Consider the following 57,671-nt stretch of genomic DNA (forward strand, 5'->3'; position numbering starts at 1 on the left):
GATGTACTGATCCCGGACTCCGCCAACCAGCCGTACGACATGCGAAAAGTCATCGAACAGATCGTCGATGACGCCCACTTCCTTGAGATGCAGTCCCTGTACGCACCGAACGTGATCATCGGCTATGGCCGCGTCGAGGGCCATACCGTAGGCATCGTGGCCAACCAGCCCATGCAGTTTGCGGGCACCCTGGACATTTCGGCCTCCGAAAAGGCGGCACGCTTCGTACGCCACTGCGATGCCTTCAACATTCCCATCATCACCCTGGTGGACGTCCCGGGCTTCCTGCCGGGCAAGGACCAGGAGTTCCAGGGCATCATCCGCCGCGGGGCCAAACTCCTGTACGCCTACGCGGAGGCCACGGTGCCGAAGCTGACAGTCATTACCCGGAAGGCCTACGGCGGGGCTTACATCGTCATGGGTTCCAAGAAGCTCGGCGCTGACCTCAACCTGGCCTGGCCAACGGCGCAGATCGGCGTCATGGGCGCGCAGGGCGCCGTCAACATCCTCTACCGGCGCGACCTCGCTGCCGTCGCCGAAGCGGGCGGTGACGTCGAGGCCAAGCGCTCCGATGTCATCCGCCAGTACGAGGAGGAGCTGCTCAACCCGTACCAGGCCGCTGAACTTGGCTACGTTGACGCGGTCATCGCACCCTCGGACACGCGGATCCAGATCATCAAGGGGCTCCGGGCGCTCCGCGACAAGCGCGCCAGCCTTCCCACCAAGAAGCACGGAAACATCCCGCTGTGAACGCGAAAAAGCCGCAGGTTGAGCGCCGCGAAACTCCTGAGCGCGCTGAAACCGTTGAGCCGGCCGAAACCGTTCGGCCGGCCGAAGCGCCGCTCTTCTCCGTCCTCAAAGGGAATCCCACGCCGGAAGAGCTGGCGGCGCTGACCGCCGTCGTGCTTTCCCTCGGGCCGGGAGAAACGGCCGAGGCCGGCAAGCCCAGCGTGCGCCACTGGGTGCGGCGGCAGCAGCTGCGGCTGGCACCCACGCCCGGTCCGGGCGCATGGAAGCGAAGCCGCGGCTAGCGGAGGCCGGCGCCTAACGAAGCCTCGCCAACAAAATTCAGTAAGTCTTTCGTAACTGGATCTGCGCCGTTAGTCTCGTGGGGTGACTAGTGAAACCTCAGCGCCAGCGCGCCCCCGGACCGCCATTGATGCCGTCGCCGACGCCTACACGGACACCCTGGTCCGGCTTAACCCCAGCTTCGCCACCATCCTTGGCGTGCCCGGGCACGACACGGAGTTCCAGGACTTTTCGCCTGCCGGCATCGAAGACTTCGCAGCCGCCGCACGGGAAACCCTGGCTGCCCTCGACGGGCTTGATCCGGTGGACGAGGTCGACGCCGTCACTCTTGACGCAATGCGTGAGCGTCTTGGCCTGCAGTTGGAGTTCCACGAATCAGGGTGGGACAAGGCCGAGCTCAACAACATCGAGTCCCCCGCCCAGAACATCCGGTCCATCTTCGACCTCATGCCCTCGGACACGGAGGAGCACTGGGAGAACATCGCCGGCCGCGCCGCCAATGTTCCCGGTGCCGTCCGCGGCTACATTGAATCGCTGCGTGCAGCCAAGGAGGCGGGGCGTGTTTCTGCTGCCCGCCAGGTTGCCATCGTCATAGAGCAGACCACCAAGTACGCCGCTGAAGACGGCTTTTTCGCAAAGCTCGCCGCCAGCGCACAGACCGCGGACGGGCCGCTGCCTGCCGCGCTCCGGGAAAAGCTCGACGCCGGTGCTGCCGCCGCCCGGAACGCTTACGCAGAGCTCGCTGCGTTCCTCAAGGAGGAACTGCTGCCCGTGGCGCCGGCAAAGGACGCCGTGGGACGGGAGCGGTACGCACTCGCGTCCCGCGGCTTCCTCGGCGCCGCTGTGGACCTCGAGGAAACCTACGCGTGGGGCATCGGAGAACTGGAGCGGATTATCGCCGCGCAGGAGGCCGTAGCCAATGAAATCCGGCCGGGCGCCTCGGTTGCGGAAGCCAAGCAGATCCTGAACAGCGACCCCGCGCGCCAGCTCAAGGGGAAGGAAGCCCTGCAGGCGTGGATGCAGGAGCTTTCGGACCGGGCGATCACCGAGCTCTCCGGTGTCCACTTCGACATCCCCGACGCCATGAAAACGCTCGAATGCCTCATCGCCCCGACCGACGAGGGCGGCATCTACTACACCGGCCCGTCCGACGACTTCAGCCGGCCCGGGCGCATGTGGTGGTCAGTGCCTGCGGGCGAGGACACCTTCACCACCTGGGCTGAAACCACCACCGTGTTCCACGAGGGCGTTCCGGGACACCACCTGCAGGTGGCCACTGCCGTCTACCGGCGCGAACTCCTGAACAGCTGGCGCCGGAACGTCTGCTGGACCTCCGGCCACGGCGAGGGGTGGGCGCTATACGCCGAAAAGCTGATGGAGGAGCTTGGCTACCTCAAGGATCCGGGCGACCACATGGGAATGCTGGACATGCAGCGGATGCGGGCCGCGCGGGTGGTCTTCGACATCGGCGTGCACCTGGAACTGGACATGCCGGCGCGGTGGGGCTCCGGGCCGTGGACGCCGGAGAAGGGCTTCGAATTTCTCAGGGCGAACCTCGACATCAGCGAGGGCAACCTGCAGTTCGAATTCGCGCGCTACCTCGGCTGGCCGGGGCAGGCGCCCTCCTACAAGGTGGGCCAGCGGCTGTGGGAGCAGATCCGCGCCGAACTCGAATCCCGCCCCGGCTTCGACCTCAAGGCGTTCCACACGAAGGCACTGAACATCGGCTCCGTAGGACTCGACACCCTCAGGCGCGCCATGCTCGGCTAACTGCAGCCCCGCTACTGCGGCGAGATGTTTGCCACACTGGCTGAGGGAATAACTTCATAAAACGTTGCTCCTGCGCCGATATTCCGGGCATTTCGACTGCAAGGAGCGACTACTGCTGCGTAATATTTCTCAATGAGGAGTGGAAGCTGTATTTTGCGCACCCTAGCTTGATGGGGTGAGCACTCAAACCAGCACCCCTCCTTCGTCCGGATCATCCGGATTCCAGCTGCCCCGGTGGGCAGGCTCCTTCGCCTTCCAGATCATCGCTGCCCTGATCGTGGGACTCGGTCTTGGCCTGCTGGCCAAGTACACCGGCAGCACCAAAGCCAGCCCCAACGCTCTGGGCGCGACGCTGCAGACCATCGGCTCGAGCTATGTCTCGCTGCTGCAGACCGCCGTCGTGCCCCTGATCTTCACCGCGGTGGTGAGCTCCATTTCCAACCTCCGCGAAGTTTCCAATGCTGCACGGCTGGCCTGGAACACCCTGCTGTGGTTTGCCATCACATCCCTGGTCGCCGTGCTGATCGGCATCGGCCTCGGCGTGCTGCTGCAGCCTGGCGCGAACACCGGTATTTCCGGTGAACCCGAGGAGTACTCCGGCAAGTCGGGTGACTGGTGGGCGTTCCTGACCGGCCTGTTCCCCAAGAACTTCCTCGGCCTTGGTGCAAGCTCCACCGTGGCCGAATCCGGCGCAGTAGTAACCACGGCCGTCAGCTTCAACGTGCTGCAGATCCTCGTGATCGCGATCGCCGTCGGCATTGCGGCCCTCAAGGTCGGTAAGCAGGCCGAGCCCTTCCTGGCCCTCAACGCCTCGGCGCTGGCAGTGATCCAGAAGGTCCTGTGGTGGATCATCCGGATTGCGCCGCTGGGCACCGTCGGCCTGATCGGCAACGCCGTGGCCGTCTACGGCTGGGACACCATCGGTTCGCTGGGCAAGTTCACGGCCGCCGTCTACATCGGCCTGGCCCTCGTCATCTTCGGCGTCTACCCCGTGCTGGTCCGGTCCCACGGGCTGTCCGTCAAGCAGTACTTTTCCGGCGTCTGGCCGGCCGTGCAGCTTGCCTTCGTCTCCCGGTCATCCATCGGTACCCTTCCGCTGACCCAGCGCGTGACCGAGCGGAACCTCGGCGTTCCCCGGGGTTATGCCTCCTTCGCCGTCCCGCTGGGCGCGACCACCAAGATGGACGGCTGCGCCGCCATCTACCCCGCGATTGCAGCCATTTTCGTGGCGCAGTTCTTCGGCATCGAGCTGGACTTCAGCCAGTACCTGCTGATCGCGCTGGTGTCCGTGCTCGGCTCAGCGGCAACTGCCGGCACAACCGGCGCCGTGGTCATGCTCACGCTGACCCTGTCCACGCTGGGACTGCCGCTGGCCGGCGTCGGCCTCCTGCTCGCCGTCGACCCCATCCTGGACATGGGCCGCACCGCGGTCAACGTCGCCGGGCAGGCTCTTGTCCCCACACTCGTGGCCAAGCGCCAGGGCATCCTGGACGAGGGGCTGTACAACGCCCCCCGCGCCGGCGACCCCTTCCAGGACGACGCACCTGCAGCAGGCGCAGCACCGGCTGCAGACAAAGCGCCGGAACTGGCGGACGCGAAGCGCTGACAGCCCTTTACAGCGGCCCAATTCGCTGAGCCGCGGACCGCGCAGCTGGTAAGAAACGCCTGTGACCCGGGACTTCCCGGGGCACAGGCGTTTTTTCACTGCCTGCCGGACCGGGGCAGCGTGGGTCCCGTCTCCCTGCCTCGTGGTTGGATGGAACACAGTTCCCGCGGCCTAAGGCCTGCGAGCACGCAGTGGCACTGCTACCAGGGGCGCGGTAGGGTACCCGGCATGGACGTCATTCTGGTTCCCGGGTTCTGGCTCGATGCATCCTCGTGGTCCGAGGTTACTCCCCCGCTCACTGATGCCGGGCACACAGTCCATCCGCTGACGCTGCCCGGGCTGGAGGCTCCTGATGCGGAGCGAAGCGGCATCGGGCTGAGCGACCATATCAGGGCCGTCGTGGAAACAGTTGACGGCGTTGACGGCCATGTGATCCTCGTAGGCCATTCCGGCGGTGGTGCGATCATTCACGGCGTGGTGGACGCCCGGCCCGACCGCGTGGCGCGCGCCATTTATGTGGACAGCGGGCCTCTCGGTGAGGGCGGCGTCATCAACGATGAACTGCCGGCCGAAGGTGACGAGATACCGCTGCCGCCGTGGGACGGCTTCGAGGAGGAAGACCTCGTGGACCTGAATGATGATCTTCGTGCCATGTTCCGGGCGCGTGCCATCCCCCAGCCCAAGGGCGTGGCGTACGACCGGCAGCACCTTCATGATCAGCGCCGCTACGACGTGCCTGCCACCGTCATTGCCTGTGAGTTTCCCAGCAGCCTGCTCAAGGAGTGGATGGATGCGGGCCACCCGTACGTAGAGGAACTCGCCCGCATCCGTGACGTCGATCTGATGGACCTGCCCACAGGGCACTGGCCGCAGTTCACCAAGCCGGCAGAACTCGGCAAGGCAATCCTGGCCGCGGTGGACCGTTCGGCCTAGGGGTATCCCGTCAGTGACGTCCGCCGATCACCCCCTGTTCCACTGCCTTCAAAACGGCATCCGCCTCCGCCCGGGTAAGCGTGCCGTCCGCAACAGCCTGGTCCAGCCGCGGCTTCAGGTCCCCAGCCCGGCTCTTGCGGGCCTCGGCCCGGAGTTCCTCCAGGGCGGCCTTCACTTTGGCCTCATCGATCCCCAGTGACTTCGCCAAGGATGCGGCCAGCGCCGCGTCCTTCGCTGCCCGGTCCGGCTTCTGCGCGCCTGCCCGGGGACCGGCAGACCGATTCTCCTGCCGGAATGTCCTTAGAGCGCCTGCCACCTTGGCTTCGTCCACTCCCAGCTTGGCCGCCAGCGCCGAGGCTTGCGCTCCGCGCAGCCCCTGGCCGTGGCCCCGGCCGTGACCTAGGCCGTGGCCTTTCCCCAGGCCTTTGTCCTGCCTACTGCCTGGCGTCTGGCCGTCAGGGGCCGCGTTCGCGGAGGGGCTGCTGGAGTTGGGGGCCGGTGGGGCTGTTGTCGCGGAGGCCATTCCTGTGGCGCCCAGTCCGGCGCCGAGCGCCACTGCCGCAGCGCCGAGGCTGAGTGCGACTTTCTTCGTACGGTTCATGATCTTCTCCTCGATCTGCAGGACGCTGGCGGCCCCGTCGCCGCCGGCCGTTACGGCCATGGCAACAGGATGCACCTTCGACGTTGCTCTTTTCCTATGGCTCAGCTGTGAAGTGGATGTGAATTCGGGGCTGGAACCGGCTCTTGCTGTTTCGTCTCCAGCTCCAAGGCTCACCGGAATAAACTTGCACAAAGTGCAAACATGCACGTAGTGTAATTGAGTGTCCACTTCCAGTTCCTCCAACCGGCAATCCGCAACCCCCGCTGCGGCCGGTACTGCCCCGTCCGGCACTGCCCCCTCCCGGCGGGAGCTGAACAAGGCAGCCACCCGTCAGGCGATTTCCACCTCCACACTCGAGCTGCTCCGCCGTAAGGGACCGGGCAACTTCACCGTCGAGGACATCGCAGACGCCGCCGGAGTGTCCCGCCGCACGTTCTTCAATTACTTCAACAGCACCGAGGCAGCCATCGCGTCAGTGACGCACGGCTTCCTCGACACCGTGCTTGAGCAGTTCCGCCTGCGGCCGGCGGACGAGCCGATCCTTGAGTCAGCCCGGGCAGCCCTCGTGGAGCTTGCGGACCCCATGACGATCGCCCCGATGGCCGAGCTCTTCAGCCTGACGCAGGCCAGCCCGGTGCTGGCACGCTCAGAACTCGAGGCCTGGGACCACTGCACCGAGCAGATCATCGCCGCCGCCCGCGAGCGGGCGGTCCACCATCCGGCTAACCAGATGGACGAGCTGTATCTCCGGGCTCTTGCCGGTTCCGTCATCTCCTGCGGCAAGGCCGCCATGGAAATCTGGTTCGACCGCTGCGGAACTGACCTTTCAGCCGAATCTTTGGCCATTCTCCGGCAGTTGCTGATCGACTCCATGGTCCTGCTCGGTTCCGGCTTTACAGCGCCCGTACAAAAACACCCGCCTGCACACCACAACAACCCTTCCGCCCCGCACTCCCCAGAACGGTCCTGACATGGCACTTCTCCTGTATCGGCTCGGCAAATTCTCCTACCGGCACCGCTGGCTCGTTATTTCGCTGTGGCTGGCCGTCCTGGTGGCCGTGGGAGGGGCTGCCGCCGCTTTCCACGGCACAATGTCCAACAACTTCCAGATCCCTGGCACTGAGACCCAGCAGATGGCAGACAAGCTCAAGAAGGAGCTGCCCGCTGCTTCCGGCGGTGCCGCCGGGATCGTCTTCGAGGCCGGGGATACCGGCTTCACGCAGGCCGGCCGGGAGGCGGTTGCCGCCGCGCTGGCCAAGCTTGAAACCCTCCCCGACGTGCAGGGAACGGTCGACCCGTTCGCCGCTCAGGCACAACTCGACCAGGCCACGGGAGACACTGCAGCCGGTGAGAAACAGGCCGCGGCGGGCAGGGTCCGGCTGGACGAGGCTGCCGCTGAGCTCGCCGCGGGCAAGGAGCAGCTTGCCGCTGCTGAAGCCCAGATGAGTGCGGCAGGGTTTCCTGCCGCAGCCATCGAGGCGCAGCTCGGCCAGCAGAAGGCTGCCCTGGCCGCCGGCCAGGACAAGCTCGACGCCGGCACCACGGAACTGGAGGCCGGGAACGTGAAGCTGGCCCTCGCCAAGCGCCAGCTGGAATCCTCCGAAGGCATGCGGTTTGTTTCCGAAGACGGCAAGGCTGCGATCGCGCAGGTCCAGTTCAAAACCTCCATCAACGGACTGGACCCAGAGGTGCGCCAGCAGGTACAGGACATCGCCAACGAAGTCACCTCTGCCGGGGTTACCGCACTTGCCAGCAAGGAAATCACCGAGGACGTCTCCGAAGTGTTCGGCGTGGCGGAGATCATTGGGGTGGCTGTCGCCGCCCTCGTCCTGATCATCGTGCTCGGGACCCTGATCGCCGCCGGGCTGCCCCTGCTGATGGCACTGGTGGGAGTGGCTGCAGGTGTCGGCGGCACCTTCGCCCTGAGCAGCGTTGTGGACATGAGCTCCATTTCCCCGATGCTCGCGCTGATGCTGGGGCTGGCCGTCGGCATCGACTACTCCCTGTTTATCGTCAACCGGCACCGGAACCAGGTGCTGGCCGGCATGGACGAGGAAGAGTCGGTGGCGCTCGCAACGGGCACGTCCGGCAACGCTGTCCTGTTCGCCGGCCTGACCGTCATCATCGCCCTTGCCGCCCTTGTGGTCCCGGGACTCCCGTTCCTCGGCGTCATGGGTCTGTCAGCCGCCGCAACGGTGGGAGTCGCCGTCGTGGTTGCCCTGACCCTCACGCCGGCGATCCTTTCCCTCATCGGCCGGAAGCTGATTTCCAAACGGGCATGGGCCAAGGCCGCAAGCCACAACGCGGATCCGAACCACGAGGCCGACGATCTCCTGAAGGAGGAGCACCGCAGCAGCCGCGGCTGGGGCGGCCTCGCCACCAGGCACCCGGTCATGGCCGTACTGGCCGGCGTCCTGCTGCTCGGACTCATGGCCCTGCCGGCCAGCCAGCTGAGGCTCGCGCTGCCCGACGGCGGGTCTGAACCGGCCGACTCGCAGGCCTTCAAGGCCTATGACGTCACCAGCCGCAGCTTCGGCGAGGGCATGACGGGACCGATCGTCGTCGTCGGCGATTTCCCGGCAGGCCTCAGCGAAGCGGAGGCGCAGGCCAAGCAGCTTGACGTCGCGGACATCCTCCGCGGCACAGAAAACGTCACGGCCGCCGTCCCCGTCGCCCTGAGTGATGACCGCCGCACCGCCGTCTTCCAGGTCATTCCGCGCGAGGGGCCGGCCAGCGCCAGCACCGTTGACGTGGTCTCCGAACTGCGTGCCGAGAAAGCCGCCATCAATGAGGCCACCGGCGTCAGCATTGGTCTGACGGGCCAGACCGCGGGCAACATCGACGTTTCAACCAAGCTTGGTGACGCCCTGCCGCCCTACCTGGCCATTGTGGTGGGACTCTCGCTGCTCCTCCTGCTGCTGGTGTTCCGTTCAGTCGTGGTCCCACTGCTGGCTACAGGCGGGTTCCTGCTGTCGCTGGCGGCTGCCTTCGGCGCGGTTGTTGCTGTCTACCAGTGGGGCTGGCTGGGGACGGTCTTCGGCGTGGACAACCCGGGCGCGGTGCTGAGCTTCCTGCCCATCATCCTGATCGGCGTGCTGTTCGGCCTCGCCATGGATTACCAGGTGTTCATCGCCTCCGGCATGCGCGAGTCCTACATGCACGGGGAAACCGCGAAACACGCCGTCCGCTCCGGATTCAGCCATGCCGCCGCGGTGGTTACGGCTGCAGCGATCATCATGGTCAGCGTGTTCTCCGGCTTCATCTTCTCGCACCTGAACATGGTCCGCCCGCTCGGCTTCGCGATGGCGGTCGGCGTCCTCATTGACGCGTTCGTGGTGCGCATGACCATCGTCCCGGCCGTGATGTACTTGCTCGGCAACAAGGCCTGGTGGTTGCCGCGCTGGCTTGACCGGATACTGCCCGACGTGGACGTGGAAGGCGCAAAGCTCCGCAAGCCCGGCCCGGCGCCGGCTGATGCTCCCGCAGCCGAACCCGCCGACGTGGCCGCACGCTGACGTCCCCGTTCCTGGAGCCGCCCGCTGATCATCTTGATTGGCGGGCGGCTCTCTTCGTGGGAGGGGTGGTTTCAACGTGCGACATTATTAGCCTGTTGGGTTGCGGGCCCCGGACGGTTTCAGCCCCGCTGCAACTAGGCTGGTGCAGTGACCCGCCTCATTCTCGCTTCCCAGTCCCCCGCCCGCACCAAGCTGCTCAGCAATGCGGGCATCGCCCATGACGTCCTCGTCTCCGACGTGGACGAGGACGCCGTCCAGGCACGCTACGGCGTGACGGATCCGCACGACACCGCCCTGCTCCTGGCACGGGCCAAAGCCGAGGCGGTGGCTTCCCTGCCCGAGGCGGACGGCGCGCTGGTGATCGGCTGTGATTCCGTCTTCGAATTCGACGGCGAAGCCCACGGCAAGCCCTACACACCTGAGCTCGCGAAAGAACGGATGCTCCGGATGAGCGGCAGCATGGGCGTGCTGCACACCGGCCACTGGCTGGTGGATTGCCGGGACACCGATGGTTCCGACGACGGCGAACACGGCTCAGGCGCGACCGTGGGCTCGGTGTCTTCGGCCGAAGTCCATTTCATGGACATGAGCGAGGGCGAGATCGACACGTACATCGCCACGGGCGAGCCGCTGCAGTGTGCCGGATCCTTCACGATCGACGGCTACGGGGGCGCCTTCATCCGCAAGGTCGACGGTGACCCGCACACCGTCGTCGGGCTCTCCATCTCCACCCTGCGCGGCCTGCTCGGCCAGGCACAAGTGAACGTCACCGAGCTGTGGACCGGCGGCGCCGCCGATCCGGCAGAGGTCAGGGCCGAGTAGACCGATTTGCGGCTCCTTGTAGCAACCCTACAAAGCAATGGCCGCCTACACGCGGATTCCGCCAGTAATATCGGCGGAATCCTCAAAATCAGGCTAGGCTCCCTGAAGGAAAGAAGGAGACGCCTTGTCAGTTAAGCCGGAGCAGTCCGCAGGCCCAGTGCACGCAAACCTCACGAAGGTCCTGATCGCGAACCGCGGTGAAATCGCCGTACGCATCATCCGGGCAGCCCGGGACGAAGGCATCGCCTCCGTCGCCGTGTATGCCGAGCCCGACCGCGACGCCCTGCACGTCCGCCTCGCGGACGAGGCCTACGCCCTGGGCGGCAACACCGCCGCCGAGTCGTACCTGGTGATGGACAAGCTGATCGAGGCAGCCCGCCAGTCCGGCGCCGACGCCATCCACCCCGGCTACGGCTTCCTGGCCGAGAACGCCCAGTTCGCCGCGAAGGTCATCGACGCCGGCATCACCTGGATCGGCCCGTCCCCGGAGGCGATCTCCGCGCTGGGCGACAAGGTCCAGGCCCGCCACATCGCCGAAAAGGTCGGCGCACCGCAGGTACCCGGAACGGCAGACCCCGTAGGATCCGCCGAAGAAATCCTCGAGTTCGTTGACAAGTACGGCCTTCCCGTCGCCATCAAGGCCGCCTTCGGCGGCGGCGGCCGCGGCATCAAGGTTGCGCGCACCCGCGAAGAAATCCCGGAACTCTTCGAATCGGCTGTCCGCGAGGCGACCGCAGCATTCGGCCGCGGCGAGTGCTTCATCGAGCGGTTCCTGGACGCCCCCCGTCACGTGGAGACGCAGTGCCTGGCCGACGCGTACGGCAACGTCGTCGTGGTTTCCACCCGCGACTGCTCCCTGCAGCGCCGCAACCAGAAGCTCGTGGAAGAGGCACCGGCACCGTTCCTCACGGAAGAGCAGAACCGCCGCCTCTACGAGTCCTCCAAGGCGATCCTCAAAGAGGCCCGCTACCTCGGCGCCGGAACCTGCGAATTCCTCGTGGGTCAGGACGGCACCATCTCCTTCCTTGAGGTCAACACCCGCCTCCAGGTGGAGCACTGCGTGTCCGAAGAGGTCACGGGTATCGACCTTGTCCGCGAGCAGTTCCGCCTGGCCCGTGGCGAGAAGCTGGGCTACGACGACCCGGAGGTCCGTGGCCACTCCATCGAATTCCGCATCACTGGCGAAGACCCGGGCCGGAACTTCATGCCCGCCCCGGGCACCATCACCACGCTGAAGAACCCCACCGGTCCCGGCGTCCGCATCGACTCCGGTGTGGAGCAGGGCGACGTCATCAGCGGCAACTTCGACTCGATGCTGTCCAAGCTGATCGTCACCGGAGCCACACGCACGCAGGCGCTGCAGCGCTCCCGCCGGGCGCTTGAAGAGATGGTGGTGGAAGGCATTCCCACCGTCATCCCCTTCGACCTTGCCGTGGTCAGCCACCCGGATTTCGCCCCCGAGGAGGGGCCCTTCAGCGTCCACACGCGCTGGATTGAGACCGAGTTCGTCAACGAGCTGCCTGCCTGGACGCCCGGCGGCGCCGGAACCGAAGCCGCGGAGGAGGCCGGCGGACGCCGGACCGTCGTGGTGGAGGTCGGCGGCAAGCGGCTGGAAGTCGCCCTTCCCGCCTCGCTCGGCTTCAGCGGCGTTGTCTCCGGCGCCGGAAAGCCGGCCAAGTCCAAGAAGCGGAGCCGGTCCGGCGGTGCGGCTGTGGCGGTGGGCGGCAACGCCCTGACCTCCCCCATGCAGGGCACCATCGTGAAGGTGGCCGTCGCGGAGGGCGACGTCGTCGCCGAAGGTGATCTCGTCGTCGTACTGGAAGCCATGAAGATGGAGCAGCCGCTGACCGCCCACCGTTCCGGCACCGTCACGGGGCTGGCCGCAGCCGCCGGCCAGACAGTGGCGGCCGGTGCCGTCATCGCCACCATCGAGGACTGAATGCGCGCATGAAAATGCCCGGTGTGAATTTCACACCGGGCATTTTCAAATTCCCGTTGAATGTTGTCCGGCCACCGCCCGGCGGTGGCCGGCCAACAATCAGGACCAGGGCTTAGGCCACGTTGTTTTCGTAGTCCGTGTCCTTGGTTTCCCGGGTGATCCACAGTGCAATGAAGGTGAGCACCGCAGCGGCAGCCATGTAGACGCCGACCAGCCAGGTGCTTCCGCCGGCGGCCTGCCACAGGGCAATGGCAACGAACGACGCCGGGGCGGCACCGATCACGCTGGAGAGGTTGTACGCCACGGCGGAGCCGGTGTACCGGACATTCGCGGGGAAAAGTTCCGGCAGGATCGCTGCCATGGGACCGAACGTCAGGCCCATCAGCGTGAATCCGACGATGAGGCCGACGATGGCGGCGCCGGGGCCGGGGCCGAACATGGTGAACCACAGCACGCCGAACACAAAGATGCCTGCGGTGACGCCCAGGAGGAACTTGCGGCGTCCCCACCTCTCGGCCAGCGGGCCGGACACAAGCGTGAAGATGCCGAAGAAGACGACGCCGAGAATCAGCATCCACAGGAAGTCACCGCGGGGAACGCCCAGGCCGGGAACGAAGTTGGCGATCTCGGCGGCGGACATCGGCTTGCCTGCCTTCTCGGCTGCGGCCTGGGCGGCCTCAACGGAGGCCGGCTTGGTGCCGTAGGTCAGGGTGAAGGACGTCATGATGTAGAACAGCACGTAGGTGGCGAACATGATGAAGGTTCCTGCCAGCACCGGGCGCCAGTGGCTCTTAAACGTCGCCGTGAATGGAACCTTCGCCACCTTGTCTTCCTTCAGCACCTTCTGGAAGGACAGGCTCTCCACCAGCTTCAGCCGGACGTAGAGTCCAACGATGACCAGCACGGCGCTCAGCAGGAACGGCACCCGCCAGCCCCAGGCGAGGAAGTCTTCGGCGCTGAGGGTGGCGTTGAACCAGATAAAGAGCAGGTTGGCCAGGATGAAGCCGATCGGGGCGCCGAGCTGCGGGAACGTTCCGTAGATGGCGCGCTTGCCCTCGGGGGCGTTCTCGGTGGCCAGCAGCGCAGCGCCGGACCACTCACCGCCCAAGGCAAGGCCCTGGGCGAAACGCAGCAGGACGAGCAGCAGCGGCGCGAAGATGGCCCAGCCGGGGACCGATGCCGTGGGCAGCAGCCCAATGAGGAACGTGGCGAGGCCCATGGTGAGGAGGGAGGCGACCAGTGTGCCCTTGCGGCCGAACTTATCGCCGAAGTGTCCGAAGAGAACAGATCCGATGGGGCGGGCGATGAACGCGACGCCGAAAATTGCAAAGGAGCTCAGAAGGGCGTTGATTTCCGTGGCTTCAGGGAAGAAGAGCCGCGGGAAGACGAGCACCGACGCAGTCGCATAGATGTAGAAGTCGTAGAACTCGATCGTCGTTCCGATGAGGCTGGCAAAGATCACTTTGCCTTTGGAGTTCACCGGTTTGGCAGTGCCATGTTCCGTTGACGTTGCAGGGGATGACATGTAGTGGCGCTTTCTAGGACTGGACGGAATTCGCTGCCGACGCCGCCCGACTAAGAGACAAAAACAGAGTTCAATATTAGTTCCCGCGGTCCAGCAAACGGACATTTAGTCCACTATGCGGACGATCTGGATCGTCTCACGATGAGGGCTCCGCCCACAGCCTAACTCCCCTTCCTGCCCGCCGATAGGCAAATGTCACAGCACGTTAACAAAGGGCGACTGTCCTCGAAACGCGGCCTCCCTAGTTTGGAAGTACACCAAATCCCCAAGGAGGTACACCGTGACTGCTGACAGCACCGCAGAATCCGGCGCCGGCAATTCCCTCGACCTTGCCGCCGAGCCGAAGCCCGGGAGCGGCTCCGCTCCCCTCAATGCGAAGACCGCTTCAGCCACCGCCACCGATGCTCCCGCCCTTGAAGTCCGCCCCGGCCGCTGGATTGCGAACTGGGACGCCGAGAACAAGCACCAGTGGGAAACGGCGGGCCGGTCCATTGCGCGCAGGAACCTCAACTGGTCCATCTTCGCCGAATTCCTGGGCTTCGTCGTCTGGCAGCTGTGGTCGATTGTCGTGGTCCAGCTCCCCGCGGCAGGCTTCACCTTCAGCACCTCCGAAATTTTCTGGCTGATCTCCATGCCGAGCCTCGTGGGCGCAACCCTCCGCATCCCCTACACCTTCATGGTTCCGAGGTTCGGTGGCCGCAACTGGACCATCGTCTCGGCGCTGCTCCTCCTCATTCCCTCCACCGGGCTCGCACTGTGTGTCTCCAACCCGGACACTCCGTTCGGCGTCATGCTCCTGGTCGCGGCCCTGGCCGGCTTCGGCGGCGGCAACTTCGCCAGCTCGATGGCCAACATCACGTTCTTCTACCCCGCCCGCGAAAAGGGCTGGGCGCTGGGCCTGAACGCAGCTGGCGGAAACCTCGGTGCCGCCGTCGCCCAGCTGGCCGTTCCGATCGTCATCACGCTGCTGGCCGCCGGCACCGTGAACCTGCCGATGGCCGGCTGGATGTGGGTCCCGTTCATCCTGATCGCGGCATTTGGCGCCTTCAAGTACATGGACAACCTGACGAGTGCCAAGGGTGACGTGGCGGGCTCCGTTGCCGCCCTGAAAGAACCGCACCTGTGGATCATGGCCCTGCTGTACATCGGCACCTTCGGTTCCTTCATCGGCTTCGCCGGCGTCTTCCCCAAGCTCATCAAGGACTACTTCCCCGCCTTCTCCTCCATCGGAGTCGGCACGGTGGCCCTCTCACTGGCCTTCCTCGGCCCGCTGGTCGGCTCCCTGGCCCGCCCGTACGGCGGACGCATGGCCGACCGCATGGGCGGGGCACGCATGACTGTGGCCGCCTTCGCTTCCATGGCCGTGATCACCCTGACCATGATCTGGACGCTGCCGCTGAAGAGCTTCTGGCTCTTCCTGGTCCTGTTCCTGATGCTCTTCACCGCCAGCGGCTTCGGAAACGGCGCCACCTACCGCATGATCCCGGTCATCTTCGCCACGTCCAGCCGGGCAGCCCGTTCAGGTGCCAGCTCGGTCCACACCCAGCGGCTGGCCTCCGCGGCCCTGGGACTCATCTCCGCCATCGGCGCCTACGGCGGGTTCGTCATCCCGCAGGTGCTGAACGCCTCCAACACGGCCAGCGGCTCCTACACGTCAGCGTTCTACGGCTTCGTCGGAGCCTACGTCCTGATGCTGTCCGTCTGCTGGTTCTGCTACATCCGCAATGCCAACCGAAACGCGATGGGACACGTCTAACATGACCAAAAGCGCCGAAACGCACTGCCCTTACTGCGCCCTGCAGTGCGCCATGACGCTGAAGTCCCCGGCGGCCCCGGCCGCAACAGGAGTGACCCCGGCCACCCGGCCGGGGTCAGACCCCGTGCCGGCCCCTGGCGCCAACATCGGGCCGGCCCTTGAGGTGAGTGGACGCGACTTCCCCACGAACCGCGGCGGTCTGTGCCGCAAGGGCTGGACCTCGGCGTCGCTGCTGCAGCACCCCGGCCGGGTCACCGAACCCATGCTCAAAGGGCCCGACGGCGTCTTCCGCCCCATCTCCTGGGACGATGCCCTGGCGCGCGTCACCGAAGCCGTCAAGGACACCCGCGCAAAGTACGGGGCCGACGCCGTCGGCGTTTTCGGAGGCGGCGGCCTCACCAACGAAAAGGCCTACCAGCTGGGTAAATTCGCCCGCCTCGCGCTGGGCACGTCCCGCATCGACTACAACGGCAGGTTCTGCATGTCCTCGGCGGCTGCCGCCGGCATCCGCGCCTTCGGCCTGGACCGCGGGCTGCCGTTCCCGCTCGAAGCCCTGGACACCGCCAGCACCATCCTGATGCTCGGATCCAATGTCGCCGAGACCATGCCGCCGTTCGTCCAGCACCTGCAGGGCGTCCGCGACGCCGGCGGCCTCATCGTGGTGGACCCGCGGCGTTCTGCCACGGCGGCCTTCACCTCCGACGGCGGCGGGCTCCACCTCCAGCCCCTGCCCGGCACGGACCTCACCCTCCTGCTCGGCCTGTCCCACGTGGTTATCCATGAGGGCCTCGTGGACACCGACTACGTCGCGGCCCGCACCAGCGGCTACGAAGCCGTTGCCCGCAGCGTCAACGCCTTCTGGCCGGAGCGGGTCCAGTCCCTCACCGGCGTTCCCGCCGATCTCATCCGCGAAACGGCCCGCCGGCTCGCCAGCGGCGCCCGCCGCGGCGGCAGCTACATCCTCACCGGACGCGGCGTGGAACAGCACGTGGACGGCACAGACACCGCCACCGCAGCCATCAACCTCAGCCTGCTGCTGGGGCTGCCGGGCACCGCGCGCAGCGGCTACGGCACCCTCACCGGCCAGGGCAACGGCCAGGGCGGCCGGGAACACGGCCAGAAGGCCGACCAGCTCCCCGGGTACCGCAAAATCACCGACCCTGCCGCACGGGCACACATGGCGAAGGTCTGGAACGTACCCGAGTCACTCATCCCGGGACCCGGACTGCCGGCCGTGCAGCTGCTCAGGTCACTGGGAAAGCCCGACGGCGTCCGCTGCCTTTTCGTGCACGCCTCCAACATCGTGGTCGCCTCGCCGGACGCCAACGCCGTCGTCCAAGGGCTACGCAGCCTGGACTTCCTGGTGGTCTGCGACTTCTTCATGTCCGAGACCGCGGCAGAGGCTGACCTCGTCCTGCCGGTCCTCCAGTGGGCTGAGGAAGAAGGCACGCTGACCAACCTCGAAGGCCGCGTCCTCCGCCGCCGCAAGGCGGTCAGTCCGCCCGCCGGCGCCCGCAGCGAGCTGTGGATCATGGCCCGGCTCGCCGAAGCCCTGGACGCACCCTCCACCTACAGCGACGACCCCGAGACGGTCTTCGAGGAACTCCGCCTCGCCTCCGCCGGCGGCGCGGCCGACTACTCCGGCATCGATTACGCTCTGCTGGACAGGGGCGAGGCCGCGTACTGGCCCTATCCCGCGGGCAGCACCGGAACGCCGCGGCTGTTCCTGGACGCCTTTGCGCATCCCGGCGGCAAGGCGGTCCTGACCCCGGTGGCGCCCCGCCGCCGTCGTACTCCGGCAGCAAACCCCGGCCGGGACGCCGGCAGGGACGCCGCAGCCCCTGCCGCCACACCGATGACCCTCATCACCGGCCGGCTGCTGGAGCACTACCAGTCCGGCGCCCAGACCCGGCGTGTGTCCGAACTCCTCGCCTCCCAGCCCGAAGCCAGGATGCAGATCCACCCGGGCGCCGCTGAGGCTATGGGCATCACGGACGGTGCCCAGGTCTCGGTGGCGAATGAGCTCGGTGAAGTAGTCTGCCGGGCCGAGCTCAGCACGGCCATCCGTCCCGAAACCGTGTTCCTGCCGTTCCACTTCCCGGAACTGGAAAGCGCCAACCGGCTTACGGAAGCGGCCACGGATCCCATCTCCGGGATGCCGGAATTCAAATTCAACAGGGTATGGGTCCGGCTGGCTGCGAACGTACCAAACACCAGTCTTCTTCAGACATCGGAGGCCTCATGAGCGAGCAGATTGTAATTGTCGGATTCGGTCCGGTCGCGGCCCGGCTGGTTGACGAACTGCTACCGGCACTGCGCGCCGGACAGGTGGGACTGACCGTCATCGGCCAGGAAGCCGAAGCCGCCTACAACCGCGTTCTCGTGGCCGATCTTGGCGTCGGCCGCACCACGCCGGAGGCCCTGGCCCTCGCCGACGCCGCAGCCCTGGTGGCTGACGGCGTGGACGTCCGGCTCGGCGTGAAGGTCCGGCGCGTGGACCGCGCACGGCAGAACGTCCTGCTCTCCGACGGCACCTCCGCCCACTACGACCGGCTGGTCTTCGCCACCGGTTCCCGGCCCGTCATTCCCAACCTCACCGGACTGAACCCGGACCCCGCCGCGCCGGTCCTTCCGCCGGGCGTCACCGCACTCCGCGACCTCCGCGACGCCGAGGTGCTGCGCCAGGCTGTCGCGGGCCGCAAGCGCGTGGTGGTGCTGGGCGGCGGCGTGCTGGGCCTCGAGACCGCCCTCGCAGCGGCTGAAGAAGGCGCCACCGTCACGGTGGTCCACAACGGACCCCACCCGCTCGGGCGGAACATCGACCGCGGCGGCGGAGCGGTGCTCGCTGCCAGCCTGCGCAACTGCGGGGTCCGGGTGGCCGGCAACGCCCGCTCCACGGGCGTTGAGCACAACGCCCCCGACGGCGGGTTCTCGGCTTTGCTGCTCGATGACGGTTCCGCGATCGACGGCGACCTCCTGGTGCTCTCCTGCGGCGTCCGGCCGCGGACGGAACTCGCCGAGGGCTGCGGCCTCTCTACCGGCACGGGCATCCTCGTCGACCACCGGCTGCGGGCGCACCATGAGCCGCACATCTTCGCCATCGGCGACTGCGCCGAGGTCCGCTGCCCGGAACCGGACTGCATCGAATGCCGCACGGCGCGCGGGCCGTCGGGACTGGTGGGTCCTGGATGGCGGCAGGCCGAATGGCTCGCTGAGTACCTGCTGCTGTTGGCCGAGGGAGCGGACGCGGATGCCCTGCCGGTACTCCCCCAGGAGAAGCCGGGCGTGATCGTGCTCAAGGCCCGCGGCATGAACATGGCCGTTGCCGGTGACAGTTCCGCGGAGCCCTGGGATGAGGAAGTCCTCACCGCCGGGGCCGTGAGCGGCAGGCCGCGGCTGCAGATCGCGCAGTGGGCCGACCCCGAGCACGGACGCTACGTGAAGATGACCACCCGCGGCGGCGTACTGGAAGGGCTGGTCAGCGTCGGAATGCCCCGCACCGCCGGAGAGCTGGTGCAACTCTTCGAACGCGGGGCCGAACTGCCCGCGGACAGGTCCCTGCTGCTGCGCCTCGACGGGCCTGACCAGCTGGCCTCATCCGCAGCGTCCAACGACCCGGAAAGCACCGTCTGCCGCTGCGCAGGGGTCAGCGGCGGCAAGATAGCCGACGCCGTGACAGACGGCTGCTCCACCGTTGCCGAGGTCTCCTCGGCAACACGCGCGGGCACCGGCTGCGGCGGCTGCCACGAGGACATCAAAGGGCTCATCGAAAAACACTTTCAGGCGGCTGCCGCCTAATAGCTCACCACTCTTCGTCTGTCTTCGCCACGTAGACGTCGCAGGGGGCGTTGTGCGCGACGCTGTTGGCGACGCTTCCCAGGACCCGGCCGAGGCCCCGCATACGCCGGTTGCCCACCACGATCATTCGCGCACCATGCGTCTCGGCCTGCCGGATCAAAGCCTGGGCGGGCGTGCCGCGGACAGCGAAATAGGAGACGTTCACATTGCCTGACCTCAGGCTGCGGGCGACGTCTCGTGCCACCCTTTCAGCTGTATCCGCGTCACCAACCACAAGTTGATCGCTGCCGCTTCCGACGACCATGGTGCGGTCCTTCTCGAACGCGCTGACCACGTGAAGTTCGGCATCAAGGGCAATGGCCAGGTCGCGCGCAGACCCCGCTGCCTTTCTCGCCGTGGCACTGCCGTCAACACCGACAACGATGATTCCGCCCATTTTCTGCTCCTCCAGGCTTTGCCGCTCACTCGATCGCTACATCCTACTGTAACTTCGTCTGACAATCAGCAACATAGTGGACATGGCGGAGATCACATGGTTAGCTTCTTCGCGGAGATCATTGACTGACAATCGGACAACCGCGTCCAATGGAGGCCCAGCGCCGGACGAACAAGAGGACGCCACTCCAAAGAGACTGACGTCTCTTCACTTTGACGGAGCATCAGCACATGGAAATTCTCGGCAGCATTTACGAACTCATCTGGAATCCCCTGGTCTACGTTGCGCTCGGCACCGGGCTGGCGTTCAGCATCGCGACACGTGCCGTGCAGATCCGGCACCTTCCCGAAATGATCCGGTGCCTCTTTGCACGAGCCAGCTCGGACACCGGCACCTCCTCCTTCCAGGCGTTCGCCATGGCCCTGGGAGGACGCGTCGGGGTGGGAAACATTGCCGGTGTGGCCACGGCCATCGCCTTCGGCGGGCCCGGCGCCCTCTTCTGGATGATCGCCACGGCCGTCATCACGGCTTCCAGCGCCTTCGTCGAGGCCACGCTCGGACAGATCTATAAAGTGAAGGCCGAAGGTGAGTTCCGCGGCGGCATTCCCTGGTACATCGAGAAAGGCCTCGGTCTCAAATGGCTCGCCGCCACCGTCGCCGTCGTGGCGGTGCTGTGCTACTCGCTGCTGATCCCTGGAGTGCAGTCCTCGACCATCGTGACTTCGCTCGACACGGCTTTCGGCATCCCGACGTGGATCTCCGGCCTGATTCTGGTTGCCCTTACCGGCTTCGTCGTCTTCGGCGGCACCCGCCGCATCGCGGCCTTCGCCGAAAAGGTTGTCCCCGCGATGGCGGCCGTCTACATCCTTCTTGCCGTCGTCGTCCTGATCTTCAACTTCCAGGCCATTCCTGAGGTCATCCGGCTGGTCCTGGCGTCAGCGTTCGGTGTTGATGCCGTCTTTGGTGGCCTGATCGGTGCGGCAGTCTCCTGGGGCGTCCGCCGCTCCCTGTACTCGAACGTCGCGGGTGTCGGCGAGGGTGGCTTCGCCGGCGCGGCCGCGTCGGTCTCCCACCCCGTGAAGCAGGGCCTGGTCCAGTCGTTTTCCGTGTACATCGACACCGTGATGGTCTGCACAGCGACCGGCGTGATGATCCTGACCACCGGCGCCTACAACGTGCTGCCCCAGGGCCGGGGTCCACTCGTGGAGAACCTGCCGGGAGTGGAAGCGGGCGCAGAGTTCACGCAGCGGGCCGTCGACACAATCCTTCCCGGATCCAACATCGGCGGAGGCATTATCGCCGTCGCGATTTTCTTCTTTGCCTTCACGTCCATCCTGTCGTACTTCTACTACGGCGTGACGAACATTGTTTACCTCACCGGCACCTCGCGCGGAAAACTGGCACTTATAGTGAAGGCCGTGATCCTGCTGTCGGTTTACTTCGGCACCGTGCAGAGCACCGAAGCCGTGTGGGCGCTCGGTGACATCGGGTACGGCCTGATGGCATGGTTCAACATGGTGGCCATCGCCTTCCTCTGCCCGGTGGCTGTCCGCGCGCTGCGCGACTATGAACGCCAGAAGAAGCAGGGACTCGACCCCGTGTTCGACCCCTCAGCTGCCGGCATCAAAGGCGCTTCCTTCTGGGAGTCCCCCGCCGCTCCCAGGAGGAAGGCCGCTACATATGAACGTGAAGGCGGCGTGCTGCTTCGGAGATCGAACCGCTGAGGGACGGGTAGACCGTGAAGGTGCTGGCGACGTCGTCGACGTGCAGCTTCTGCTTCACCGCGATGGAAATGGCGAAGATCAGCTCGGAGGCGTTGGGTCCTACCACCACACCGCCGATCACGGTGCCCGACCCCTTGCGGGCGAAGATCTTGACGAAGCCATCCTTGACGTTGCGCATCTTGGCGCGGGCATTGCTCTTCAGGGAGAGCTTGATGATGTCGCCCTGATACTTGCCCGACTCGATCTCCGCTTCCGAAACGCCCACCGAGGCGATCTCGGGCGAGGTGAAGATGTTAGAGGCCACCTGGTGCAGCTTGATCGGGGTGACACTGTCGCCGATGATGTGCGCAATGGCGATGCGGCCCTGCATGGCGGCGACGGAGGCCAGCGCGAGGACGCCGGTGCAGTCGCCTGCCGCATAGATGTTCGGTGCGGTGGTGCGCGAGACGCCGTCGACCTTGATGTGTCCGCTCTCGGTAAGTGCAACGCCTGCCTCTTCAAGGCCGATCCCGGCAGTGTTGGGGATGGACCCGACGCAGACCAGGCAGTGGCTGCCGGTGACCTTGGAACCGTCACCGAGGGTTACCACGACGCCGTCGCCGGTGCGCTCCACCGTCTCGGCGCGCGACCGGGACAGGACTGTCACGCCGCGGCGCTCGAAGACCTCTTCCAACACCTCGGCGGCGTCGGTGTCGGAGCCGGGAAGCACCCGGTCGCGGCTGGAGATCAGCGTGACCTTCGAGCCCAGGCCGTTGTAGGCGGAGGCGAACTCGGCGCCGGTCACACCGGAACCCACCACGATGAGCTCTTCCGGCAGCTCGTCCAGGTTGTATATCTGCGCCCAGTTGAGGATCCGCTCACCGTCGGGCCTCGCGGTCGGCAGCTCGCGGGGGTGCGCGCCGACGGTCAGCAGGATGGCGTCCGCTTCGATAGTTTCCGTGCCCTCGGCCGTCAGGACCTCGATGGTCTGGTTGTCCAGCAGCTTGCCTGAGCCGGCCAGGATGCGGACGTTCTGGTGTTCCAGGCCGGCCTGGATGTCGCGGGACTGCTGGCGTGCGAGGCCCAGCAGGCGGTCATTGATGTGCTTGAGGTCGGCGCGCATCACCGGCACGAAGTCGCCGCCGTCGACGTCGAACTTCACGCCCAGGTCCCCCGCCTCACCGACGCGGGTCATCAGGTCCGACGTCGCGATCAGCGTCTTGGACGGCACGACGTCGGTCAGCACGGCGGATCCGCCGAGGCCGGCGCGCTCGATGATGGTGACCTTCGCCCCCAGGGAGGCGGCAACCATGGCGGCTTCGTACCCGCCCGGGCCTCCGCCGAGGATTGCGATTCGGGGTGCGCTGAAATCAGGATGCATAGTCACAATCAACCATTCTCCCGCAAAGCCTGCCGCACCACCAACAACCCCGGCTGCCGCCCCCATGGCAGGACCCCGGTCTTCCTGCCGTATTTCTGCTGCGCAGGCGTCCCGCCGCACGATAGCTTGTACCAGTGAGTAATACAGAATTCCTGACCATCGATCCCTTCGAGGCAGCCCGCACCGCCGCCGACTACATCGCAGCGGAGACCGGTGTCGAATCGCACGACATCGCCCTGGTGCTCGGCTCCGGCTGGGGCGAGGCCGCCAACCTGATCGGCGAGACCACGGCCACGTTGCTGGCCTCCGAAGTGCCGGGTTTCTCGCCTCCTGCCGTGGAAGGCCACGTGGGCACCATCCGTTCGGTGCTGACCAGGGAAGGAAAGCGCGCGCTGGTCCTTGGGGCCCGCACGCACTACTACGAGGGCAAGGGCGTCCGCGCCGTGGTGCACGGTGTGCGGACAGCTGCGGCCGCCGGCTGCAGCACCCTCGTGGTCACCAACGGCTGCGGCGGACTGAACGAAAACTGGGCGCCCGGGACGCCGGTCCTGATCAAGGACCACATCAACCTCACCGCCACCTCACCGCTGGAAGGCGCCACATTCGTGGACCTGACCGACTTGTACTCCGCCCGGATCCGCAGCATCGCCCGTGAGGTGGACGCTTCGCTCGATGAAGGCGTCTACGCGCAGTTCACCGGCCCGCACTACGAAACCCCCGCTGAGGTGCAGTACGCCAAGCGCATTGGCGCCGAGCTTGTGGGCATGTCCACCGCACTGGAAGCCATCGCAGCGCGACACGCCGGCATGGAGGTCTTCGGCATCTCGCTCGTGACCAACCTCGCGGCAGGCATCAGCCCGGTCCCGCTCAGTCACGAGGAGGTACTGGAGGCCGGGCACGCCGCCGCGCCGCGCATCTCCAAGCTGCTCGCGGAAATCATCGCCCGGCTCTGATCCTGCCCGTCCGCCGCCGCCCGCTTTGACGATAGTTTGGTACCTATGACGTCTTCCGATGCCGACTTCCAGCTGCATGCCGACTCCCAGCTGCTCAGGGCCGCCCGCTCCTGGGCGGACATGGACCCGGATCCCGCCACGTCCTCGGCCCTGAACGAACTTATTGCGCTCGCGGAGGCCGGCACGCCGGCAGCCCGCCAGCAGCTGCAGGACAGCTTCAGCGGACCGCTGCAGTTCGGCACCGCCGGGCTCCGTGCGGTCCTCGGCCCCGGGCCCAACCGGATGAACCGCGTGGTTGTCCGCCGGGCAGCGGCCGGCTTCGCACGGTTCCTGGCCGACGCCGTCGGGAAGACCTCACCCGGAACCCGGCCACGCGCCGTCGTTGGCTTTGACGCCCGCTACAACTCCGACATCTTCGCCCGCGAGTCCGCCGCCATCTTCACCGCAGCGGGCTTCGAGACGTTCCTGATGCCGGCGGCACTGCCCACCCCGCTGCTGGCGTATGCCGTGCGGGCGCTCGAGTGCGACGGCGGAGTGATGGTCACAGCCAGCCACAACCCGCCGCAGGACAACGGCTACAAGGTGTATCTTGGCCGCCATGCGGTGGATGAAAGCGGCCGCGGCGCCCAGATCGTAGCGCCCTACGATGCCCTGATCGCTGCCGAGATTGACAAGGTGGGGCCGCTTGATTCCATCGGGCTGGCCGAGGACGGCTGGACGGTGCTGGAGCCGGGCATCACCGCGGAGTACGAGGCCGCCGTCGCGGGACTTGCCAACGAGGGGCTTTTCCCGGCCCGGGATCTCAAGATCGTCCTCACGCCCATGCACGGGGTGGGCGGAGACACCGCCGTGGCCGTTCTGAAATCCGCAGGCTTCACCGACGTCACGCTGGTTAGCGAGCAGGCGGTGCCGGACCCGGACTTTCCCACGGTCAGCTTCCCCAACCCGGAGGAACCCGGCGCCCTCGATCTCGCCCTCGCGGCGGCCGGTGAGGCCGGCGCGGACATCGTCCTGGCGAATGACCCCGACGCCGACCGCGCCGCCGTCGCCGCCAAGGACCCGGACACTGGTGCCTGGCGCATGCTGCGCGGCGACGAAGTGGGTGCCCTGCTGGGCGCCCATGTGGTGGCCCGGCTCGCCGCTGCCAACGAAGAAACCCACGACGGCGTGTTCGCCAATTCGATTGTTTCCTCACGGCTGCTGTCCCGCATCGCAGCCGCTGCCGGGTATGCGCACGAGGAAACCCTGACAGGGTTCAAGTGGATCTCGCGCGTGCCGGGCCTCCTGTATGGGTACGAGGAGGCGCTCGGCTATTGCGTGGCCCCGGACCTGGTCCGCGACAAGGACGGCATATCGGCAGCCGTCCTGATCGCCGAACTTGCCGCGGCCGCGAAGGCGGACGGCAAGACGATCTTCGACCCCCTGGATGAGCTGTACCTGGTTCACGGGCTGCACGCGAGCGACCAGCTGAGCATACGGGTGGCGGACCTTGGCCTGCTGGACGCCATGATGAACCGGCTCCGCGTCAGCCCCCCGGAGTCCTTCGGCGGTTCCGCGGTGGAGTCATTCATCGATCTCGCCGAAGGCAGCGCTGACCTGCCCCCGACGGACGGACTCCTCTACGTCACCCGCGACCTGACCCGCGTGATCATCCGACCAAGCGGCACGGAGCCCAAGCTCAAATGCTACCTCGAGGTCATCCGCAGCGTTGGTTCGGCAGCGGAACTGCCGGACGCGCGGACAGCCGCCCGTGCCGCGCTGGACCAGGTCCTGAGTGACGTCCGCGAGGCGCTGGGGCTCTAAAGCCGGGCTTTACAGCTCAATCTCGATGTAGCCCTCGTCGACGCGGGTGGTGAAGGTGGGAAGGCGCAGCCCCGGGTTCCCGAAGCACTCACCCGTCTCAAGGTCGTAGACCTCCTTGTGAAGGGGCGAGGCAATGGTGGGGCGGGCGCCGCGGGATCCGAGGATGCCGCGTGCCATGACCATGGCGCCTGTTGCCGGGTCTTCCTGGGCGACCGCGAAAACCTCACCGGCCGCAGTACGGAACAATGCCACCTGGCGGCCGGCGACGAGTGCTGCTTCGCCCCAGGCGGGTTCGAGTTCATTCACGGCGCAGACCCGGTGCCAGCCGGTGGCGTACCCGGTAGTCAGATCCTCAAGTTCCAGTGTTGCCGTCATGTCGGCTCCTCTCCCTGTGCCTGCTGTCCGGCGGAAGGCCGGTTTCCGCGAGGCGTCTTTCGCCTGCTTCAGCCGCCGGTGCGGCGGTATATTCAACCTAGATTCCGGGTGTTTCAAAGTCGTGCAGTCATTGTGTCCGGAACGTAAAAGACACCTCACCTGACCCGAAACGTGTTCGTGATGCAGAAGTTAAGTTCACGAAACAAAGGGGAAACTGAAGCGAAACTGCCCCTGCCTAGTCTGGATGGACAAGCTGCAGAGCACCGTCTGCGGCCCATGCGAAAGGCCCCTAAGTGACCGGACAGACTTCAAGCACAGAGACACCGCGCCGCATCGTCGTCGCCGGCGGCGGCCCGGCTGCCCACCGTTTTGCAGACGCAATGCATGCCCGTGGCCTCGAAGGCTGGCAAGTAACCGTACTTACGGAAGAAGCGCACCTGCCCTACGACCGGGTCGCCCTGAGCAAGGCCCTCACGGACAGCGACGTTGACCTCACGCTCGGCGCCGCGGCCATGTGGGACCACGAAGCCCTCACACTTAAGACCGGCGAGCGCGTGGTGAAGATCGACATCGCCGCCAAGGCCGTTGAGACCGCTGCCGGCAACCGCTTTGAATACGACGAGCTCGTCGTGGCCACCGGCTCCGACGCCGCCAGGCTCCCCATTCCCGGCGCCGAGCACGTGCATGTCTACCGCACGCTCGAAGACGTCTGGGCAATCAACAAGTCCATCGCCGAGCTCACCGGGAAGCTCGGCCGCAAGATCAACGCCGTCACCATCGGTGGCGGCCTGCTGGGTCTGGAATCAGCAGCCGGCACCGAGCAGCTCGGAGCCACCCCGGTGGTCATCAACGGCGCACCGTGGCTCATGAACACCCAGCTCGATGAGGGCGCCGGCCAGGCATTGGGCCGCCTGATCGAATCCAAGGGCTTCGAGGTCCACGGCGGCGTGTTCCCGTCAGAGATCCTCGCGGACGACGACGGCCAGGTCACCGGCGTGCTGATGGCCGACGGCCGCACCATCCCGGCTGACCTTGTCATTGTGGCCATCGGCGTGAAGCCCCGTGATGAACTCTTCCGCGCCGCCGAGGGCGAGGAGTCCCTGTTTGATCTTGGCCCCCGCGGCGGCGTAGTCATCAACGATGACTGCTCCACCCAGGTACCGGGCATCTGGGCCATCGGTGAAGTCGCGAACTTCGGTGGCATGTGCCTGGGCCTGGTAGCCCCGGCCAACACCATGGCCGAAATCGTGGCAGACCGCCTGCACGGCGGTGAGGCAACGTTCCCCGGCTTCGACACCGCCACGAAGCTGAAGCTGTCGGGCGTTGACGTGGCCAGCTTTGGTGACGCGTTCGCCAAGACCGATCACGCCCTCGAAATCGTCTACGCAGACCCCGCCCGCGGCGTTTACCAGAAGATCGTCACCACCGACGATGCCAAGACCCTGCTCGGCGGCATCTTCGTCGGCGACGCCACCCCGTACACCAGCCTCCGCCCGCTCCTGGGCCGCGAGCTTCCGGCCGAGCCGGGTGCCTACCTCACCGCCGCCGGCGGCGGCGACGCCCCAGAAACCGACCTCCCGGACGACGCCATCCTGTGTTCCTGCAACAACGTGTCCGCCGGAACCATCCGCGACACCGTCAACGGCTGCGGGGCCTGCGACGGCAACGCCCCCGTCCAGGAACTCGGCGAGCTCAAGGGCTGCACCCGCGCCGGCACCAGCTGCGGTTCGTGCGTGCCGATGCTGAAGAAGCTGCTCGAGACCGAACTGACGAAGTCCGGCGTCGAGGTCTCCAAGGCCCTCTGTGAGCACATCGAACTGTCCCGCCAGGAACTGTTCGACGCCATCCGCGTCCTGGAACTGACGTCCTTCGAAGAAATCATGGCCAAGTACGGCACGGGCGCAGGCTGCGACATCTGCAAGCCGACCATCGCCAACATCCTGGCCAGCCAGAACAGCGCCTACGTCCTGGACGCCGGCCGCGGCACCCTGCAGGACACCAACGACCGCGCCTTGGCCAACATGCAGAAGGACGGAACTTACTCGGTGGTCCCCCGCATCGCCGGCGGCGAGATCACCCCCAAGAAGCTCGGCGTCATCGCCGCCGTGGCCGAGAAGTACAACCTCTACACCAAGATCACCGGCGGCCAGCGCATCGACATGTTCGGCGCCCGGCTGGAGCAGCTGCCGGAAATCTGGAAGGAACTGGTAGACGCCGGATTCGAATCCGGCCAGGCCTACGGCAAGAGCCTCCGTACAGTGAAGTCCTGCGTCGGCTCCACCTGGTGCCGCTTCGGCGTCCAGGACTCGGTGGCCATGGCCATCCAGCTGGAACTGCGCTACCGCGGACTTCGCAGCCCGCACAAGCTCAAGATGGGCGTCTCCGGCTGTGCCCGCGAATGCGCCGAGGCCCGCGGCAAGGACGTCGGCGTAATCGCCACCGCGGACGGCTGGAACCTGTACGTCGGCGGCAACGGCGGTGCCACGCCGGCCCACGCCCAGCTGCTGGCCAAGGACCTTGATGACGAGACGCTGATCAGGTACATCGACCGTTACTTCATGTACTACATCCGCACAGCGGACCGCCTGCAGCGCACCGCGCGCTGGCAGGAGGAACTCGACGGCGGCATCAAGCACGTCGAGGATGTTGTAGTGAACGACACCCTTGGCATCGCCGAAGAGCTCGAGGCGGCCATGGCCAAGCACGTTGACACGTACGAGGACGAGTGGGCGGACACCCTGAAGGACCCCGAGCGCCTGCGCCGGTTCCGCTCCTTCGTGAACGCCCCCGACCAGAAGGACGATTCCATCACTTTCGTCCCCGACGAGCGCGGCCAGATGCGTCCTGCCACGGCTGAGGAAAAAGCACGTGCCAAAGAGGAACCAGTGCTGATCGGGGCATCCATCCCCATGAGGCCCCGCGATGAGAACGAGGTATAAGCATGCAGCTCAGCATTGATCTCACCGGCCGGGAAGTTCTGATCACAGGTTCGGACTCTGCTGCCCGCCAGGCGGTCCGCCGCTACGAGGCGGCCGGCGCGGTCGTCTACCGCCTCAGCACGCCGCACGGCGCCGGGCACGACGGCCCCCTGCCCGAGCGCCCGTTCCTCGTCGCCGCGGTCAACGACGGCCAGCCCGGGTGGGAGGGCCTGCTCGAGCGGTGCCGCGCAACCGGCATTCCCGTATCCGCAGAACCTGCCGCCGGACCCGCCGGACAGGTGACGCTGGTCGGCGGCGGCCCGGGCACCACCGAACTTCTGACCGTGGCGGCTGTCAACGCCCTGCGGGACGCCGACGTCGTCTTCTACGACCGGCTGGCCCCGTACCAGGAGCTCCCTTCCCTGACCTCAGCCGAGCTGGTGGATGTGGGCAAGAAGCCTGGCCACCACAAGGTCAGCCAGGGCGACATCGAAAAGCTCATGGTGGAAAGCGCCCTCGCCGGCAATAACGTGGTCCGCCTCAAGGGCGGGGACCCCTACGTCTTCGGCCGCGGCGGCGAGGAAGTCGCCTCCTGCGTGGCGGCCGGCGTTCCCGTCCGCGTGATCTCCGGAGTCACGAGTGCCATCTCGGTGCCGGCGGCTGCCGGGATCCCGGTGACGCACCGCGAGGTCAGCCACATGTTCACCGTGGTCTCCGGCCACGCACCGCTGACCGAGCAGGAACTCACGCACCTGGCCGGGCTGGGCGGCACTATCGTGGTCCTTATGGGAATCGGCACACTGCACCACCTCGCCGCCGGCCTCCGCCGCGCCGGCATGCGCGCGGACATGCCCATGGCCGTGGTGGAGCGCGGATACCGTCCAGGCCAGCGCACCACCATCGCGGAGCTTGGGACCATTGCCTCTGCCGCTGCCGGCTGCAGCAACCCCGCCGTCCTGGTGATCGGTGAGGTGGTGCGGGTGGCTGAAGCCAACCGCGGGCATGCCGAGGCCGCCGCCGATCTTGACCGCCTGGCGGCCTCCCTGCTGGAATCGTGAAGGTTATGACCGCTTTGAACACCATTGCTCCCCCAGCCACAGGCCCCGCCGGAATTGAACCGCAGGAAGCCGCTGCCCCGGAGGGCACCGAAGCTCCGCTCGAAGGTTTCCGGATCGGCGTCACCTCACACCGCCGCTCCCGGGACCTGATCGAGGCCCTCGAACGCCGCGGCGCCGAGGTGCTGCACGCCCCCGCGCTCAAGATCGCCCCGGTCAACGAGGACGTCAGCCTCATCGAGGACACCAAGGCGATCATCGCCGCCAAGCCGGACCTCTGCATCGCCACCACCGCCTACGGCATGCGCCGCTGGTGCGAAGCGGCGGACGCCTCCGGGATCGGGGAGGAGCTGCTCGACACCTTGGCTTCCTGCAGGATGTTCGTCCGGGGACCCAAAGCCCGAGGCGCAGTGCGCGCGGCCGGCCTGGCCGACGTCGGAATCAGCAGCGACGAAACCACCGCCACGCTCGTGGACATGCTGCTCCAGGAAGGCGTGCGCGGGAAGACTGTGGCCGTGCAGCTGCACGGGTACACGGACGTCCGCCAGTTGGAGCGTCTGCGGATGTCCGGCGCCACCGTCCTGACAGTCACCCCGTACCGCTGGGTGAAGCCCGACGGCGCGGACCGCCTCCCCCGCCTGATCGAGGCTGCCTGCAGCGGCAACCTCGACGTCCTGACTTTCACCAGCGCCCCGGCCGTGGATGCCATGTGGAGCACTGCGCATGAAATGGGCCTGTACAGGCAGCTGGTGGAATGCCTCAAGACCACGGTCACCACCGCCGTCGTGGGTCCTGTGACCGCCCAGCCGCTGCTCGACGCCGGGATCACTCCCCTGGTTCCGGAGCGTTTCCGGATGGGCGCGCTGATCCGCCTGGTGTGCGAACATCTGGCGCTGAACCACGTGCGCCGCCTCGAGACGCGCTCCGGAACCGTGGAACTGCGCGGCCGCTCGCTGCGGATCGACGGCGAACCAGTGGAGGTCGCGCCGGCTCCGCTGCTGCTCCTCCGCGCCCTCCTCGGTGCCGGCGGAGCTGTGCTGTCGCGGGAGTCTCTGGCGGAGCTTCTCGAGTTGCGCGGATCGGTGCATGCCCTGGACATGACGGTGAGCCGCCTGCGGTCCTCGCTGCCGGACGGGCGGCTTGTGGAGACTGTGGTCAAGCGCGGCTACCGGATCCGCGTCTAACACCCTGTTCTTGTCCGGATGCGGTGGCTTCTGTTACCGGGCGGTAAAGGGCAGCGAACACGCGGGGACAAATCGGCAACGGGCGGGAAACACCCCGGAAAAACCGGACACCTACGCTGGGTTCCATCATGAAGTTTCCGGCCGTTCCGCGGCCGCCAGCGAAAGGGCCAGCACATGTCCGCTCCGGCAACCTCCACCTCTTCTGCTCCCCGCATTGTCATCGCCGGCGCCGGCCCGGCCGCCCAGGCCCTCGTCCGGCAGTTGGACGGCGCCCGCTTCGCCGGCAGCATCACGGTCCTGAGCAACCGGGATGACGCACCGGAGGAATTGCTGGAGTTGGCCCTGCTCCCCCAGGTCTCCGTCCGCTTCGGCCAGCCGGCCAGCCACATCGACGCCCACAACCGCACCGTGGCCACAGCCGACGGCATGGAGTTTGCCTACGACGAGCTGGTGATTGCTACGGGATCCGCTCCTGTCGCGAACCCAGTGGAGGGCGCCGCCCAGTGCCTGAGCTACTCCACCATTGACGATGCCGCGCGGATTGCCGAAGCCGTCAGCGAAGTTACCAGGGTCTTGGGCAGGCGCCCGCTGGGAATCCTGGTGGGCAACGGCGCAGCCGCCGGCCAGGCGGAGGCGGTCCTGCGAGCCAGGGGCGTTCCTCCCATCCGCACCACGGCCCGCCCTGCCGCCGTCGTGCCCGGTAAGTCAGTTTCCGGCCTGATGGCTTCCGCGGTGATTTTCGAGGACGGCAGCAGCATGAGCGCCGACCTGGTAGTCCTCGCGGAGGAGCGGGTATCGCGGGACGATCTGGCTGCCACCGCCGGGCTGCCGACCGCCGCCACGGGAGGGATTGTTGTCAGCCAGGATTTCCGGACGTCAGTTCCCGGCATCTGGGCAATCGGCGACGCGGCAACCCTTGACGGCGTGAGGCTCGGACTGCTTGTGGCCTCCGGAGCCGCTGCGGGAGTCTGCGCTGCCGGGCTGATGGCAACGGTTCCCGACTACCGGCCGGCTGCCGCCGCATAGCCGCTGGTAGCCGCCAGGCAAGCGCTGCGGGCTGTGGCAAGATGGTCACTCAGGGAGCCGCGACACCCGCGGCGCGTGCGGCCTCCAAGGCCCGTGGAAAGGACCAGCATGAGCAACGAAGCCAGCCCGGGAGCGGGCACCGCAACGAGCCCCACAGGGAACCCTGCCGGCGCTGCACCGTCCACCATCGCGTCCTACATCGACCACACGCTGCTGAAGCCGGAAGCCAGCGAGGCCGAGATCCTCAAGGTATGTGCCGAGGCTGCGGAGTACAAGTTCAAGTCGGTCTGCGTGAACCCTGTCTGGGTGAAGACCGTCAAGAAGGCGCTCAAGGGCACCGGCGTGCTGACGTGCTCCGTGGTCGGGTTCCCGCTGGGAGCCACTCCCAGCGACGTCAAGGCGTTCGAGGCGCGCGGCGCTGTGCTGGACGGGGCGGACGAGGTGGACATGGTCATCAACATCGCCGATGCCCGCGCCTCGGACAAGGGCGCCCTCGTGGACGACATCAAGGCGGTAGCCGAGGCAGTCCACGGCGGCGAAGCGATCCTGAAGGTCATCATCGAGACCGCCCTGCTCAGTGATGACCAGAAAATCCTGGCGTGCGAGGCGGCGGTGGAGGCCGGAGCGGACTTCGTCAAGACGTCCACCGGATTCAACGGCGGAGGCGCAACGGCTGATGACATTGCCCTGATGCGGCGCACCGTGGGTCCGGCCCTGGGTGTGAAGGCGTCCGGCGGCGTGCGTTCGCTGGCTGATGCTCAGGCTATGATTGCTGCAGGTGCAACACGTATTGGTGCCAGCTCCGGAATTGCGATCGTCAAGGGCGAACAGGGTTCGTCCGGCTACTGATCCGCCGGCGGCAGCCACAGTTTGAGCCCCCCGGGGGCCGAGGAGGAATGAATGTCCAGCAAGATCGACGCGCAGGTTCAGACACCCCAGAACGAGAACAGCCTGGTCACCAGCGTTTTCCTGTTCGTAGTGATGATGGCCCTGTTCCTGGGAGCCATTTACTCGCTGACCTTCCTGACGCTGGACAACCCGTGGCCGATGGCTGTGTGCCTTGGCCTGTTCGCCCTCGCCTACTGGATCCCGCAGACCATCACGGGCCGCTCGGACTCCGCCGGCGAGCACTGAGCCTGCCGGCCACACCGAGCCGCTAACCGTTTTAAAGGGCTGCAGCCCCCGGAACGTCCCGGGGGCTGCAGCCCTTTTTTAGCCTCGTGTCAGGGCACGCCCGGCAGTGCGCCGGCGCGCCGCCCCAGGAGCGCAAGGGCGGCGGGATAGTGCGTGCCTGCCAGCGCCCAGGCCGCGAGGCTCATGCCCACCATGGCGTATGCGCTCACCGGGATGAGCACCAGCCACTCCCGCCGCGAGCCCGCCCGTCCAAGAAGCGGAATGGACAGGGCACCGTTCGGGCGCCACACGTTTTTCAGCACCGGCAGCCGCCGCAGCACCTTCGGCGGCTTGATGACCAGCGGCCACAGCAGCGGGACACCGCCTGTGGTGACGAGGTCCCCGACGATGTGGACCACGACGCCGATCAGCATGGACACCGGGAGCCAGGTCCACTGGTCGGGGGCGAACCACGTCACGAGCCCTGCCATGGCCAGGGCGAAGATCCAGTTGCTGATGAAGCCTGACTTGGGAAACAGCTTCAGCGCCTTGGCGGCGATGTTGATCATGAACATGCACAGCAGCCCGGCGCCCACGGACAGCAGGCCCCAGTCTGTCTGCAGCTGGATCTGGCCGGCCATCGCGGCGAGCACGACGAAGAACGCCGCCCCCAGGACGGAATGCGTGCCCTGGCGGTGCCCACCGCTGGCGTTCTCGATGCCCCGCGCAATGGCATTGGACAGCGGCGGCAGCGAGTGCGCGATGGTGCTCGAGCGGTGGTCCCAGTCGCATACCAAGGCGGTTCCCGCCGTCGCCATGCCGCCGATCAGCACTCCGGTGGCGTCCAGCGGATACCAGCCAAACGCGTAGGGCCCCGTCGAGACAACAGCCACCCACGCCGCGGCACCTGACGCGGCGTGGTGTCCTCCCATCACGGGGTCAGCCGCCCATTGCCGGTGCGGCAAGCGGGGCGTCGGAGAAGATGTTGCGGATCACTCCGTTGGCCCATTCCAGGATCTCTGCGTCCTGGAGGTCCCGGCCGCCGACTCTGGCTGTCTTCGGCTTCGGGATGAGCACGGCGTCCAAGGCAGGCTTGGACTGGGCGCCGGGATACATGCGGTTCAGCCGCATGGTCTTGGACTCCGGGAGCTGCGCGGGAGAGAACCTGATGAAGTTTCCCTGCAGGGCGACGTCGGACAGGCCGGCTTCGCGCGCGCCCACCCGGAACCGTGCAACCGCCACGAGGTTCTGCGCCGGCAGCGGCGGCTCGCCGTAGCGGTCCACGAGTTCTGCGAGGACCTCGTCGATCGCCTCGTTGGTGAGCGCAGCGGCCAGCTTGCGGTAAGCCTCCAGCCGGAGCCGCTCACCGGGAACGTAGTCGTGCGGCAGGTGGGCGTTGACCGGCAGCTCGATCTTCATTTCGGCGGCCTTTTCCTCGGCCTCGCCGCGGTAGTCCGCCACGGCTTCGCCCACCAGGCGGATGTAGAGGTCGAAGCCGACACCCTGGATGTGGCCGGACTGTTCGCCGCCGAGCAGGTTGCCCGCGCCGCGGATTTCCAGGTCCTTCATGGCCAGCTGCATGCCCGCGCCGAGCTCGTTGTGGGTGGCTACGGCCTTGAGCCGCTCCAGGGCCACTTCACCCAGGGGCTTCTCGGAGGGATACAGGAAGTAGGCATAGGCCCGCTCGCGTCCGCGTCCCACACGGCCGCGGAGCTGGTGCAGCTGTGACAGGCCGTACTTGTCCGCGCCGTCCACGATCAGGGTGTTGGCGTTGGAGATGTCCAGGCCGGTCTCGATGATGGTGGTGCACACGAGCACGTCGAAGCGCCGCTCCCAGAAGTCCACGATGATCTGCTCCAGGCGGTTCTCGGACATCCTGCCGTGGGCCACCTCCACCCGCGCCTCAGGGACGAGTTCCCGGATCTTGGCTGCCGTGCGCTCGATGGTGGAGACGCGGTTGTGCACAAGGAAGACCTGGCCCTCACGCATCAGTTCGCGGCGGATCGCCGCGGAGGTCTGCTTGTCCGTGTACGGCCCCACGTATGTCAGGACCGGGTGCCGCTCTTCCGGGGGCGTGGCCAGGGTGGAGGTTTCGCGGATGCCGGTCAGGGACATTTCCAGCGTACGGGGAATAGGAGTGGCGCTCATGGCGAGGACGTCCACGTTGGTGCGCATCTTCTTGAGCGCTTCCTTGTGTTCCACGCCAAAGCGCTGCTCCTCGTCCACAATCACGAGTCCCAGGTCCTTGAAGCCAAAGTCCTTCGAGAGGAGCCTGTGGGTGCCGATGACAACATCCACGGTCCCGTTCTTCACGCCCTCCGCTGTTTCCTTGGCCTCCTTCAAGCTTTGGAAGCGGGACAGCGGCTTCACACTGAGCGGGAAGCCGGAGAACCGCTCGGTGAAGGTCTCGTAGTGCTGCTGCGCCAGCAGGGTGGTGGGCACGAGGACGGCCACCTGCTTGCCGTCCTGCACGGCCTTGAACGCTGCACGGACGGCGATTTCCGTCTTGCCGTAACCGACGTCGCCGGAGACCAGCCGGTCCATGGGGATTTCCCGCTCCATGTCCGCTTTGACCTCGTTGATCGTGGTCAGCTGGTCCGGGGTCTCGACGTACGGGAAGGCTTCCTCCAGTTCGCGCTGCCACGGGCTGTCGGGGCCGAAGGCATGCCCGCGGGAGGCCATCCGCGCGGAGTACAGCCGGATGAGTTCGCCGGCGATCTCCTTAACGGCCTTGCGGGCCTTGGATTTGGTGCTGGCCCAGTCGGCGCCGCCCATCTTGCTGAGGACCGGCGCATCACCGCCCACGTAGCGTGTTACCTGGTCCAGCTGGTCGGTGGGAACGAACAGCCTGTCACCGGGCGCCCCGCGCTTGGACGGCGCGTACTCCAGCACGAGGTACTCGCGCACGCCGTCCCCTCCCCCGGCGACCTTGCGCTGGATCAGTTCCACGAACCTGCCGATGCCGTGCTGTTCGTGCACCACATGGTCCCCGGCCAGCAGCTGCAGCGGGTCCACCGCGTTCCGCCGCTTGGACGGCATGCGGCGCATGTCCTTGGTGGAGGCCGCCGACGTCCGTCCGAGCAGATCCGCTTCCGTGAGCAGGCCAAGCTTCAGTCCGTCCAGGACGAAACCGCGTCCGACGGCGGCAGTGGTCACCTCGATGATGCCCGCCTGGGGCTCGTGGTCCAGCGACTCCACGCGTGCGCAGGGGATGTCGGCGTCGTGGAACAGCTCGGCAAGGCGCTGCGCCGGACCGGGGCCTTCCGTGGCCACCACGATCCGCCACTGGTCCCGCACATGGGAGCCAATGAAATCCATCATCTCCGCGACGTCGCCCTGGTAGCCGCGGGGCTCACGGGCGTGCAGGTTGAGCACGTCTATGTCCGTCAGCTCTTCGTCCGTTGCCAGTGAGGTGATGGACCACCAGGACACTCCATGCTCGAGGGCCGCGGAGCGGGTTTCGGTCAGTGACCGGAAACTGGCCGAATGGAGGGCCGCCGAGGCCCGGGAACCCAAAACTGTGTCCAGCGCCAGAGGCGCAGTGCCGCCGTCCGAGGCCGTCGACCAGGCTGCTTCCAGGAACTCCTCGTTGGTGGCTGCGAGATCGTGGGCGCGGGTGCGGACCTTTTCCGGTTCGATCACCACGGAGATGGATCCCGCGGGCAGCTGCTCCATGAAGGGCACCATGGCGTCAACGAGCACCGGCGCGAGCGACTCCATGCCTTCCACGGCGATGCCACCGGCGATCTTCTCCAGCATGTCTGCCGCTGCCGGAAGCTGCGATTTAAGGGTTGCTGCCCGGGACATCACCGACGGCGTGATGAGGACTTCACGGCACGGCGGCGCATGCAGCTCCGTGGGGTGGTGAAGCCCGGGCGAGGACAGCGAGCGCTGGTCGGCGACGGCGAACCAGCGCATCTGGTCCACTTCGTCGCCGAAGAACTCCACCCGGATGGGGTGGTCTTCGGTGGGTGGGAAGACGTCCAGGATGCCGCCGCGGACGGCAAACTCGCCTCGGTGCGTCACCATGTCCACCCGGGCGTAGGCGGCGTCGGCGAGGCTGCGGATCACATCGTTGAAGGGCGCGTCCTGGCCCACCTTCAACGTGACCGGTACAAGCTCGCCCAGGCCGGCCACAATCGGCTGGACCACGGCGCGCACCGGAGCCACCACCACCCGCAGGGGTCCCGCCGTCGTGGTCTCCGGATGCGCCAGCCGGCGCAGCACCGAGAGCCGCCGCCCCACGGTGTCCGAACGCGGCGACAGCCGCTCGTGCGGCAAAGTCTCCCAGCTCGGGAACTCCGCCACGGCGTCGGCGGGCAGGTAGGCGCGCAACGCGGCGGCGAGATCCTCGGCCTCACGGCCGGTGGCCGTCACGGCGAGCACAATGCCCGGACCGCCGTCGGCGTTCTCCAGCCCTTCCGCCATTTCCGCCAGCAGCACCGCGCGCAGGCCAGCGGGGGCGCTGATCTGGTAGTCCTCGCTGCGGACGCCGAAGCTCCGGGACGCCTCCGCCTGCACGCGGGCAAAAGTCTTGTCTGCGGCAAGGGCGCGTCGCAGGCCGCTAAGGGACTGGCCTTTGCTGGGCTGGCCGGTGGGGCTCATGGCTGGATCTCCTGGAGGATTCACGTCGAACTGGAGTATTCACGGGGAACACAGGCAACACGAAAACCCGGAATTCGCGAGAATGCCGGGTGGTCCCAGCCTACCCCTGCCCAGGGCCGGGGTGCATGTCCGTACCCTGTGCCGGGGCGCAGGCGGGCCCGGCTGCGCGCGGCCGTTGCTAAGCTTGCTTACCAGGTGATGTTGAGCCCAGCAAAGCCGCCACCCTAGGAGACTCCCGTGAGCGACCAGACCGGAAACAGCAGCAGCGCGGATGCCAGCAGGGCAAAAAACAGCGGGTCCGGCAAGAGCGGCCGGACAGTGCTGGTCACCGGTGCCACGGGCTACATCGGCGGCAGGCTGGTCCCGCGCCTGCTTGAGGCGGGGCACCGGGTCAAGGTGCTGGTGCGCTCCCCCGAGAAGATCGCCGGCGTGCCGTGGTTCGACGACGTGGAGGTGGTGCGTTCCAGCCTCGACGACGCCGCCGCGCTCGAGGAAGCCCTGAAGGGGGTGGAGGTCCTCTACTACCTGGTGCATTCGATGGCGGCGGGGTCCGGGTTCGAAGCCAAGGAAAAGTCCATGGCGGAACTCGTCGCGAATGCCGCTGCAGCCGCCGGTGTGCAGCGGATCGTGTACCTGGGCGGCCTGCACCCCCGCAACACCAGGCTGTCCACGCACATGCGCTCACGGGAGGCCGTGGGCGAGGTCTTCCTGTCCGGCCCCGTGGACGCCATCGTGTTCCAGGCCGGCGTGGTGATCGGCTCCGGCTCAGCATCCTTCGAGATGATCAGGCACCTCTCGGAAACGCTCCCGGTCATGCCCGCACCCAGCTGGGTGCGGAACAGGATCGAGGCGATCGCCGTGCGGGATGTGCTGCATTATCTGGTGGGCGCCGCCGCCCTGACGGAGCCCCTCAACCGGAGCTTCGACGTCGGCTCCCGGGACGTCCTGAGCTATGCCGGCATGATGAAGGAGTACGCAGCCGAAGCGGGGCTGCCGCTGCGGCTTGTCCTGGCGCTTCCCATCCCCGCCCCCAGGCTCGCCGGGCTTTGGGTGGCGCTCGTGACCCCGATACCTCTGTCAATGTCCGTGCCCCTGGTGCAGTCCCTGCAGCACGACGCCGTCTCCGCCGAACACGACATCGACGCCTACATTCCAGTGCCCGACGGCGGACTGACCGGCTACCGCACGGCCGTCGCCCTTGCGCTCGGCAAGGAACGGGATGCCCAGGTGGAGACGACGTGGGCGAACGCCGGCGCCGACGCCGACCCGCTGCCGAGCGACCCCGAGTGGGCCGGGCACAAAGTGTATGTAGACGAGCGGACATTCTCCAGCGACGTCGACCCGGGCCACGTATGGACTGTCATCGAGGGCATCGGCGGGCGCAACGGCTGGTACTCGCTGCCGCTGGCGTGGAGCGTGCGCGGCTGGCTGGACAAGCTCTCCGGCGGAGCGGGCCTGCTCCGGGGCCGCAGGCATCCCCACCGCCTCGTCGCCGGTGAAGTCGTGGACTGGTGGCGGGTGGAGCGGATCGACCGCGGCCGGTTGCTACGGCTGCGGGCAGAGATGCGCGCTCCCGGCCGCGCCTGGCTGGAGCTGTCCGTGGAGCCCGACGGGACAGGGAGCCGCTACCGCCAGCGGGCCATATTCTTCCCCAAAGGCCTCAGCGGGCGCCTCTACTGGCTGGGCGTTTTGCCGTTCCACAGCCTCATATTTCCGGCGATGTCACGCAACATCACCGCAGCGGCCAGGAAAATCGCCGCTGCTGAGCTGTCAGGCCAGGAGCCAGGTACTGAGTCTGCCGCAAAAGAGCCCGATGCCAAGGAGACCCAGGCAACCCCGTAGGATGTGTGGAGCAAAAAGCGTTCTGACCCCACCCCAATGGAGGATCCATGGCACTGAGTGCATCCACTACCCTTCCCCACGGCGTCGACAGCGTCACCGCCGTTTTCACGAACGAGGACTTCCAGCGTCACACCAGCGAACACGTGGGCGGCAGCCTTGAGTCCTTCACGGTGGACGGTGACGTTTCCGGAGCTTTCAGCACCACCTCCGTGCGTACCCTGCCCACCACACGCCTCCCGGAGATCGCCCGCAAGTTCGTGGGCGACACCTTGAAGGTGACGCAGGTGGAGACGTGGGACGCCCCGGGCGCTGACGGCTCACGGCAGAGCAACATTTCCCTCAAGATTGCCGGCGCTCCGATCGACGTCTCTGCTGTCCAGCGGCTCGTCGCTGACGGCGGCAGCACCCGCGTTGAGCTCGAGGGCAACGTCACGTCCTCCGTGCCGTTCCTCGGCGGCAAGATCGCCGAAGCGGCCGAACCCATGGTCGGCAAGGCGCTGAACATTCAGTCCCAGCAGGCCCAGGCCTGGCTCGAAAGCCACTAGGCGATGGAAATCCCCGCTCTTCTGGCCTGGGTCCTGATCATCGCGGGTGTCTGGTCGCTCGTAGTCTGGCCGCAGTTTCTGCGCCGCGTGATGAAGGACCCGAGAGCGCGGGACGCTGCCGGCAAGGCAACGAAATTCCTCACCGTCCACGTCGTGCTGGTGGCGGTGTCCATGGTTCTGGGCGCCGCCACGGCCGGCATCGGTATCGCCGGCCTGTTCGGCTAGCGGGCTGCTCCGGCTGTACAGCCCAACCCTGGTTGTACAGCCGGGCCGCCTGCCCGGATAGCTATTCCGTCTGTCTTTACAGCTAGGCTGCCTGGTTGAGGGCATCCTCCGCGGCCACCCAGGAGATCATGGCGCACTTCACCCGGGCTGCGTAGCGGGCTACGCCTTCGAACGCGGCGGCGTCACCCAGCACCTCGGGATCCGCCTGGATTTTGCCCCGCGAACGGAGCACGTCCCGGAAGCTGCCGATCACGCCGCGCAGTTCGTCCACGGACATGCCTTCCGCCATCTCGCTCAGGACAGATGCCGACGCCATGGAGATGGAGCAGCCGGCCCCGTCCCATGCCACCTGTGACACTGTCCCGTGGTCCACCGCAACCCGCACGGTCACCTCATCGCCGCAGACAGGATTCAGCTGGTGCGACTGTCCGGTGGAGGCGCCGTCGGGGGCTTCCCTTTCGGACAGGCCGCTTCCATGCCGTGCTTTGGAGTGGTCAAGGATGATCTGCTGGTACAGCTGGTCAAGGCTCATGCTGCGTTACCTGCCTTCAGGAATGCCCGCACTAGGCGCGGAAGTAGGCGCGGACCCCGGACACTGCATCCAGGAACTCGTCCACGTCATCGGTGGTGTTGTACAGATAGGCGCTGGCGCGCGTGGTGGCCGTGAGGCCCAGGCGGCGGTGCAGCGGCTGGGCGCAGTGGTGACCGACGCGGACGGCGATGCCGCGCGCATCCAGGAACTGGCCGACGTCGTGCGCGTGAACGCCGGCGACGTCAAACGCCGCGAGGCCGATGCGCTCCTGGCCTGCGGCCGGGCCGAGAACACGGATTCCGTCGATGGCTTCAAGCCCGGCCACCATGCGCTGGCCGAGTTCGGACTCCCAGCGGTGCACCCGGTCAAGGCCGGTCTCGGTGAGGTAGTTGACGGCGGCGGCGAGGGCTACGGCCTGGGAGATTTTCTGCGTTCCGGCCTCGAACCTTTGCGGCGCGGGCAGGTAGTCGGCCCGTTCCATGCTGACGGTGGTGATCATCGACCCGCCGGTCAGGAACGGGGGCAGCACGTCCAGGAGGTCCTGCTTGCCGTAGAGCACGCCGATGCCCGTGGGTCCCAGCATTTTGTGGCCGGAGAAGACGGCGAAGTCGACGTCCAGCTCCGTGACGTTGAGGGACAGGTGCGGCGCGGACTGGCAGGCATCAAGCACCACCAGCGCACCGGCACGCCGGGCCAGGGCCACGAGCTCCCGGACCGGGTTGATGGTACCGAGCACGTTGGAGGCATGCGTGAAGGCGAGAAGCCTGGTGCGCTCCCCCACGGTGGCCGAGGCCTGTTCCAGCTGCAGTTTTCCGGCGTCGTCAACGGGGATGTAGCGCAGCGTCGCGCCGGTCCGGAAGGCCAGCTCCTGCCAGGGGATCAGGTTCGCGTGGTGCTCCATTTCGGTGACGACAATCTCGTCTCCCGGTCCGAGGGCCAGCTCCCGGAGCCGCGCATCGCCCCGGTTCTGCCCGGCCCACAGGGTGGCGTTGGACAGCGCGTAGCTGATGAGGTTCAGGCCTTCTGTCGCGTTGGAGGTCCAGACGATTTCCTCGTACTGCGCGCCCACGAAATCAGCCACAGCCTGCCGGGCGTCCTCGAACGCCTCCGTCGCTTCCACGGCCAGGTGGTGTGCCCCGCGGTGCACCGCGGCATTACGCTGCTCGTAGAATTCCTGTTCGGCCTCGATCACGCTCAAGGGGTTCTGCGACGTGGCGCCGGAGTCCAGATAAATCAGAGGGCGGCCGTTGACGAGCTGGTCAAGGACGGGAAAGTCGTTCCGGATCCTGCGGACCTCGGCATTGTCCATCGCGGGAAGGGCGCGTTCCAGCGTGGTTGGCGTTGCTACTACGGCCAATGGGACTCCTTGGGGATGCCTTGAGGTACCCCTCAATTGTCCCACAGGGCAGTATCGGCCACGGCTTAGGCTGTGCTGGGTTGGACTGCGGCTGCGCGGCTTTGGCCGGCAGGAGTGCACGTGTAAGGGCCGGCGACGGCTGGGGGGAGAGCCTCGGTCTCAGAAGGCTCTGACGTCGCCGGCCCCGCTTGAACCCGAACCCTTGGGGCCGGAAACTGTTGCATCATGTATGACTGCATCATGCGAGACCTGGTAAGTCTGGTGGCAGCTTCTGCAAATGAAGGGCTCCATCGGTTTCTGCTGCCAGTAACAGTTAATCGCGTACCGTGACCGGCAGCACGAGTACCGAGTACTCGTTTTTTCAGGTAATCGACTACTGGTTTCCGCAGGTGGCCATGACCGCGCCCACGGCAGGGTGGGGGGCGGGCTCGTCGCGGCGCGCGGGCCCGCATTCCGGGCCGGCATTTCAGGCCTGCATCCGGGCACGCTGACGCAGCTTGGGGCAGAGCCCTGTCTTGGGAGGCGCTATTTCTTGGGAAGAGCGAGCGCGAGTTCATCCCGCCGGCGTACGCCGAGCTTGACGTAGCTCCTGTACAGGTGCCCTTCGACGGTCCGCACCGAGACCATGAGCTGCTGGGCAATCTCGCGGTCGGAGAGCCCCTGGACCGCCAGCTCCACAATGTCACGCTCGCGGCGTGTGAGGTGGACACTGGGGACCGAGGCCACGAATGGGCTTTCGCGGAAGCGTTCGCCGAGTTCCTGGTCGCATTTTTCGCGGTGCGCCACCGCCTGCCGCGCACGGCGCCGCTCCCCCGCCGCGTCCAGGACAGCACCGGCCCGGGCATAGGCCTCACGTGCCAGGTTTACCAGCCCTGCTTCTTCGAGGGCGGCTGCGGTCTCCATGAGGATGTCTGCGTCACCGCCGGCCCAGGCTTCCGCCAGCTGATGCCACCCAGCGGCCCAGCGTCCTTCGACGGCGTCAGACAACGCCGCGATTTCATCGGCAACCGTGTGGTCTCCGAGATCAGAACACAGGATCAGGCACTCCATCCTGATTCCCGGCTGGGCCATGACGGCGGGTGATGCCGCGAGCTCACGCAGCCGGGCCAGGCCGCTGCCCTTGCGGTCAAGATATTCTGCGGCCGCAGCAGCATATCCCTCAGCCAGGAGTTCTCCGCCGGGCCCCATGGCGTGACGGGCGGCGATCAGGTCCTGCTCGAGTCGCTGGGCCTGAGCCCCGTCCCCCAGCCGCGCGGCGGCGTAAAAGGCGAGCGCCGCGCCGAACCGGAACTGCTGGAGCGGGTCGTTGATGCGAAGCGCCTCGACGGCCGGAAGCAGCACGTGGTAGGCACGTTCCAGCTGGCCCTGCCGCAGGAAGCCCAGACCGCGGAGCACCTGGATCCCTCCGCCGAAGGTGGCGGCGCCCTCGTTCTCCTCCACCGAGGAGTCCGCCAGCTCATGCTCTGCCGATTCCCAGTTGCCGGAAGCGAGGGACGCTGCAACCAGCCGCGTCAGGACGAACTCGTTGAAAAAGTACAGTCCGGCCTGCAGCGGAAGCGCGGGCGCCGCAGCAAGGGCGGCCGCATGTGCCTGGTGCGCCAGCCCTGCCGAGACGAGGGCTTGGGCAAGGAGGGCGTGCGAGATGGACTGAATGGCCTCAGCCACCGTGTCAGGCCGGCCGCCTGCCGGGCCTTCCTCTACGCCTGAAGCCGGGGACTCTGCGCGCAGGGATTCCGGGCGACCTGATTCTGCGCGTGCAGATTCTTCGCGCATGGATTCCGCACGTCCGGATTCCGTGCGCCCGTTGGACGCACCTGCTGCAGCCATGGCACGCCTGGCTCCGACTGATACATCCGTGCCGGCCCGGGCGTCCCCGCCAATCGTCTGGGCGGCAATCAGCGCACGTATGCTCTCGTGGTCGGCGGCCTCGGCAAGCTCGAGCAGGTTGTGGATGGTGTCCTGCCACGAGGACCGGGTGTCATGCCCGGCGTCTGACAGCTGGCCGCGCGACTCGGTCCGAAGCTGTTCCGCTGATTTACCGAGCGCCAGGTGCGCCGACGCCCTGAGCATGAGGACATGCGGAGCTTCGGGGTGGGCGGCGAGTTCCAGCCAGCACGTGTCAAGGAGGGCTGCGGCCTCCCGGTATTTGCCCTCGTTGAAGAGTGCTCTCGCGGAAATCGACTGGGCGTGGGCCTGCAGCTCCGGTGCGCGGACATGTCCGGCCATCAGCCGGGCGCCTGCGTTGTTGAACCTCGTAACTGCCAGCAGGGCGGCATCCAGCAGGTCAGGATCGGCGACGTCCAGGCCGCACTCCAGCGACCACTCAACCATCCGGAGCCTGCCCTCTGGGCCGGCCGTCTTCGGATCGAGGTACCTGGTCATCTTTTGGCGCAACTGGAGGCTGCGCGACACTGAGACCTGGTGCCGCATCGATTCGCCCAGGATCGGGTGCCAGATACGCAGCTGGGTGTGCTGCCCGTTGGATTCGCTGACCAGCTGGTGGTCCAGCAGGGAACGGACCACAGCACCTCCGCACACGTCCTCGATGACGCTGCGGTCAACGGGCTCAGCCAGCGCAATGAGCCTGAGCGCTTCCTGCTCTTCCTGGGTCCTGCGCAGGAGATCTTTGACGACGACGTCGGACAGCCTGGGCCCGTCCGCCGGCAGCGGACCCAGCAGCAGCCAGATCCCGTTCCGCTTGGCAAGGATGCCCGCTTCGACCGCATCACCCAGAATGCAGTTCAGGAGCAGGGGGTTCCCGCCCGAGGCAGACCACAAAGACTGCACGGTGTTGGCCGGGACCGTCCCCTGCAGGGTGTGCTCCACCACCTCTGTGACCTGCTCGCCGTTCAGGGGCCGGAGGTCTATCCGCTCGGCCTGGCCGTCGTACCACAGCTGGTTCAGTGCCTGCGGCAGCCCCGGCCGCGGGCGTCCGGAGGCCAGCACACTGGCCCATCCGGCCGACATCATATCCACCACCATGTTGGCCGTCGCTTCGTCCAGGTAGTGGGCATCATCGACGACGAGGAGCAGCGGCACATCCTTGCCGCCCTTGAGTTCCTGGAAGTACGCCCACACCGACCGCAGCACCGCCACCGGCGAGTCTGACTCCTCCGGCGGAAGATCGGCCGTGTACGGAGCGAGTACGCCGTAAGGGACCTTTGAGAGTGACGAACTGCCGTGGATCCGGAGGATGGTCATTTCGGACGCGAGCCTCCCGCTGACGGCGTCCGTCAGGGACGACTTCCCCAACCCCGGCCCGGCCATGAGAAACACGGCCTGGCTTGCCCGGCTGCGGATTGTGCCGCAGACGTGTTCGATCACCTCGTTCCGCCCGGTGAGCTGCCTGTGGTCCGCAGCGGGCTCCGGCTTCTGCGGACGGCCCTTAGACGAGTCCAGGCAGATCACCCCTGGAAGTCACGCCCAGCTTGGTGAAGACCTGGTAGAGATGCCCTTCCACGGTCCGGACGGAAACACCCATTTCCAGGGCAATGTCGCGGTTAGAGACACCTCGACCGGCCAGACGGGAGATCTGGCGCTCCCGCGCGGTCAAAAGCGGGCTGCCGCTGCTCGGGACGATGGGCAGGCTCGGAACGGTGGCCGTAAGGGCGTCCAGCCGCGCCTGGGCCACGCGGGCTGATGCGGAATCGCCGGAATGCCGGGCAAAATCCACGGCCAGCGCCACGCACCGCGCCTCCACGGCATCCAGTTCGAGCTCCGCGGCGAGGTGTGCGCCCTCCAGCAGGACCTTCGCGTCCTTGGTGCGGCTGCCCACGGCGACCAGGCGGGAGATCTCTGACAAACTTCCCTGCCGGTGGCCGGCGACTTCCTCCATGAGGCGGAAATCCTCATCTGTGCCATTGACCGTGGCACCCAGCAGACTGATTCCGGCAAGGGTATAGCGACCTGCAGCGATGTCGCGCTTCGCGGATTCCCGCAGCCGCTTCACGGCGTCGGGGTCACCCAGCCACCGTCCGGCCATGTCGGCACAGAAGTCCGTGATGGTCCGGGTGCGGAAGTTGCAGTGGGTGCGCGCCCCGCGCAGCTTGTCGAGGTACTTATGGGCCTGGCCCGCGTTGCCGATCTGTGCGTAGGCAAAGGCCGTGGCGGCGTAGGCGGCCTGCAGCATGTTGACCACGGGCCGGAGTTCAAGCTGGGCCACTGCCGACAGGAGCGAGTCCAGCGCAACAGCGCCGCGCCCCGAGTACACGTAGGCGATTCCTGTCGCCAGCTCCATGGCGGAGGTCCGGTGCGCCAGGCGGCGCTCCTCATGCCCCTTGGGCGGACCGACCAGATCCAGGCACCGCCGCCATTGCCCGGCCTGGAGCAGCACCGAGAAGGCGGTCATGGAGAACATCTCGCGCAGGCCGGCCATGGGACCTGCATCGGAGAGCTGGCCGCCCACCCGGCGTGTCAGCTGCAGCGCGTCCATTTCCCTGCCGCAGGACGACAGCGCATGCATGAGGATCAAAGCGGACTGGACGCGGAACGCGGGGTCGTTGTTGAGGGCCGGATCCGCCGCCTCTTCGAGTGCCTCGATCATGGGCGCATAGTCACCGATGAAGGAACGGTACTCAAATTCCGCGAGGGTTATGGCGTTCGCCGCTGCGCCCAGCGAGTCCGGCCAGCTGGCGGCGATGCCGGGCCCCACCCCCAGGCGCCTGCGGGCGGCGTCGATTTCGTCCGGGACTTTGTCGCACACTTCCGGGAGCCACATCATGACGCGGCACTTCGCGGCGATAACGCTGGCGAATTCCTCCACGCCGAGCTGGTCCAGCTGCGCCGTGGAAATGCTGTCAAGGGCGTCCATGGCCTGTAGCGGCAGATCCAGCAGGAGGTAGGCCGTGGCCTTGTGGTGCTGCCCGGCCACCCACTCGGGGTCTGTTCTCTTGATTCCTTCGAGGCAGTTCAGGGCAAAGCGGGGATCAAACAGCTGAACGGCTGCTTCTGCAGCTGCGACAGCCATGGCAGGGCTGAGCTCGGCCTGGCATTCGCGCGTCCATGCAGCGAACTCGATCCGTTCTTCGAGGCTCAGCTGGACAAGCTCGGGTTCCTTATCACCCAGCAGCAAGCTCCTGAGCTCGCGGCGTCGTGAGAGGCTCAGCCAGGACCTGACGACGTCGCCGAGGTACTGCTCCCGGAGCGACACCCAGCGGGTTTCGGTGTCTCCCACTTTGAGGAGCCCGGCATCCTCCATGTCCGCCACGATGTCCGTGCCGTACAGCTCGGTGAGCCGCGACAAGGGCACCCTGCGCGCGCAGGAGAGCATTTCCATGACCTCGCGGCTTTCGGGTGATTCACGGGACCAGCGGGACCGGACAATGTCATCCAGGCCGGTGGCGCCGTCCAGCACCACTTTGTCACGCAACGTCCAGACTGAATCGGAGAGGACCAGGTTGCCCGACTGCTGCTGCTCCGTGACGAGTGCCTTCAGCAGGAGCGGGTTGCCCCCGACAATTGCGTGGTACGTGCTCACGAGGGACGCCGACACCCGGTGCCCAAGCAGGGTCAGCAGGACTTGCCGGGTCTGCAGCTCGTTGAGGTTCTCCAGCCGCACTTCAGTGAGGCGGCGGTCCGTGAGCAGCCAGTGGAAGTCTGCGGGAAGGTCGCTGGTGCCGGGCGCAATGGCAATGATCCGTGCCGTGCGCGTCAGCATGATGTTCAGGAGAACCCCTGCGCTCATGTCATCGATCATGCCTGTGGTGTCGAGGGTGATAATGCATTCCCTGCCGGCCGCGTCGCTCCTGATGAGGGACGTGATGCCCTGCAGAACGGCTGTGGGCGAACCCATGGCCGATTGCGGCAGCCGCGCCAGGAGGAAGGCAAGGCAGCCGTAGGAGGTCTGCGAACCGGTGAGCGGGCTGCGCAGCTGCAGCGCCCAGACATCCTTGCCCAGCTCAGCCACTGCGGTCCGTGCCAGGGACGACTTGCCCACGCCGCGGGCACCGGTAATGACGACACCAAGGGAGTCAGGATCAGTCAGGGCATTGCGGATGGCCTCCAAGTCCGCGCTGCGCGCGGGGACCGACCATCGTTGCAGGTCCGTTCCGCCCGCGGATGCCGCAGGACCAGCCAGCACACCCGCCGTGGACCCACGACCCCAGCTCAGTGGTTCACTAGACATGAACTTTTCCTTACATCCCGCGTTGCAGGATAAAGGCCCCATCGCCTCCCCCGCTTAGGAGACAGACTACCCCGTTACCCCTGCCATGAAACAGGGCAAACGATTTACATTTCCCCGTGTCTTGCTAATGCGGCAGAAATAGCATTCGGGAATTTGAAAATGCAGGGACGACCGGAGAAAACAACGGGTTGCAGCGGCAGGGGCGCCTGCAACGCGCCCGCGGCGTCAGACCTTCGCCGGATGGAACCGCTGCTGCGCCGCCGTCAGGCCGTCCCGGACCAGCAGTTCGACGGCGTCTGCCGCCTCATCGAGCAGGAAAGGCAGCTCTTTCTTTTCCGCCGGGGCGAAGTCCCGCAGCACAAAGTCCGCAGTGTCCATTCGCCCTGGGGGCCTGCCGACGCCGACCCGGACGCGCAGGTAGTCCTTGGTGGCGAGAGCCTTGGAGATATCCCGCAACCCGTTGTGGCCGCCTTCTCCGCCCCCGAGTTTTAGCTTCACAGTATTAAAGGGAATATCGATTTCGTCGTGGACTGCCACCACACGTGATGGATCGATGTCATAAAACCTGGCCAGACCGGAAACGGGACCGCCGGAAACATTCATGTAGGTCACGGGCTTTGCCAGAACCACACGCGGACCCCCGATGCCCAGCCGGCCCTCAAGGACCTGTGCCCGGGCCTTGTGGATCTTGAAGGTTCCGCCAGCGCGGTCAGCGAGCTCATCGAGGACCATCTGGCCCACGTTATGCCGGTTGCGGCTGTACTCGGCGCCGGGGTTTCCAAGGCCTACGATCAGCCAGGTGTCAGTCATGGATCAATCCTAAAGTTGTTGCGGCGCCGGCAGTCGTTGCGGCGGGGCCTCAAGTGTCCGTTCGCGCTCAGAGCCGCGCTGGGTGCGTTGGCCAGGCTTAAAGAACCCGGGTACGCCGGTGGCCGGGCCCAAAGGACCCGGCCACCGGCACCTGCGCCGAGGCGCGGATAAGCAGCAGTGCTTGTTACTCGGCTGCAGCTTCCGCAGCCGGAGCTTCCGCAGCTGCGGCTCCCTCTTCGCCTTCCTCGGCAGCTGCGGCAGCAGCCTCGGAGATGTTGACGACGAGCGCGTCGGCGTCCGCCAGCAGGACAGAGCCCTTGGGCAGCACGAGGTCGGACGCGTGGATGTGCTGTCCAGCGGAACGGCCTTCAATGTCCACCTCGACGGCGGTGGGCAGGTGGGTTGCCTCAGCCTCGAGGGAGATGACGGTCAGTTCCTGGTTGTAGGCGTTGCCGGGTGCCAGCTCGCCGACGACGTGGACGGGAACGTCAACGGTGACCTTTTCGCCCTGGCGGACGGTCAGGAGGTCGATGTGCTCGATGATCTGCTTGATGGGGTCGCGCTGGACGTCCTTGACGAGGGCGAGGTGGCCTTCGCCGTTGACGTCGAGGGACAGCAGGGCGTTGGCGGTGCGCACGGCAAGGGTGGTGGCCTTTGCGGGGAGCGTGATGTGGATCGGCTCTGCGCCGTGGCCGTAGATGACTGCGGGGATCTGGCCGGCCATGCGGGCGCGGCGGGCGAAGCCCTTGCCAAATTCGGTGCGTACTTCTGCTGCGAGCTTCTGCTCAGACACAAATATCTCCTGGTGCTTTCGGTGTTTTACAGCAAGGGCGGAGGTCTGGAGCGACCTTCAACGCCGGGCTGCCCGGAGGCGGCCCTACCAGAAGGGAAGTTCAGACCCAGTCGATAACGGAGACCAGCAGCCTGGTTTCCCGTGTATACGGGCGTCCCGGTGCTCTCCCTCGCCAAGGTATCGGGATAAATCCTACCAGCGCCGGGACCGTTTGCTGAAAACGGGCACATTACTGGCAGCGCTGGTTGAGCTTGCCGAATCCCGGGGCTTCGGGTTTCGGCAGGCCCAACCAGCGGAGTTGCTCAGCCAGCAGGTATCAGGCGTTGCCGTCGAACAGGCTGGTGACCGAGCCGTCGTCGAACACTTCGCGGATGGCGCGGGCGATCAGCGGTGCGATGGAGAGCACCGTGAGTTCCGGGAAGCGCTTCGCGGCCGGCAGCGGCAGCGTGTCCGTGACCACAACTTCGCGGGCGCCCGACTCGGACAGCCGGCGGGCCGCCGGGTCGGAGAAGATCGCGTGCGTAGCGGCGATGATGACGTCCTTGGCCCCGGCGTTCTTGAGCACCTGGACGGCGCCGGAAATGGTGCCGCCGGTGTCGATCATGTCGTCGATGAGGACACAGGTGCGACCCTCGATCTGGCCCACCACTGTCTTGGAGACAGCCTGGTTGGGAACGGTAAGGTCGCGGCTCTTGTGGACGAAGGCCAGCGGCGCGCCGCCAAGGCGTTCGGCCCACTGCTCAGCCACGCGGACGCGGCCGGTGTCCGGGGACACCACCGTGATGTTGTCCGCCGCGACCCTGGTGCGGATGTAGTCGGCCAGCAGCGGAATAGCCATGAGGTGGTCCACCGGGCCATCGAAGAAGCCCTGGATCTGCGAGGTGTGCAGGTCAACGCTCATGATGCGGTCAGCGCCGGCGGTCTTGTAGAGGTCTGCCACCAGGCGCGCGGAGATCGGCTCGCGGCCGCGGCCCTTCTTGTCCTGGCGGGAGTAGGGGTAGAACGGCGACACCACGGTGATCCGCTTGGCCGAGGCCCTCTTCAGCGAATCGATCATGATCAGCTGTTCCATGAGGTGGTTGTTCAGCGGCGCGGGGTGGGCCTGGATGACGAAGGCATCGGTTCCGCGGACACTTTCACCGGCGCGCACGTAGATCTCACCGTTGGCGAAGTCGTAGGCGTCGACGGGCAGCAGCTCGGTGCCCAGCTCCTTGGCAATTTCGCGGGCCAGCTCCGGGTGTGCGCGCCCTGCGGCCAGCACCAGCCTTTTTTCGCCGCGAGCCGTAATGTCGGTCATGGTTGCGTGCCCTCTTCTGTAGATGCCGGGGAATGTGAGGTGTCAGTAGTAGTTGCTCCGGCTGCCGCCGCCCGTGCCGCTGAAACCGAACCCGGACGGTTGGCAATGACCCAACCTTCCGAGTTGCGCTGCGCGGCCATGGACAGCGCCAGGGCCCCAGCGGGAACGTCCTTGCGGATCACGGCACCGGCGCCGCTGTAGGCACCGTCCCCCACCGTGACAGGAGCGACGAATACAGTGTTGGAGCCGGTGCGGACACCCGAGCCGATCACCGTGCGGTGCTTCTTCTCGCCGTCGTAGTTGGCTGTGATGTTGCCGCAGCCGATGTTCGTGTCCTCGCCGATCTCGGCGTCTCCCGCGTAGCCCAGGTGGGACAGCTTGGAGCCGCGGCCGATGGTCACGTTCTTGGTTTCGTAGAAGGCGCCGATCTTGCCCGTCTCCCCGAGGACGGTCCCGGGACGCAGGTAGGTGAACGGTCCCACACTGGCGCCGGCGCCGATCTCCGCTCCCGAGCCGTGCGTGCGGGTTACCTTTGCCCCTTCGCCGATGCGCACATCGGTGAGGGTGGAGTCGGGGCCGACGACGGCGTCACGTGCCACCGCTGTGCTGCCGTGCAGTTGGGTGTTGGGCAGGATCCGGACGTCCTCGTCCAGGGTGACGGTGGAGTCGATCCACGTGGTGGCGGGGTCAACGACGGTGACCCCGGCGCGCATCCAGGCTTCCACGATGCGGCGGTTATGTTCGGCGCCCAGGGCGGCGAGCTGCACCCGATCGTTGGCGCCTTCGACCTGCCAGCGGTCAGCGGTGACGACGGCGGCAACGCGGCCGCCTGCCTCCCGCGCCAGTGCCAGGACGTCCGTCAGATACTTCTCGCCCTGGGAGTTGTCCGTGGTGACGTGGCCGAGGGCGTCGCGCAGCACGGCGGCGTCAAAGGCATAGATGCCGGAATTGACTTCCCGGATCTCGCGCTCCGCGTCGGTGGCGTCCTTGTGCTCGCGGATGCCCGTCACAGTGCCGTCGGCGCCGCGGAGGATGCGGCCGTAGCCGGTGGCGTCCTCGAGCAGGGCGGTCAGGACCGTGATTGCGTTGCCTTCCGACTCATGCGTGGCAACGAGCTCGGACAGCAGCTCGCCGGTCAGCAGCGGCACATCGCCGTAGGTCACCACCACGGTTCCCTGGAGCCGGGCATCCGCATCCAGGGCATCCAAGGCAACCTCGACGGCGCGGCCGGTGCCGGGAATCTCATCCTGATCAACGATCAGGGCATCGGCGTCGAGCTCCTTGAGGTGGGTGGCCACGCGGTCACGCTCGTGGCGCACGACGACGGCCACGCGCAGGGGATCGATGCTGCGCGCCGCAAGCAGGGCGTGCCCCACCATGGAGCGGCCGCCGATTTCGTGAAGAATCTTGGGGGTACGGGACTTCATCCGGGTACCGGCACCTGCAGCTAGGACAATGACGGCGGCTGGGCCGGACTTCTCGGGGCTCACGTACGGGCTCTCCTTGTTCGGTTGCGCGGTACTGCATGCGCGCCGCCGCCCGAGCGCGCCCGGAGCCGGCAACAGGCTCCATCCTAATGGACACCGCTGATGCAGCAGTTCCGCCCATAGGATTCGAACCTATACTCCACGGCTCCAAAGGCCGGGGTGCTGCCGTTACACCAGAGCGGACCGTGCCACGCGCTAAGCCCGGGCACGAGAACCAATTCTGCCACGAACGGCGAGGCTCATGCGACCTCGTGGGCTAGGGCATGATTGGACGGTGAGCAACAGCACAGGGACACCGAAGGGAAGGAAGCCTGATGGTTAAGACGGAAGCGGCTGCCGTCCGCATTCCCCGGTCACGGATGACCGGACCCCAGCGCCGGTCCCAGCTGGTCGACGTCGGCCGGGGCCTGTTCGCCATGCGCGGCCTGGACGGCACCACCATCGAGGAGATCGCTGCCGCCGCCGGCGTCTCCAAGCCGGTGATCTATGAGCACTTCGGCTCCAAGGAGGGCCTCTACACCCAGGTTGTGGAGTTCGAATTCACGATCCTGCTCGCCGCCATCACCGACGCCCTCACCGAGGAAGCCAAGCCCCGCGTCCTCGTGGAACGGGCTGCCCTCGCACTCCTTACCTACATCGAGGACCGTACCGACGGCTTCCGCATCCTCCTGCGTGACGCTCCCCCGTCCCAGCCCGAAGGCGCCTTCTCCACCTTGCTCTCCCACGTCGCTTCCCAGGTGGAGCACATCCTGTCCGACGAGTTCGCCCGGCGCGGCTTCAGCGCAGCCGACGGCGCCATGTACGCTCAGATGCTGGTGGGCATGGTGGCCATGACCGGCCAATGGTGGCAGGACAGCCGCCAGCCCGACAAGCGAGCCGTCGCCGCCCACCTGGTCAACCTCGCCTGGAACGGCCTGACCGGCCTCAAGAAGGAACCCGAGCTGCGCACCGAGCCGTAGTCTCCCGCTCTTCTCCCCCACCTCCGCGGCGCGGTAGCCCTTCGCCGTCGACCGTGGTCAGGTCCGCGGCGCAGCGGCCCTTCGCCGTTCGCTCGCTGGCTACTCACCTCCGCGGCGCAGCGGCCCTTCGCCGTCGCTTAGACACGACGCGGAAGGGCCGGTTCCGGCACCCAAGGCGGGCACGGCCAGCCCCACGGTGAGAGTGCGAGGGTTATTCGCCGAGGACTTCGAGGGCCTCTAGCCATTCGAGCTCCAGGGCTTCGCGTTCCCCTGCGAGGCCTTTGAGCTTCTTGTTCTGCTCAGCGAGGGCGTCGAAGTCTGAATCCGCGGTGCTTTTCACCATCTGGTCGTGCAGCTTCTTCTCCTGCTGTTCGAGCTTGCCCAACTGACGCTCGATGCGGTTCTTAGCCTTGCGGGCGTCCCGCTTCTCCGCTTCGGAAGGACCAGCAACGACCGGCGCCGAACTGCCGCTGGCGCCGGTGACGGGGTTGCCGCCGCCGGTGACCGTGGATCCGGCCAGCGCGGACTCGCGCAGCTCAAGGTACTGGTCCACGCCGCCGGGCAGTCCGCGGATCTTACCGTCACCCAGCAGGGCCATCTGGTGGTCGGTGGCGCGTTCCAGGAGGTAGCGGTCGTGGCTGACAACCACGAGGGTGCCGGGCCAACCGTCGAGGACGTCTTCGACGGCGGCGAGGGTGTCGGTGTCGAGGTCGTTGGTGGGCTCGTCCAGCATCAGCACGTTGGGCTCGCCCACGAGCAGGCGCAGAAGCTGCAGCCGGCGCCGCTCCCCGCCGGAGAGGTCGCGGACCGGGGTCCACTGCTTCTGGTTGGTGAAGCCGAGCTGCTCCACGAGCTGGCCGGCCGTGAATTCCTTGCCGCCCACGTTGAAGGACCGCTTTTCGCGCTCGATCACCTCGATGACCCGGAGGTCGGCGACGTCGTCGAGTTCCTTCACTTCCTGGGTGAGGACGGCCGTGACCACCGTCTTGCCCCGCTTGACCTTGCCCGAGGTCGGCTGGATCTCACCGTTGAGGAGCTTCAGCAGGGTCGTTTTGCCGGCGCCGTTGACCCCGACGAGCCCGAGGCGCTCCCCTGGCGCGAGGCGGAGGGTGATGTTGCTGAAAAGCTGCTGCCCGTCGCCGCCCAGGAGATCCAGCGACACATTTTCCAGGTCCAGCACGTCCTTGCCCTGCCGGGCCGTGGCCATCTTGCTCAAGGCCATGGAGTCGCGGGGCTCCGGGACGTCGGCAATCAGGGCGTTCGCGGCTTCGATCCGAAACTTGGGCTTGGCGGTTCGCGCCGGAGCGCCGCGGCGCAGCCAGGCGAGCTCCTTCTTCACGAGCTGCTGGCGTTTGCCTTCGACGACGGACGCCATGCGGTCGCGCTCGGCGCGGGCCAACACGTAGGCGGCATAACCGCCGTCGAACGGGTCCACGATCCCGTCATGGACCTCCCACGTCTTGGTGCACACTTCGTCCAGGAACCACCGGTCGTGGGTGACCACGAGGAACGCGCCCTGGTTCGGACGCCAGCGGGTTTTCAGGTGCCGGGACAGCCAGGCAACGCCCTCGACGTCGAGGTGGTTGGTGGGCTCGTCGAGCATGATGACGTCGTGGTCCTCGATGAGGAGCTTTGCCAGCGCCACGCGGCGCTTCTGGCCGCCGGAGAGGGCATGCACGTTGGCATGCCAGTCCACGTCGGACACCAGACCGCCCATGATCTCGCGGATCTGCGCGTTCGCGGCCCACTCATGGTCCGCCTTGTCGCCGACGATGGCGGCACCGACAGTAAGGTCGGCGTCCAGGACGTCGCTCTGGTCCAGATAGCCGATATTGACGTCGCCGCGCTTCGTGACGCGGCCGGAGTCCGGGGTCGACCGCAGGGCAAGCAGGCGCATCAGCGTGGACTTGCCGTCGCCGTTCCGGCCGACCATGCCGATCCGGTCGCCTTCCTCGAGTCCGAGGGTAACGCCGTCGAGGACTGTGCGGGTCGCGTACGAGACCGTGAGGTTCTCACCGCCGAGCAGGTGTGCCACTGGGAACTGCTTTCTTCTGCAAATTTCTTCCGCAAAGTATCTCTGCGGCCTGGGTGCCAGGATCCGGAGAGCGGAAAGGGTATTAAAGGAGAGTATCGGAGATGATGCGGGCGCCGGGAACCGGACCGTGGACGGCGAGCGCCGTGAGCCCCTTGTGCTGCAGCTCCTCAGCGAGCCCTTCGGCAGCCTCGGGATTGTGCGTCAGCAGGGCAATCGTAGGTCCGGAGCCCGAGACGATCCCCGCGATGGAGCCGCTTGATTCGCCGAGCCCCAGCGTGTCCCGGAGCGTGGGCGCCAGTTCGATGGCAGCCCGCTGCAGGTCATTGACGAGCAGCCGGCTCAGCGCGTCGGCGTCGCCGCTGCGCAGGGCCTGCAGAATCTTGGGGTCCACCGCCGTGGGTTCCTCCACGTCGAGCCCCTCAGCTTCGCGCAGCCGGTCCAGTGTCTTGAAGACGTCCGGGGTCGCAAGTCCGAAATCCGCTGTCACCAGGACCCAGTCCATCTGGGCTTTGGCGAGGGCCGGCGAAAGATCGTCTCCGACGCCGAGCCCCACTGCCGTGCCGCCGAGCAGCGCGAACGGCACATCGGCCCCCAGCTCCGCGGCCAGCTGGGCGAGTTCGTCCCGGGACAGCCCGCTGTTCCACAGCGCGTCGCAGGCCAGGAGCGTGGCTGCCGCGTCGGCGGAACCACCGCCCATTCCCCCGGCCACCGGCACTCGTTTGGTGATCTCCAGGTGCACCCCCGTGGAATGCTCGGAGACGTCGGCCATCATGGCGGCAGCCTTGTAGGCAAGGTTGCGTTCATCGAGCGGGATATCGACGCCGTCGAGGTCCAGGGTGCTGTCCGGGCTGATGCTGACTGTGATGCCGTCCCCGGGGGTGCTCGTGGCGGCGACTTCCTCGTACAGGGAGACGGCCAGGTACACGCTGGCCACGGAATGGTAGCCGTCGGGGCGCAAGGGGCCCACATCCAGGGAGACGTTCACTTTGCCCGGAGCCTTGACCCGGACGGTCCTCGCCGCAAAGCGCCCTCTCACTGCGTTCATGAGTCCAAGCTATGGCATCGCGGGACCGGGCTCCAACAAGGGCTCGCCGCCCAGCACGGGGTGGCGGTTTCCGCCGTCGGGCCCGGACCGCTCACGTGGCTGTAACTCACGTGCCTGAAACTCAAGTGCCTGGAACCTGGCGGGCTTCGGCGATCCGGGCGAAAGCCGCGACGTCGATAACCTCACCGCGTGCGGTGGGCTCCACCCCGGCCGCCAGCAGGCAGCGTTCGGCCTCGGCCGCACTGCCGGCCCAGCCGGCCAGGGCAGCGCGCAGCGTTTTCCGGCGCTGGGCGAAAGCGGCGTCAATGACGGCGAATACCTGCTCCCTGCTGGCCGTGGTGGCGGGAGGCTCCCGGCGGGTGAAGGCCACCAGGCCTGAGTGGATCTTCGGGGCCGGCCAGAAGACGTTCATGCCGATCACTCCGGCCTTGCGCATCTGGCTGTACCAGGCGGCCTTGACGGAGGGCACTCCGTAAATCTTGGAACCTGGAGCGGCAGCAAGGCGGTCGGCGACCTCGTCCTGTACCATCACCAGGCCGTGCTGGATCGACGGAAAATGCTGCAGGAGGTGCAGGACCACCGGGACGGCTACGTTGTACGGCAGGTTCGCGACCAGCGCCGACGGCTCCACCGGAAGTCCGGTGACCTTCATGGCATCGGCCAGCACCAGGTGGAAGGCGCCGGCGGCATCCGGCCGCCATTCCCTTACAGTTTGCGGCAGCCTGGCCGCGAGCACGGGATCGATCTCCACAGCCACAACAGCCTTCGCCGCGT

At 66.8% G+C, this 57,671-nt stretch carries 43 protein-coding genes and 1 tRNA gene (2 of these 44 running past the window's edge); 25 read left to right on the forward strand and 19 right to left on the reverse strand.

Features of this window, described 5'->3' with window-relative positions:
• From ACIP9X_RS10720 to ACIP9X_RS10740, 5 genes are all read left to right on the forward strand, one after another.
• Window positions 1–750: the final stretch of an acyl-CoA carboxylase subunit beta gene (locus ACIP9X_RS10720; RefSeq protein ID WP_400479715.1), read on the forward strand. 834 nt of this gene lie to the left of the window's left edge; the window shows 750 of its 1,584 coding nt (coding positions 835–1,584); its start codon lies beyond the left edge, outside the window; its stop codon occupies window positions 748–750.
• Entirely contained in the window at window positions 747–1,031 is a 285-nt protein-coding gene (locus ACIP9X_RS10725) for an acyl-CoA carboxylase subunit epsilon (protein WP_400479716.1), read from the forward strand. The genes ACIP9X_RS10720 and ACIP9X_RS10725 overlap by 4 nt, the downstream gene beginning before the upstream one ends.
• An 82-nt stretch (window positions 1,032–1,113) precedes the next feature.
• A complete protein-coding gene (locus ACIP9X_RS10730) occupies window positions 1,114–2,799 on the forward strand; it encodes a DUF885 domain-containing protein (protein WP_400479717.1) in 1,686 nt (561 codons plus the stop codon).
• Between the two features lie 175 nt (window positions 2,800–2,974).
• Window positions 2,975–4,405 (forward strand): dicarboxylate/amino acid:cation symporter, encoded by a 1,431-nt coding sequence (locus ACIP9X_RS10735; protein WP_400479718.1) that lies wholly within the window; start codon window positions 2,975–2,977, stop codon window positions 4,403–4,405.
• A 228-nt stretch (window positions 4,406–4,633) separates the two neighbouring features.
• Window positions 4,634–5,338 (forward strand): alpha/beta fold hydrolase, encoded by a 705-nt coding sequence (locus ACIP9X_RS10740; protein WP_400479719.1) that lies wholly within the window; start codon window positions 4,634–4,636, stop codon window positions 5,336–5,338.
• Window positions 5,339–5,348: 10 nt separating this feature from the next.
• Here the strand turns inward: ACIP9X_RS10740 and ACIP9X_RS10745 are convergent, their stop codons facing one another.
• On the reverse strand, window positions 5,349–5,939 hold the full coding sequence (locus tag ACIP9X_RS10745; protein ID WP_400479882.1) for a hypothetical protein: 591 nt from the start codon (window positions 5,937–5,939) through the stop codon (window positions 5,349–5,351).
• Window positions 5,940–6,159: 220 nt separating this feature from the next.
• On the opposite strand from ACIP9X_RS10745, the gene ACIP9X_RS10750 reads away from it, so the two are divergent.
• The 4 genes from ACIP9X_RS10750 to ACIP9X_RS10765 all read left to right on the forward strand — a co-directional run bounded on the left by ACIP9X_RS10750 (window position 6,160) and on the right by ACIP9X_RS10765 (window position 12,215).
• Complete coding sequence (locus tag ACIP9X_RS10750) at window positions 6,160–6,909, forward strand: TetR/AcrR family transcriptional regulator (protein ID WP_400479720.1); 750 nt, start codon at window positions 6,160–6,162, stop codon at window positions 6,907–6,909.
• Window position 6,910: 1 nt separating this feature from the next.
• Window positions 6,911–9,454, forward strand: a complete 2,544-nt coding sequence (locus ACIP9X_RS10755; RefSeq protein WP_400479721.1) for an MMPL family transporter — start codon at window positions 6,911–6,913, stop codon at window positions 9,452–9,454.
• Between the two features lie 147 nt (window positions 9,455–9,601).
• Window positions 9,602–10,276: a Maf family protein gene (locus ACIP9X_RS10760; protein ID WP_400479722.1), complete on the forward strand. Its 675-nt coding sequence runs from the start codon at window positions 9,602–9,604 to the stop codon at window positions 10,274–10,276.
• 124 nt (window positions 10,277–10,400) lie between these two features.
• Window positions 10,401–12,215, forward strand: coding sequence for a biotin carboxylase N-terminal domain-containing protein (locus ACIP9X_RS10765; protein ID WP_400479723.1), 1,815 nt, complete (start codon window positions 10,401–10,403; stop codon window positions 12,213–12,215).
• Window positions 12,216–12,327: 112 nt separating this feature from the next.
• Here the strand turns inward: ACIP9X_RS10765 and ACIP9X_RS10770 are convergent, their stop codons facing one another.
• A complete protein-coding gene (locus ACIP9X_RS10770; RefSeq protein ID WP_400479724.1) occupies window positions 12,328–13,740 on the reverse strand; it encodes an MFS transporter in 1,413 nt (470 codons plus the stop codon).
• 280 nt (window positions 13,741–14,020) lie between these two features.
• On the opposite strand from ACIP9X_RS10770, the gene ACIP9X_RS10775 reads away from it, so the two are divergent.
• The 3 genes from ACIP9X_RS10775 to ACIP9X_RS10785 are packed head-to-tail and all read left to right on the forward strand — an operon-like array spanning window position 14,021 to window position 19,294.
• The gene (locus tag ACIP9X_RS10775) at window positions 14,021–15,496 is read left to right on the forward strand and encodes an MFS transporter (RefSeq protein WP_400479725.1); all 1,476 of its coding nucleotides are present in this window, start codon (window positions 14,021–14,023) and stop codon (window positions 15,494–15,496) included.
• 1 nt (window position 15,497) lies between these two features.
• Window positions 15,498–17,741, forward strand: a complete 2,244-nt coding sequence (locus ACIP9X_RS10780; protein WP_400479726.1) for a molybdopterin oxidoreductase family protein — start codon at window positions 15,498–15,500, stop codon at window positions 17,739–17,741.
• Entirely contained in the window at window positions 17,738–19,294 is a 1,557-nt protein-coding gene (locus ACIP9X_RS10785; RefSeq protein WP_400479727.1) for an FAD-dependent oxidoreductase, read from the forward strand. Before ACIP9X_RS10780 ends, ACIP9X_RS10785 begins: the two co-directional genes overlap by 4 nt.
• Window positions 19,295–19,298: 4 nt before the next feature.
• On the opposite strand, the gene ACIP9X_RS10790 is transcribed toward ACIP9X_RS10785, so the two are convergent.
• Window positions 19,299–19,730 carry a universal stress protein gene (locus ACIP9X_RS10790; protein WP_400479728.1) on the reverse strand — a complete coding sequence of 144 codons (432 nt, stop codon included), beginning with the start codon at window positions 19,728–19,730 and terminating at the stop codon, window positions 19,299–19,301.
• A gap of 230 nt (window positions 19,731–19,960) precedes the next feature.
• On the opposite strand from ACIP9X_RS10790, the gene ACIP9X_RS10795 reads away from it, so the two are divergent.
• Window positions 19,961–21,454, forward strand: a complete 1,494-nt coding sequence (locus ACIP9X_RS10795; RefSeq protein ID WP_400479729.1) for an alanine/glycine:cation symporter family protein — start codon at window positions 19,961–19,963, stop codon at window positions 21,452–21,454.
• Here the strand turns inward: ACIP9X_RS10795 and ACIP9X_RS10800 are convergent.
• Window positions 21,405–22,820, reverse strand: a complete 1,416-nt coding sequence (locus tag ACIP9X_RS10800; protein ID WP_400479730.1) for an NAD(P)H-quinone dehydrogenase — start codon at window positions 22,818–22,820, stop codon at window positions 21,405–21,407. The genes ACIP9X_RS10795 and ACIP9X_RS10800 overlap by 50 nt on opposite strands.
• 128 nt (window positions 22,821–22,948) lie before the next feature.
• Here ACIP9X_RS10800 and ACIP9X_RS10805 point away from each other — a divergent pair, with 128 nt between their 5' ends.
• Complete coding sequence (locus ACIP9X_RS10805) at window positions 22,949–23,767, forward strand: purine-nucleoside phosphorylase (protein ID WP_400479731.1); 819 nt, start codon at window positions 22,949–22,951, stop codon at window positions 23,765–23,767.
• Window positions 23,768–23,812: 45 nt separating this feature from the next.
• Window positions 23,813–25,570: a phospho-sugar mutase gene (locus tag ACIP9X_RS10810; protein ID WP_400479732.1), complete on the forward strand. Its 1,758-nt coding sequence runs from the start codon at window positions 23,813–23,815 to the stop codon at window positions 25,568–25,570.
• A gap of 9 nt (window positions 25,571–25,579) precedes the next feature.
• On the opposite strand, the gene nirD is transcribed toward ACIP9X_RS10810, so the two are convergent.
• Window positions 25,580–25,945 carry a nitrite reductase small subunit NirD gene (gene nirD / locus ACIP9X_RS10815; protein ID WP_400479733.1) on the reverse strand — a complete coding sequence of 122 codons (366 nt, stop codon included), beginning with the start codon at window positions 25,943–25,945 and terminating at the stop codon, window positions 25,580–25,582.
• 293 nt (window positions 25,946–26,238) lie between these two features.
• Here nirD and nirB point away from each other — a divergent pair, with 293 nt between their 5' ends.
• From nirB to ACIP9X_RS10845, 6 genes are all read left to right on the forward strand, one after another.
• Complete coding sequence (gene nirB / locus ACIP9X_RS10820) at window positions 26,239–28,884, forward strand: nitrite reductase large subunit NirB (RefSeq protein WP_400479734.1); 2,646 nt, start codon at window positions 26,239–26,241, stop codon at window positions 28,882–28,884.
• A 2-nt stretch (window positions 28,885–28,886) separates the two neighbouring features.
• Window positions 28,887–29,921 carry a uroporphyrinogen-III C-methyltransferase gene (gene cobA / locus ACIP9X_RS10825; protein ID WP_400479735.1) on the forward strand — a complete coding sequence of 345 codons (1,035 nt, stop codon included), beginning with the start codon at window positions 28,887–28,889 and terminating at the stop codon, window positions 29,919–29,921.
• A 5-nt stretch (window positions 29,922–29,926) separates the two neighbouring features.
• Window positions 29,927–31,102 carry a uroporphyrinogen-III synthase gene (locus ACIP9X_RS10830; RefSeq protein WP_400479736.1) on the forward strand — a complete coding sequence of 392 codons (1,176 nt, stop codon included), beginning with the start codon at window positions 29,927–29,929 and terminating at the stop codon, window positions 31,100–31,102.
• Window positions 31,103–31,276: 174 nt separating this feature from the next.
• The gene (locus tag ACIP9X_RS10835; RefSeq protein WP_400479737.1) at window positions 31,277–32,128 is read left to right on the forward strand and encodes an FAD-dependent oxidoreductase; all 852 of its coding nucleotides are present in this window, start codon (window positions 31,277–31,279) and stop codon (window positions 32,126–32,128) included.
• A 108-nt stretch (window positions 32,129–32,236) separates the two neighbouring features.
• Window positions 32,237–32,977 carry a deoxyribose-phosphate aldolase gene (gene deoC / locus ACIP9X_RS10840; protein WP_400479738.1) on the forward strand — a complete coding sequence of 247 codons (741 nt, stop codon included), beginning with the start codon at window positions 32,237–32,239 and terminating at the stop codon, window positions 32,975–32,977.
• Between the two features lie 51 nt (window positions 32,978–33,028).
• Window positions 33,029–33,262, forward strand: coding sequence for a hypothetical protein (locus ACIP9X_RS10845; protein ID WP_400479739.1), 234 nt, complete (start codon window positions 33,029–33,031; stop codon window positions 33,260–33,262).
• A gap of 89 nt (window positions 33,263–33,351) precedes the next feature.
• Here ACIP9X_RS10845 and ACIP9X_RS10850 read toward each other — a convergent pair whose 3' ends face one another.
• Window positions 33,352–34,173, reverse strand: a complete 822-nt coding sequence (locus ACIP9X_RS10850; protein ID WP_400479883.1) for a metal-dependent hydrolase — start codon at window positions 34,171–34,173, stop codon at window positions 33,352–33,354.
• A 7-nt stretch (window positions 34,174–34,180) separates the two neighbouring features.
• Complete coding sequence (mfd, locus tag ACIP9X_RS10855; RefSeq protein ID WP_400479740.1) at window positions 34,181–37,846, reverse strand: transcription-repair coupling factor; 3,666 nt, start codon at window positions 37,844–37,846, stop codon at window positions 34,181–34,183.
• A 318-nt stretch (window positions 37,847–38,164) separates the two neighbouring features.
• Here mfd and ACIP9X_RS10860 point away from each other — a divergent pair, with 318 nt between their 5' ends.
• From ACIP9X_RS10860 to ACIP9X_RS10870, 3 genes are read left to right on the forward strand one after another with little or no spacing between them, the layout of a single operon-like run.
• Window positions 38,165–39,688 (forward strand): SDR family oxidoreductase, encoded by a 1,524-nt coding sequence (locus ACIP9X_RS10860; protein WP_400479884.1) that lies wholly within the window; start codon window positions 38,165–38,167, stop codon window positions 39,686–39,688.
• Between the two features lie 47 nt (window positions 39,689–39,735).
• A complete protein-coding gene (locus ACIP9X_RS10865; RefSeq protein ID WP_400479741.1) occupies window positions 39,736–40,233 on the forward strand; it encodes a DUF2505 domain-containing protein in 498 nt (165 codons plus the stop codon).
• Between the two features lie 3 nt (window positions 40,234–40,236).
• Window positions 40,237–40,458, forward strand: coding sequence for an SCO4848 family membrane protein (locus tag ACIP9X_RS10870; RefSeq protein WP_400479742.1), 222 nt, complete (start codon window positions 40,237–40,239; stop codon window positions 40,456–40,458).
• A gap of 82 nt (window positions 40,459–40,540) precedes the next feature.
• Here the strand turns inward: ACIP9X_RS10870 and sufU are convergent, their stop codons facing one another.
• From sufU to ACIP9X_RS10915, 9 genes are all read right to left on the reverse strand, one after another.
• The gene (sufU, locus tag ACIP9X_RS10875) at window positions 40,541–40,990 is read right to left on the reverse strand and encodes a Fe-S cluster assembly sulfur transfer protein SufU (RefSeq protein ID WP_400479743.1); all 450 of its coding nucleotides are present in this window, start codon (window positions 40,988–40,990) and stop codon (window positions 40,541–40,543) included.
• A gap of 31 nt (window positions 40,991–41,021) precedes the next feature.
• Window positions 41,022–42,347 carry a SufS family cysteine desulfurase gene (locus tag ACIP9X_RS10880; protein WP_400479744.1) on the reverse strand — a complete coding sequence of 442 codons (1,326 nt, stop codon included), beginning with the start codon at window positions 42,345–42,347 and terminating at the stop codon, window positions 41,022–41,024.
• A gap of 525 nt (window positions 42,348–42,872) precedes the next feature.
• Window positions 42,873–45,671, reverse strand: a complete 2,799-nt coding sequence (locus tag ACIP9X_RS10885) for a LuxR C-terminal-related transcriptional regulator (protein WP_400479745.1) — start codon at window positions 45,669–45,671, stop codon at window positions 42,873–42,875.
• A gap of 61 nt (window positions 45,672–45,732) precedes the next feature.
• Window positions 45,733–48,471, reverse strand: coding sequence for a LuxR C-terminal-related transcriptional regulator (locus ACIP9X_RS10890; protein ID WP_400479746.1), 2,739 nt, complete (start codon window positions 48,469–48,471; stop codon window positions 45,733–45,735).
• Between the two features lie 225 nt (window positions 48,472–48,696).
• The gene (gene pth, locus ACIP9X_RS10895) at window positions 48,697–49,281 is read right to left on the reverse strand and encodes an aminoacyl-tRNA hydrolase (RefSeq protein ID WP_400479747.1); all 585 of its coding nucleotides are present in this window, start codon (window positions 49,279–49,281) and stop codon (window positions 48,697–48,699) included.
• A 184-nt stretch (window positions 49,282–49,465) separates the two neighbouring features.
• Window positions 49,466–50,074, reverse strand: coding sequence for a 50S ribosomal protein L25/general stress protein Ctc (locus ACIP9X_RS10900; RefSeq protein ID WP_400479748.1), 609 nt, complete (start codon window positions 50,072–50,074; stop codon window positions 49,466–49,468).
• A gap of 316 nt (window positions 50,075–50,390) precedes the next feature.
• Complete coding sequence (locus tag ACIP9X_RS10905) at window positions 50,391–51,371, reverse strand: ribose-phosphate diphosphokinase (RefSeq protein ID WP_400479749.1); 981 nt, start codon at window positions 51,369–51,371, stop codon at window positions 50,391–50,393.
• Entirely contained in the window at window positions 51,368–52,861 is a 1,494-nt protein-coding gene (gene glmU / locus ACIP9X_RS10910; protein ID WP_400479750.1) for a bifunctional UDP-N-acetylglucosamine diphosphorylase/glucosamine-1-phosphate N-acetyltransferase GlmU, read from the reverse strand. Before glmU ends, ACIP9X_RS10905 begins: the two co-directional genes overlap by 4 nt.
• Before the next feature lie 108 nt (window positions 52,862–52,969).
• A tRNA-Gln gene (locus ACIP9X_RS10915) sits at window positions 52,970–53,041 on the reverse strand.
• Window positions 53,042–53,172: 131 nt separating this feature from the next.
• Between ACIP9X_RS10915 and ACIP9X_RS10920 the strand changes: the two genes are divergently transcribed.
• Window positions 53,173–53,817 (forward strand): TetR/AcrR family transcriptional regulator, encoded by a 645-nt coding sequence (locus ACIP9X_RS10920; RefSeq protein ID WP_400479751.1) that lies wholly within the window; start codon window positions 53,173–53,175, stop codon window positions 53,815–53,817.
• A gap of 211 nt (window positions 53,818–54,028) precedes the next feature.
• Here the strand turns inward: ACIP9X_RS10920 and ACIP9X_RS10925 are convergent, their stop codons facing one another.
• The 3 genes from ACIP9X_RS10925 to rsmA form a co-directional block, all read right to left on the reverse strand.
• Window positions 54,029–55,852, reverse strand: a complete 1,824-nt coding sequence (locus ACIP9X_RS10925) for an ABC-F family ATP-binding cassette domain-containing protein (RefSeq protein ID WP_400479752.1) — start codon at window positions 55,850–55,852, stop codon at window positions 54,029–54,031.
• A gap of 82 nt (window positions 55,853–55,934) precedes the next feature.
• Window positions 55,935–56,897 (reverse strand): 4-(cytidine 5'-diphospho)-2-C-methyl-D-erythritol kinase, encoded by a 963-nt coding sequence (locus ACIP9X_RS10930; protein ID WP_400479753.1) that lies wholly within the window; start codon window positions 56,895–56,897, stop codon window positions 55,935–55,937.
• A 121-nt stretch (window positions 56,898–57,018) separates the two neighbouring features.
• On the reverse strand, window positions 57,019–57,671 hold the 3' portion of the coding sequence (gene rsmA, locus ACIP9X_RS10935) for a 16S rRNA (adenine(1518)-N(6)/adenine(1519)-N(6))-dimethyltransferase RsmA (protein WP_400479754.1). The gene runs 235 nt beyond the window's last position; the window shows 653 of its 888 coding nt (coding positions 236–888); its start codon lies beyond the right edge, outside the window; it ends in the stop codon at window positions 57,019–57,021.

The organism is Arthrobacter sp. NPDC093125 (assembly GCF_044754225.1).
Classification (GTDB): domain Bacteria; phylum Actinomycetota; class Actinomycetes; order Actinomycetales; family Micrococcaceae; genus Arthrobacter.

Bases quoted from the DNA above. Each gene is read 5' to 3' on its own strand.
- mfd (WP_400479740.1), bottom strand. From the start codon at position 37,846: ATGAGCCCCACCGGCCAGCCCAGCAAAGGCCAGTCCCTTAGCGGCCTG.
- ACIP9X_RS10890 (WP_400479746.1), bottom strand. From the start codon at position 48,471: ATGTCTAGTGAACCACTGAGCTGGGGTCGTGGGTCCACGGCGGGTGTG.
- ACIP9X_RS10795 (WP_400479729.1), top strand. From the start codon at position 19,961: ATGGAAATTCTCGGCAGCATTTACGAACTCATCTGGAATCCCCTGGTC.
- ACIP9X_RS10870 (WP_400479742.1), top strand. From the start codon at position 40,237: ATGGAAATCCCCGCTCTTCTGGCCTGGGTCCTGATCATCGCGGGTGTC.
- ACIP9X_RS10785 (WP_400479727.1), top strand. From the start codon at position 17,738: ATGAGCGAGCAGATTGTAATTGTCGGATTCGGTCCGGTCGCGGCCCGG.
- ACIP9X_RS10755 (WP_400479721.1), top strand. From the start codon at position 6,911: ATGGCACTTCTCCTGTATCGGCTCGGCAAATTCTCCTACCGGCACCGC.
- ACIP9X_RS10810 (WP_400479732.1), top strand. From the start codon at position 23,813: ATGACGTCTTCCGATGCCGACTTCCAGCTGCATGCCGACTCCCAGCTG.
- cobA (WP_400479735.1), top strand. From the start codon at position 28,887: ATGCAGCTCAGCATTGATCTCACCGGCCGGGAAGTTCTGATCACAGGT.
- ACIP9X_RS10780 (WP_400479726.1), top strand. From the start codon at position 15,498: ATGACCAAAAGCGCCGAAACGCACTGCCCTTACTGCGCCCTGCAGTGC.
- ACIP9X_RS10740 (WP_400479719.1), top strand. From the start codon at position 4,634: ATGGACGTCATTCTGGTTCCCGGGTTCTGGCTCGATGCATCCTCGTGG.
- ACIP9X_RS10830 (WP_400479736.1), top strand. From the start codon at position 29,927: ATGACCGCTTTGAACACCATTGCTCCCCCAGCCACAGGCCCCGCCGGA.
- ACIP9X_RS10845 (WP_400479739.1), top strand. From the start codon at position 33,029: ATGTCCAGCAAGATCGACGCGCAGGTTCAGACACCCCAGAACGAGAAC.
- ACIP9X_RS10790 (WP_400479728.1), bottom strand. From the start codon at position 19,730: ATGGGCGGAATCATCGTTGTCGGTGTTGACGGCAGTGCCACGGCGAGA.
- ACIP9X_RS10850 (WP_400479883.1), bottom strand. From the start codon at position 34,173: ATGGGAGGACACCACGCCGCGTCAGGTGCCGCGGCGTGGGTGGCTGTT.
- ACIP9X_RS10745 (WP_400479882.1), bottom strand. From the start codon at position 5,939: ATGAACCGTACGAAGAAAGTCGCACTCAGCCTCGGCGCTGCGGCAGTG.
- sufU (WP_400479743.1), bottom strand. From the start codon at position 40,990: ATGAGCCTTGACCAGCTGTACCAGCAGATCATCCTTGACCACTCCAAA.
- ACIP9X_RS10905 (WP_400479749.1), bottom strand. From the start codon at position 51,371: ATGACCGACATTACGGCTCGCGGCGAAAAAAGGCTGGTGCTGGCCGCA.
- ACIP9X_RS10930 (WP_400479753.1), bottom strand. From the start codon at position 56,897: ATGAACGCAGTGAGAGGGCGCTTTGCGGCGAGGACCGTCCGGGTCAAG.
- ACIP9X_RS10865 (WP_400479741.1), top strand. From the start codon at position 39,736: ATGGCACTGAGTGCATCCACTACCCTTCCCCACGGCGTCGACAGCGTC.
- ACIP9X_RS10835 (WP_400479737.1), top strand. From the start codon at position 31,277: ATGTCCGCTCCGGCAACCTCCACCTCTTCTGCTCCCCGCATTGTCATC.
- pth (WP_400479747.1), bottom strand. From the start codon at position 49,281: ATGACTGACACCTGGCTGATCGTAGGCCTTGGAAACCCCGGCGCCGAG.
- ACIP9X_RS10770 (WP_400479724.1), bottom strand. From the start codon at position 13,740: ATGTCATCCCCTGCAACGTCAACGGAACATGGCACTGCCAAACCGGTG.
- deoC (WP_400479738.1), top strand. From the start codon at position 32,237: ATGAGCAACGAAGCCAGCCCGGGAGCGGGCACCGCAACGAGCCCCACA.
- ACIP9X_RS10920 (WP_400479751.1), top strand. From the start codon at position 53,173: ATGGTTAAGACGGAAGCGGCTGCCGTCCGCATTCCCCGGTCACGGATG.
- nirD (WP_400479733.1), bottom strand. From the start codon at position 25,945: ATGACGGCAACACTGGAACTTGAGGATCTGACTACCGGGTACGCCACC.